The sequence below is a fragment of the Nocardia sp. NPDC019395 genome (assembly GCF_040632335.1).
In the GTDB taxonomy this organism is placed as follows: domain Bacteria; phylum Actinomycetota; class Actinomycetes; order Mycobacteriales; family Mycobacteriaceae; genus Nocardia.
On record NZ_JBEYBT010000006.1, the window covers coordinates 113,937 to 170,821 of the forward strand.

The 56,885-nt window shown below is 67.1% G+C and carries 54 protein-coding genes and 1 riboswitch (2 of these 55 cut by a window edge); of the genes, 35 read left to right on the top strand and 19 right to left on the bottom strand.

Annotated elements, in window-relative coordinates; genetic code table 11:
• Window positions 1-973, bottom strand: partial view of an acyltransferase gene (locus ABZ827_RS17610; RefSeq protein WP_357237992.1) — the 5' portion only. 113 nt of this gene lie to the left of the window's left edge; the window shows 973 of its 1,086 coding nt (coding positions 1-973); it begins with the start codon at window positions 971-973; its stop codon lies beyond the left edge, outside the window.
• A 494-nt stretch (window positions 974-1,467) separates the two neighbouring features.
• Between ABZ827_RS17610 and ABZ827_RS17615 the strand changes: the two genes are divergently transcribed.
• Window positions 1,468-2,646 carry a DUF3068 domain-containing protein gene (locus tag ABZ827_RS17615; protein ID WP_357237832.1) on the top strand — a complete coding sequence of 393 codons (1,179 nt, stop codon included), beginning with the start codon at window positions 1,468-1,470 and terminating at the stop codon, window positions 2,644-2,646.
• 158 nt (window positions 2,647-2,804) lie between these two features.
• Here the strand turns inward: ABZ827_RS17615 and ABZ827_RS17620 are convergent, their stop codons facing one another.
• Both ABZ827_RS17620 and ABZ827_RS17625 read right to left on the bottom strand, forming a co-directional pair.
• A complete protein-coding gene (locus tag ABZ827_RS17620) occupies window positions 2,805-3,671 on the bottom strand; it encodes a MaoC/PaaZ C-terminal domain-containing protein (protein ID WP_357237993.1) in 867 nt (288 codons plus the stop codon).
• Entirely contained in the window at window positions 3,671-5,029 is a 1,359-nt protein-coding gene (locus tag ABZ827_RS17625) for a 3-oxoacyl-ACP reductase (RefSeq protein WP_357237833.1), read from the bottom strand. The genes ABZ827_RS17620 and ABZ827_RS17625 overlap by 1 nt, the downstream gene beginning before the upstream one ends.
• 283 nt (window positions 5,030-5,312) lie before the next feature.
• On the opposite strand from ABZ827_RS17625, the gene ABZ827_RS17630 reads away from it, so the two are divergent.
• Window positions 5,313-6,605: an acetyl-CoA C-acetyltransferase gene (locus tag ABZ827_RS17630; RefSeq protein ID WP_357237834.1), complete on the top strand. Its 1,293-nt coding sequence runs from the start codon at window positions 5,313-5,315 to the stop codon at window positions 6,603-6,605.
• Between the two features lie 714 nt (window positions 6,606-7,319).
• On the opposite strand, the gene gnd is transcribed toward ABZ827_RS17630, so the two are convergent.
• The gene (gnd, locus tag ABZ827_RS17635; RefSeq protein WP_357237835.1) at window positions 7,320-8,351 is read right to left on the bottom strand and encodes a phosphogluconate dehydrogenase (NAD(+)-dependent, decarboxylating); all 1,032 of its coding nucleotides are present in this window, start codon (window positions 8,349-8,351) and stop codon (window positions 7,320-7,322) included.
• Between the two features lie 339 nt (window positions 8,352-8,690).
• Here gnd and ABZ827_RS17640 point away from each other — a divergent pair, with 339 nt between their 5' ends.
• On the top strand, window positions 8,691-11,162 hold the full coding sequence (locus ABZ827_RS17640) for a VanW family protein (RefSeq protein ID WP_357237836.1): 2,472 nt from the start codon (window positions 8,691-8,693) through the stop codon (window positions 11,160-11,162).
• 279 nt (window positions 11,163-11,441) lie between these two features.
• Here ABZ827_RS17640 and ABZ827_RS17645 read toward each other — a convergent pair whose 3' ends face one another.
• A complete protein-coding gene (locus tag ABZ827_RS17645; RefSeq protein ID WP_357237837.1) occupies window positions 11,442-12,530 on the bottom strand; it encodes a DUF4185 domain-containing protein in 1,089 nt (362 codons plus the stop codon).
• A gap of 449 nt (window positions 12,531-12,979) precedes the next feature.
• On the opposite strand from ABZ827_RS17645, the gene tilS reads away from it, so the two are divergent.
• Together tilS and hpt are read left to right on the top strand one after the other, a co-directional pair.
• Window positions 12,980-13,972, top strand: a complete 993-nt coding sequence (gene tilS / locus ABZ827_RS17650; RefSeq protein ID WP_357237994.1) for a tRNA lysidine(34) synthetase TilS — start codon at window positions 12,980-12,982, stop codon at window positions 13,970-13,972.
• A gap of 1 nt (window position 13,973) precedes the next feature.
• Entirely contained in the window at window positions 13,974-14,537 is a 564-nt protein-coding gene (gene hpt / locus ABZ827_RS17655; RefSeq protein WP_357237838.1) for a hypoxanthine phosphoribosyltransferase, read from the top strand.
• A 57-nt stretch (window positions 14,538-14,594) separates the two neighbouring features.
• Here the strand turns inward: hpt and ABZ827_RS17660 are convergent, their stop codons facing one another.
• The 4 genes from ABZ827_RS17660 to ABZ827_RS17675 form a co-directional block, all read right to left on the bottom strand.
• Complete coding sequence (locus ABZ827_RS17660) at window positions 14,595-15,479, bottom strand: LysR family transcriptional regulator (protein WP_357237839.1); 885 nt, start codon at window positions 15,477-15,479, stop codon at window positions 14,595-14,597.
• Between the two features lie 415 nt (window positions 15,480-15,894).
• Complete coding sequence (locus ABZ827_RS17665) at window positions 15,895-16,728, bottom strand: SDR family oxidoreductase (protein ID WP_357237840.1); 834 nt, start codon at window positions 16,726-16,728, stop codon at window positions 15,895-15,897.
• Window positions 16,725-18,248, bottom strand: a complete 1,524-nt coding sequence (locus ABZ827_RS17670) for an aldehyde dehydrogenase family protein (protein ID WP_357237995.1) — start codon at window positions 18,246-18,248, stop codon at window positions 16,725-16,727. The genes ABZ827_RS17665 and ABZ827_RS17670 overlap by 4 nt, the downstream gene beginning before the upstream one ends.
• A 234-nt stretch (window positions 18,249-18,482) precedes the next feature.
• Complete coding sequence (locus ABZ827_RS17675) at window positions 18,483-18,737, bottom strand: DUF2277 domain-containing protein (protein ID WP_357237841.1); 255 nt, start codon at window positions 18,735-18,737, stop codon at window positions 18,483-18,485.
• Window positions 18,738-18,863: 126 nt separating this feature from the next.
• Here ABZ827_RS17675 and ABZ827_RS17680 point away from each other — a divergent pair, with 126 nt between their 5' ends.
• Window positions 18,864-19,679, top strand: a complete 816-nt coding sequence (locus ABZ827_RS17680; protein ID WP_357237842.1) for a DUF1266 domain-containing protein — start codon at window positions 18,864-18,866, stop codon at window positions 19,677-19,679.
• Window positions 19,680-19,782: 103 nt separating this feature from the next.
• On the opposite strand, the gene ABZ827_RS17685 is transcribed toward ABZ827_RS17680, so the two are convergent.
• On the bottom strand, window positions 19,783-20,748 hold the full coding sequence (locus tag ABZ827_RS17685) for a hypothetical protein (RefSeq protein ID WP_357237843.1): 966 nt from the start codon (window positions 20,746-20,748) through the stop codon (window positions 19,783-19,785).
• 332 nt (window positions 20,749-21,080) lie between these two features.
• Between ABZ827_RS17685 and ftsH the strand changes: the two genes are divergently transcribed.
• The 18 genes from ftsH to ABZ827_RS17775 all read left to right on the top strand — a co-directional run bounded on the left by ftsH (window position 21,081) and on the right by ABZ827_RS17775 (window position 39,394).
• On the top strand, window positions 21,081-23,441 hold the full coding sequence (gene ftsH, locus ABZ827_RS17690; protein WP_357237844.1) for an ATP-dependent zinc metalloprotease FtsH: 2,361 nt from the start codon (window positions 21,081-21,083) through the stop codon (window positions 23,439-23,441).
• 75 nt (window positions 23,442-23,516) lie between these two features.
• Complete coding sequence (folE, locus tag ABZ827_RS17695) at window positions 23,517-24,188, top strand: GTP cyclohydrolase I FolE (RefSeq protein ID WP_357237845.1); 672 nt, start codon at window positions 23,517-23,519, stop codon at window positions 24,186-24,188.
• Between the two features lie 92 nt (window positions 24,189-24,280).
• Window positions 24,281-25,099, top strand: coding sequence for a dihydropteroate synthase (folP, locus tag ABZ827_RS17700; protein ID WP_357237996.1), 819 nt, complete (start codon window positions 24,281-24,283; stop codon window positions 25,097-25,099).
• Complete coding sequence (gene folB / locus ABZ827_RS17705; RefSeq protein WP_357237846.1) at window positions 25,096-25,482, top strand: dihydroneopterin aldolase; 387 nt, start codon at window positions 25,096-25,098, stop codon at window positions 25,480-25,482. The genes folP and folB overlap by 4 nt, the downstream gene beginning before the upstream one ends.
• Entirely contained in the window at window positions 25,479-26,024 is a 546-nt protein-coding gene (gene folK, locus ABZ827_RS17710) for a 2-amino-4-hydroxy-6-hydroxymethyldihydropteridine diphosphokinase (RefSeq protein WP_357237847.1), read from the top strand. The genes folB and folK overlap by 4 nt, the downstream gene beginning before the upstream one ends.
• Complete coding sequence (locus ABZ827_RS17715; protein WP_357237848.1) at window positions 26,021-26,548, top strand: DUF3180 domain-containing protein; 528 nt, start codon at window positions 26,021-26,023, stop codon at window positions 26,546-26,548. Before folK ends, ABZ827_RS17715 begins: the two co-directional genes overlap by 4 nt.
• 138 nt (window positions 26,549-26,686) lie before the next feature.
• The gene (locus ABZ827_RS17720) at window positions 26,687-27,811 is read left to right on the top strand and encodes a DUF6779 domain-containing protein (RefSeq protein WP_357237849.1); all 1,125 of its coding nucleotides are present in this window, start codon (window positions 26,687-26,689) and stop codon (window positions 27,809-27,811) included.
• Between the two features lie 117 nt (window positions 27,812-27,928).
• Window positions 27,929-28,876 carry a DUF2520 domain-containing protein gene (locus tag ABZ827_RS17725; RefSeq protein WP_357237850.1) on the top strand — a complete coding sequence of 316 codons (948 nt, stop codon included), beginning with the start codon at window positions 27,929-27,931 and terminating at the stop codon, window positions 28,874-28,876.
• A gap of 61 nt (window positions 28,877-28,937) precedes the next feature.
• Window positions 28,938-29,900, top strand: coding sequence for a pantoate--beta-alanine ligase (gene panC / locus ABZ827_RS17730; RefSeq protein WP_357237851.1), 963 nt, complete (start codon window positions 28,938-28,940; stop codon window positions 29,898-29,900).
• A 238-nt stretch (window positions 29,901-30,138) separates the two neighbouring features.
• The gene (gene panD, locus ABZ827_RS17735; protein WP_357237997.1) at window positions 30,139-30,558 is read left to right on the top strand and encodes an aspartate 1-decarboxylase; all 420 of its coding nucleotides are present in this window, start codon (window positions 30,139-30,141) and stop codon (window positions 30,556-30,558) included.
• Between the two features lie 17 nt (window positions 30,559-30,575).
• Window positions 30,576-31,370: a type III pantothenate kinase gene (locus ABZ827_RS17740; protein ID WP_357237852.1), complete on the top strand. Its 795-nt coding sequence runs from the start codon at window positions 30,576-30,578 to the stop codon at window positions 31,368-31,370.
• A 181-nt stretch (window positions 31,371-31,551) separates the two neighbouring features.
• Window positions 31,552-32,178, top strand: a complete 627-nt coding sequence (locus ABZ827_RS17745; RefSeq protein WP_357237853.1) for a cysteine dioxygenase family protein — start codon at window positions 31,552-31,554, stop codon at window positions 32,176-32,178.
• 8 nt (window positions 32,179-32,186) lie between these two features.
• Entirely contained in the window at window positions 32,187-32,609 is a 423-nt protein-coding gene (locus ABZ827_RS17750) for a rhodanese-like domain-containing protein (RefSeq protein WP_357237998.1), read from the top strand.
• A gap of 299 nt (window positions 32,610-32,908) precedes the next feature.
• Window positions 32,909-34,375, top strand: a complete 1,467-nt coding sequence (gene lysS / locus ABZ827_RS17755; protein WP_357237999.1) for a lysine--tRNA ligase — start codon at window positions 32,909-32,911, stop codon at window positions 34,373-34,375.
• A gap of 117 nt (window positions 34,376-34,492) precedes the next feature.
• Complete coding sequence (locus ABZ827_RS17760; RefSeq protein WP_357237854.1) at window positions 34,493-34,855, top strand: Lsr2 family protein; 363 nt, start codon at window positions 34,493-34,495, stop codon at window positions 34,853-34,855.
• Between the two features lie 255 nt (window positions 34,856-35,110).
• Window positions 35,111-35,758, top strand: a complete 648-nt coding sequence (locus ABZ827_RS17765; RefSeq protein ID WP_357237855.1) for an FHA domain-containing protein — start codon at window positions 35,111-35,113, stop codon at window positions 35,756-35,758.
• Window positions 35,759-36,027: 269 nt separating this feature from the next.
• On the top strand, window positions 36,028-38,583 hold the full coding sequence (locus ABZ827_RS17770; protein WP_357237856.1) for an ATP-dependent Clp protease ATP-binding subunit: 2,556 nt from the start codon (window positions 36,028-36,030) through the stop codon (window positions 38,581-38,583).
• A 160-nt stretch (window positions 38,584-38,743) separates the two neighbouring features.
• Window positions 38,744-39,394 (top strand): vWA domain-containing protein, encoded by a 651-nt coding sequence (locus ABZ827_RS17775; RefSeq protein WP_357237857.1) that lies wholly within the window; start codon window positions 38,744-38,746, stop codon window positions 39,392-39,394.
• 71 nt (window positions 39,395-39,465) lie between these two features.
• Here ABZ827_RS17775 and ABZ827_RS17780 read toward each other — a convergent pair whose 3' ends face one another.
• Window positions 39,466-40,563 (bottom strand): histidine kinase, encoded by a 1,098-nt coding sequence (locus ABZ827_RS17780; protein WP_357237858.1) that lies wholly within the window; start codon window positions 40,561-40,563, stop codon window positions 39,466-39,468.
• Window positions 40,564-40,749: 186 nt separating this feature from the next.
• Here ABZ827_RS17780 and ABZ827_RS17785 point away from each other — a divergent pair, with 186 nt between their 5' ends.
• Both ABZ827_RS17785 and ABZ827_RS17790 read left to right on the top strand, forming a co-directional pair.
• Window positions 40,750-41,205, top strand: a complete 456-nt coding sequence (locus ABZ827_RS17785) for an SRPBCC domain-containing protein (protein ID WP_357237859.1) — start codon at window positions 40,750-40,752, stop codon at window positions 41,203-41,205.
• Between the two features lie 55 nt (window positions 41,206-41,260).
• Window positions 41,261-41,704, top strand: a complete 444-nt coding sequence (locus ABZ827_RS17790; protein ID WP_357237860.1) for an OsmC family peroxiredoxin — start codon at window positions 41,261-41,263, stop codon at window positions 41,702-41,704.
• A 153-nt stretch (window positions 41,705-41,857) separates the two neighbouring features.
• On the opposite strand, the gene ABZ827_RS17795 is transcribed toward ABZ827_RS17790, so the two are convergent.
• From ABZ827_RS17795 to mhuD, 3 genes are all read right to left on the bottom strand, one after another.
• Window positions 41,858-42,664 carry a CbtA family protein gene (locus ABZ827_RS17795; protein ID WP_357237861.1) on the bottom strand — a complete coding sequence of 269 codons (807 nt, stop codon included), beginning with the start codon at window positions 42,662-42,664 and terminating at the stop codon, window positions 41,858-41,860.
• Complete coding sequence (locus ABZ827_RS17800; protein ID WP_357237862.1) at window positions 42,655-42,849, bottom strand: CbtB-domain containing protein; 195 nt, start codon at window positions 42,847-42,849, stop codon at window positions 42,655-42,657. Before ABZ827_RS17800 ends, ABZ827_RS17795 begins: the two co-directional genes overlap by 10 nt.
• Before the next feature lie 31 nt (window positions 42,850-42,880).
• Window positions 42,881-43,023: riboswitch (cobalamin riboswitch) on the bottom strand.
• A 60-nt stretch (window positions 43,024-43,083) separates the two neighbouring features.
• Window positions 43,084-43,398: a mycobilin-forming heme oxygenase MhuD gene (mhuD, locus tag ABZ827_RS17805; RefSeq protein WP_058853342.1), complete on the bottom strand. Its 315-nt coding sequence runs from the start codon at window positions 43,396-43,398 to the stop codon at window positions 43,084-43,086.
• A 227-nt stretch (window positions 43,399-43,625) separates the two neighbouring features.
• Between mhuD and ABZ827_RS17810 the strand changes: the two genes are divergently transcribed.
• Window positions 43,626-44,390 carry an alpha/beta hydrolase gene (locus tag ABZ827_RS17810; RefSeq protein WP_357237863.1) on the top strand — a complete coding sequence of 255 codons (765 nt, stop codon included), beginning with the start codon at window positions 43,626-43,628 and terminating at the stop codon, window positions 44,388-44,390.
• Between the two features lie 98 nt (window positions 44,391-44,488).
• Here ABZ827_RS17810 and ABZ827_RS17815 read toward each other — a convergent pair whose 3' ends face one another.
• Window positions 44,489-45,370 (bottom strand): A/G-specific adenine glycosylase, encoded by an 882-nt coding sequence (locus tag ABZ827_RS17815; protein WP_357238000.1) that lies wholly within the window; start codon window positions 45,368-45,370, stop codon window positions 44,489-44,491.
• A 164-nt stretch (window positions 45,371-45,534) separates the two neighbouring features.
• Here ABZ827_RS17815 and ABZ827_RS17820 point away from each other — a divergent pair, with 164 nt between their 5' ends.
• Both ABZ827_RS17820 and ABZ827_RS17825 read left to right on the top strand, forming a co-directional pair.
• Window positions 45,535-46,158, top strand: a complete 624-nt coding sequence (locus ABZ827_RS17820; RefSeq protein ID WP_357237864.1) for a carbonic anhydrase — start codon at window positions 45,535-45,537, stop codon at window positions 46,156-46,158.
• A gap of 121 nt (window positions 46,159-46,279) precedes the next feature.
• Window positions 46,280-46,948, top strand: coding sequence for a hypothetical protein (locus tag ABZ827_RS17825; protein WP_357237865.1), 669 nt, complete (start codon window positions 46,280-46,282; stop codon window positions 46,946-46,948).
• Window positions 46,949-47,005: 57 nt separating this feature from the next.
• On the opposite strand, the gene radA is transcribed toward ABZ827_RS17825, so the two are convergent.
• The gene (radA, locus tag ABZ827_RS17830; protein ID WP_357237866.1) at window positions 47,006-48,385 is read right to left on the bottom strand and encodes a DNA repair protein RadA; all 1,380 of its coding nucleotides are present in this window, start codon (window positions 48,383-48,385) and stop codon (window positions 47,006-47,008) included.
• 699 nt (window positions 48,386-49,084) lie between these two features.
• Window positions 49,085-49,741: a hypothetical protein gene (locus ABZ827_RS17835; protein WP_357237867.1), complete on the bottom strand. Its 657-nt coding sequence runs from the start codon at window positions 49,739-49,741 to the stop codon at window positions 49,085-49,087.
• A gap of 463 nt (window positions 49,742-50,204) precedes the next feature.
• On the opposite strand from ABZ827_RS17835, the gene carD reads away from it, so the two are divergent.
• The 6 genes from carD to ABZ827_RS17865 all read left to right on the top strand — a co-directional run bounded on the left by carD (window position 50,205) and on the right by ABZ827_RS17865 (window position 54,935).
• Window positions 50,205-50,693: an RNA polymerase-binding transcription factor CarD gene (gene carD, locus ABZ827_RS17840; protein WP_011206964.1), complete on the top strand. Its 489-nt coding sequence runs from the start codon at window positions 50,205-50,207 to the stop codon at window positions 50,691-50,693.
• A gap of 2 nt (window positions 50,694-50,695) precedes the next feature.
• Window positions 50,696-51,409: a 2-C-methyl-D-erythritol 4-phosphate cytidylyltransferase gene (ispD, locus tag ABZ827_RS17845; RefSeq protein WP_357237868.1), complete on the top strand. Its 714-nt coding sequence runs from the start codon at window positions 50,696-50,698 to the stop codon at window positions 51,407-51,409.
• Between the two features lie 2 nt (window positions 51,410-51,411).
• Entirely contained in the window at window positions 51,412-51,906 is a 495-nt protein-coding gene (gene ispF / locus ABZ827_RS17850; RefSeq protein WP_357238001.1) for a 2-C-methyl-D-erythritol 2,4-cyclodiphosphate synthase, read from the top strand.
• Between the two features lie 249 nt (window positions 51,907-52,155).
• The gene (gene cysS / locus ABZ827_RS17855; protein WP_357237869.1) at window positions 52,156-53,562 is read left to right on the top strand and encodes a cysteine--tRNA ligase; all 1,407 of its coding nucleotides are present in this window, start codon (window positions 52,156-52,158) and stop codon (window positions 53,560-53,562) included.
• The gene (rlmB, locus tag ABZ827_RS17860; protein WP_357238002.1) at window positions 53,562-54,533 is read left to right on the top strand and encodes a 23S rRNA (guanosine(2251)-2'-O)-methyltransferase RlmB; all 972 of its coding nucleotides are present in this window, start codon (window positions 53,562-53,564) and stop codon (window positions 54,531-54,533) included. The genes cysS and rlmB overlap by 1 nt, the downstream gene beginning before the upstream one ends.
• 126 nt (window positions 54,534-54,659) lie before the next feature.
• A complete protein-coding gene (locus ABZ827_RS17865; protein WP_357237870.1) occupies window positions 54,660-54,935 on the top strand; it encodes a DUF4190 domain-containing protein in 276 nt (91 codons plus the stop codon).
• A 7-nt stretch (window positions 54,936-54,942) separates the two neighbouring features.
• Here ABZ827_RS17865 and ABZ827_RS17870 read toward each other — a convergent pair whose 3' ends face one another.
• Both ABZ827_RS17870 and ABZ827_RS17875 read right to left on the bottom strand, forming a co-directional pair.
• Window positions 54,943-55,752, bottom strand: coding sequence for an enoyl-CoA hydratase/isomerase family protein (locus tag ABZ827_RS17870; protein ID WP_357237871.1), 810 nt, complete (start codon window positions 55,750-55,752; stop codon window positions 54,943-54,945).
• A gap of 469 nt (window positions 55,753-56,221) precedes the next feature.
• On the bottom strand, window positions 56,222-56,885 hold the 3' portion of the coding sequence (locus tag ABZ827_RS17875; RefSeq protein WP_357237872.1) for an acyl-CoA dehydrogenase. It continues 506 nt past the right edge of the window; the window shows 664 of its 1,170 coding nt (coding positions 507-1,170); the start codon falls outside the window, past its right edge — the gene reads right to left on this strand; the stop codon is at window positions 56,222-56,224.

Here is a 56,885-nt window from a genome sequence, read left to right on the forward strand (position 1 = left end):
GGAGCACCGTCAGGAAATCGCCGTGGAAGGGCATGATCCCGAAAATCGGGAAGATCACCGACATCACGGCCAGATGCCAGATGAAGATGCCATAGGACCAGCGCCCGACAGTCGCCGCGGGCGCCGAGGTGAGCCAGCGATGGGGTTTGTCCACCCGCCCCAATATCAGCGGGGCGAGCAGCGCGAAGCCGACCACCGCGCCCAGGCCCATCTTCGCCGCGTACTGCCACGGTTCGGCTCGCGTCAACCCGGTGACCCCACCCAGATCGGTCCCCGACACCACGAAGGCCGCCGTCGCGATCGCCCACATCAGTGGCTGATTGCCCAGGATCCGGCGCCACCGGGCGCGCCGCTCGTCGCAGATCAGCTCGGCGAGCAGCATTCCGCCGGCGAACCATGGCAAATAGGCGGGCAGCCAGTTGTCCGCGTGGATCCCGCCCGGAGTCGGTACCGGGATGAAATTCCAGCTCAGACAGACCAGGCCCAGTATCAGTACGGCCGGTACCCGGGCCGCGGCCGCCCGGCCGCGCAGGCCGTGCAACAACCAGGCGAGCAGCGGCAGCACCAGATAGAAGGCCACCTCCACCGACAGGCTCCACATCTGGGTGAGCCCGTCGGTCAGCGTGAGCGGTATGAAGACCTGTAGTAGCAGCAGGTTGGAGAACCACACCTGCACACCGGCCGTATCGGCCGCCGCCGGTACCAGGATGAGTACCGTGCACACCACCACCCAGTAGGCGGGCATGATGCGCGCGACGCGATGTCGCAGGTAGACGCCGACGGTGGGTGCGTCGCCGAGTCCGCGCGCGGCCAGTGCGTGCGGCCGCCACAGCAGGAAGCCCGACAGCGCGAAGAACACCGCGACCGCCATATCGAAACGTTCCAGCAGCCGGCCGATAACCGGGATCGCGGTGGCTCCGGTCTGGAATGCCACATGGGTGACCAGCACCCCGAGTGCCGCCAGACCGCGCATACCTTCCAGCGCGGGAAGAAAGGACCGTTGACGGGCCGCCGCCACCGGCGGTTCGGACGGTGACGCGAGCAGGCGGGCGTCGTCCGTCGCGGTGGCCGGGAGGTCCTGGCCGAGGACGGGCGCGTCTCCGGCGCCGGTGGTCGGGGCCCCGGTCACCGGACCTCCTTCGAACCAGGTTCATGCGGTCCGCGGAGGCCGTAGCGAAGGAGGAGGTATCGCATCACCGGACCTCCTTCGAACCCGGTTCATGCGGTTCGCGGAGGCCGTAGCGGAGGCGGAGGTATCGCATCATCGGCCTACAGTCTGCCGCGCCGCTCCGGACATGGGGAAACCGGTATTTCACAATGCGCGTTAGACTCCCTCCGATTTGGGTCGGAATCCGGCCTCGCCAGCGCCTGGGTAACACTTCTGCTGTTAGTGTCAGGGCTCACGAGTGCCGCGGCGCCCCGCTGTACCCGCGGAACGACCTGTGTTCTACGACGAGGAGACTTTGCATGGCACTGAGTGCCGGAACCAGAAGGACGGTTGCCTGCGTGCTCGTGGGTCTCGGCGCGTTGCTGATCGTTGCCGCGCTGATGATTCCTACCTACACGATCAGCAAAATGGCCAAGACTCCCCTCGACCTCGAGATCACCACCGTCGCGGTCAACCAGAAGGACCAGGAGAGCCTGGTCCTCGACTCGACATCGCTGACCGAAGAGGGGCGCTCGGCAGAGGTCAACAAGAACGTTCCGCTCGTCTCCCAGCGTTTCCTCACCGTCGAAGATCCGTCCGACGCCGACGAGATGACGATCCAGGCCGGTAACACCCTGCGCCGGATCGACAAATCGGGCGATACCGGTGTGCTGACGGCCTACGTCGACCGGATCACCGTCGACCGCAAGACCGGTGAGCCCGTCGCCGCCGACCCCAACGGCTCGATCGCGATGACCACCAACAGCAAGGGCGAGAGCATCGCCGATCCGGTGAACCGCACCGGTCTGCAGTACCGGTTCCCGATCGGTACCGAGAAGAAGACCTACCCGTACTTCGACGTTCTCGCCCGGACCACCACCGATATGGAGTTCCTGGAAGAGACCGAGATCAACGGCACCAAGGTCTACCACTTCCGGCAGAACGTCCCGGTGACCGATCTTTCCAAGGTGGCCAACGCGCCGACCAACAAACTGAGCCTGCCCGCGGCGAAGTGGGGTGTCGAGGGCGGCGAAGAACCGATCACCATGTCGCGCTTCTACAGCAACGTCCGTGATGTATGGGTGGAGCCGCAGACGGGCACCATCGTCAAGGGCGGGGAGCAGCTGAACATCTTCTACGGGCGTTCCGCCGACAAGCCGGAAGTGCCCGCGCTGAAGGCGAATATGGTGTTCGACGCCGATACGGTCGAATCGCAGCTCGCGGTGGCGAAGGAGAACACCGACCAGCTGTCGCTGTTCGGGCGTGTCCTGCCGATCGTTTTCGGCATCGTCGGTGTCATCGCCCTGATCGCCGGTATCGTGCTCGGTCTCATGGGTGGCGGTTCCGGCCGGCCGGTTCGTAACGCCGGCCCGTCCGGTAGCCGACCCGGCGGCCCGGCGCCTTCGCCCGCGGATTCGGACGCGCCGACCACCACGCTTCCGCGGGCCGGTTCCGCGGACGCGCCGACGGAGACGATCAAGATGCCGAAGAACCTCTGAGTCGTACAGCGAGACCAGAAAGGCTCCCCGACCGATGGTCGGGGAGCCTTTCTGTATTCGCGGGCCGGGCGCGAACAGCGGCGTACACCCGCATTTCGCCGAGAACGGCCGGACCCCGCCCGGCGATTCGGGGCGGGATCCGGCCATGCGATGCCGGATCAGCGCAAGGTGGCGGTGAGGTGGGGATACCCCTTCTTCGGATGCCGCATCGCCAGTTCCCAGCCGTCCGCGACCTGATCCGCGTACACGTTCACGGTCGAGGGCAGCAGTACCGGTTTGCCGAACTTCACCGAATAGGAAGTCCGGCCCGGGACCCGGCCCTCCAGGGTCGACAGAATCGCCGCCGCCGACCACATACCGTGGGCGATCGCGCGGGGGAACCCGAATGCTTTGGCACCCAATGCCGAGGTGTGGATCGGGTTCTGATCACCGGACGCGTCGGCGTACCGGGTGATCGTCTTCTGGTCCACCTTCAGGGTCCGCAGCGGGGGCGGCGGCACCTCTTCCGGTTTCGGTTCGGGTTTCGGCCCGCCCGACAGCGATGTCTTCTGCTGGTGCAGGAAGGTCGTGACCTGCCGCCACACCAGTTCCCGCCCGACCCGGATCTCGCTGATCGCGTCCACCAGCAGCCCTTTGGGGTGCTCGCGGAGGTTCTCGATATGCGCGGTGATATCGAGCGGTTCGCTCATCGAGATATCGCGGGTGCGTTCGATCAGGTTCTCCGCGTGCACCGCGCCTACGGCGACGAACGGGAAATCGCGCTGCACCACCAGTTTCATCACCATCGGGAAGGTGATGACGAACGGGTAGGTCAGCGGCAGCGTATCGCCGAACCGGAGCCCGGTGGCCCGGCAGTAGGCGGCCAGATGCTCCGGATCCACGCGCAGACCGTCGAGCCGGACCTCCCGGTCCGGGATCGCCGATTTGCGGCCGGAGACGAACGGCAGCGGAACCGCGCCCAGGGCCGCCTTCACGTACAGGCTGCCGTTCTTCGGCGGGGTGTCGAGCGATATGGTCTCGGTCATCACGCGCCGATCATGCTCTGACCGCAGACGCGGACGATATTGCCGTTCACCGCGTTCGAGGCCGGGCTGGCGAAATAGGCGATGGTTTCGGCGACGTCCACGGTCTCGCCACCCTGGTTGAGCGAGGCCATCAGCCGGCCGCCCTCCCGGGTGGCCAGCGGAATCGCCGCGGTCATGGCGGTTTCGATGAATCCGGGGGCCACGGCGTTGATCGTGATGTTCTTCTCGGCCAGCGCGGGCGCTTCGGCGTTCACCATGCCGATAACGCCGGCCTTGGAGGCACCGTAATTGGTCTGCCCGCGGTTACCCGCGATACCCGCGATGGAGGACACATCGATCACACGGCCACCCTCCTTCAGCGCACCCGCGGCCACCAGGCCCTGGGTGATCCGGTGCGGGGCGGCGAGGTTCACGTTCAGGACGGCGTTCCAGCGGCCTTCGTCCATATTCGCCAGCAGTTTGTCCCGGGTGATACCGGCGTTGTGCACGATGATGTCGATACCGCCGAAACGTTCGGTGGCGAACTCGGCGAGCCGCTCGGCGGCGTCGGGGGCGGTGACATCCAGCGCCAGCGCGGTACCGCCGACCTTGTTCGCTGTCTCGGCCAGGGACTCTCCCGCGGCCGGGATATCGGCGACGATCACGGTGGCGCCGTCGCGCGCGAAGACCTCGGCGATGGTCGCGCCGATACCGCGAGCAGCGCCGGTGACCACCGCGACCTTCCCGTCGAGCGGCCGGTTCCAGTCGGCCGGTGCGGTCGCGTCGTCCTTGCCGACACGGATCACCTGGGCGTCCACGAACGCCGATTTGGCAGACAGGACGAATCGCAGTGTCGAGGCCAGGCCGGTGGCGGCCGGGGCGGCCTCGGGGTGCAGGTATACCAGCTGGGCGGTGGCGCCGCGCAGCAGTTCCTTACCGACCGAACGGGTGAAGCCCTCGAGCGCCCGCTGCGCGATCTGGCCATCGATGCTCCCGGCGAGTTCCGGGGTCGTTCCGATCACCAGCACCCGGCCGGACGGTGCGATGCTGCGCATGGCCGGCTGGAAGAATTCGAAGAGCTGCGAGAGATCCTCGACGCTGCCGATACCGGTGGCGTCGAAAACCAGTGCGCCGTATTTGGTTCCGGTGGTCAGCGAATCGGCGAAGGTGTAATCGTCCGCCAGCAGTGCGCGCAGTGGTTCGGCGACTCGGCCCTTACCGCCCAGCAGCACCGGACCCGGAAGCGCGGGTTCGCCGGCGATATAGCGCCGCAGCTTCTCCGGCTTCGGCAGGCCCAGCTTGTTCGCGAGGAACCCGCCCGGCGCGGAGTTGACGAACGATCCGTACAGGCTGGGTGCGCCTTTGCTCTTGGCTGCCACTGTTCCCACCTTTTCCTGTTGCTCGATGTGGTGTCTCGGTACCGGCGACCGCCTCGGGATGCCCCGATGGCCCTGACCTCGATGGCACTGACCCGCGCAGAGGCCAGGCCGTGAGGTTGTCCGGCGCACAGTCGCCGGAGGCGGTGTCGACATTGAACTTACTCCGGAGTAAGTTTATCGTAAACCGATCGCGGACGGGCGTCGGCCGCTGTGGCCGGATACCGCGGCCCGGAGCCCGGAAACACCCGATAATCTCGCCGACTCGACACCTTGGGAGACCCGAGTGACCACCACACCCCGTTCGACCCGTCCGATCGCCATCCTCGGCGGCAACCGAATCCCCTTCGCCCGCTCCGACAAGGCCTACGCCCACGCGTCCAACCAGGACATGTTCACCGCCACCCTGGACGGTCTGGTCAGCCGATTCGGTCTGCAGGGCGAACGCCTGGGCATGGTGGCCGGTGGCGCCGTACTCAAGCGGGTCGGCGAACACGGCATGATCCGCGAAAGCGTGCTCGGCAGCCGGCTCAGCCCCTACACCCCGGCCCACGATCTGCAGCTGGCCTGCGGAACCGGTCTGCAGGCCGTGGTCACCGTCGGTGACGCGATCGCGGCCGGCCGGATCGAGGCCGGAATCGGCGGCGGTACCGATACCACCTCCGACGCCCCGATCGGTGTCAGCGAACGGATGCGCGAATGGATGCTGAACATCAACCGTGCCCGCACGAACGCCGAGCGGGTCAAACTGGTGGGCCAGCTGCGTCCGGGCATGGTCGGCATCGAGATCCCGCGCAATGCCGAACCGCGCACCGGTATGTCCATGGGTGAGCACGCGGCTGTCACGGCCAAGGAATTCGGCGTCGCCCGCGAGGCACAGGACGAACTGGCCTATCTGTCGCACAAGAATATGGCCGCCGCCTATGAGCGCGGCTTCTTCGACGATCTGGTGACTCCGTTCCTCGGACTGACGCGGGACGACAACCTGCGTCCCAACTCGTCGGTCGAGAAACTGGCCACTCTCAAACCGGTGTTCGGGGTGAAGCTCGGCGATGCCACGATGACGGCGGGCAACTCCACACCGCTCACCGACGGCGCCTCGGCGGTGCTGCTGTCGAGCGACGAATGGGCGGCGGAACGCAACCTGCCGGTCCTCGCCCACCTGGTGGACAGCGAAGTCGCGGCTGTCGATTACATCCACGGGCCCGACGGACTGCTGATGGCCCCCACGTACGCGGTGCCGCGGCTGCTCGCCCGCAACGGTCTCACGCTGCAGGATTTCGACTACTACGAAATCCATGAGGCGTTCGCGTCGGTGGTGCTGGCGTCGCTGCAGGCATGGGAATCGGATCGGTACTGCAAGGAGCGGCTGGGGCTCGACGGCGCTCTCGGTGCGATCGACCGGACGAAGCTGAACGTGAACGGATCCTCGCTGGCAGCGGGGCATCCGTTCGCGGCGACGGGCGGGCGGATCGTTGCCCAGACTGCCAAGATGCTGGCGGAGAAGGGGTCGGGGCGGGCGCTGATCTCCATCTGCGCGGCCGGGGGGCAGGGAGTGGTGGCGATACTCGAGCGCTGAGTTTTTGCGGCGCCTGCGGCGTCGCGGGTTCGGGGCCCCCTTGGTCTCGTTCTTCACTCCCGGCGGTCGGTCGCTGCGCTCCTTCGCTCTGGTCGCTCCAGAACGAGACGGGCGCCGAACCGCCGAGGCGGACCGGTCGCATGCGGGGAAATGGGGTGGGGTCGGATGTGGACGGACTGGCGATAGGGGTTCAAACGCGCCCGCGGGCGGCGGCGAGGTCGGTGGGCCTTGGAAGGTCGGGGGTGGGTTGGACCGTGAAGGTGAGAAGCTGATCGGCCCGTGAAGGTGCTGTGTTTTTTGGCGCCGCCTGCGGCGTCGCGGGTTCGGGGCCCCCTTGGTCTCGTTCTTCACTCCCGGCGCTCAGTCGCTGCGCTCCTTCGCTCTGGTCGCTCCAGAACGAGACGGGCCCCGAACCACCAAGGCGGACCTGTCGCATGCGGAGAAACGGGGGCGGAGTCGCATGCGGACAGGTGGGCGGTAGGGAACAAACGCGCCGGGGGCGGCGGCGAGTTCGGCTGAGTGGGGGCGCATGCGGACGACTGGCTGTAGGGGATCAAGCGCGCCGGGGGGCGACGGCTGGGTCGGGCGGGTGGTGAGGTCGGAGTGGAGGAGAGGTCGGAGTGGAGGAAGGGGTGTGCGGCGCCCGGTCGAGGGGTGGGGCGCCGTGGGTGGGTTTGGTGGTTGTGATCGGTGGTTCGGGCTCGGAGGGGGCTGCTACTCGTTGCCTGGTAGTTCGTGGTGGCCGCCGAAGGCTGCGCGCATGGCGGAGAGGGTTTTGTCGGCGTATTCCGATTCGCCGCGGGAGGCGAAGCGCTGGAAAAGGGCTGCGGAAAGTACCGGGGCGGGTACGCCGATATCGACTGCGGCGTCGATGGTCCAGCGGCCCTCGCCCGAATCCGAGACGCGGCCGCCGAACGAGTCCAGGTTCGGGTCGGCGTGGAGTTGGGCCGCGGTCAGGTCCAGTAGCCAGGATGCCACCACCGATCCGCGCCGCCATACCTCGGTGACCTCCGCGATATCGATGTCGTAGCGGTAGTACTCCGGGTGTTCGAGGGGGGTCTCCTCGGCGGAGAACTCGCCTGCGGCGCGGTTGCCGTAATCGGCTTTGTGCAGGATGTTGAGCCCCTCCGCGTACGCGGCCATGGCACCGTATTCGATGCCGTTGTGCACCATCTTCACGAAATGGCCCGCGCCTGCCGGTCCGCAGTGCAGATATCCGTGTTCGGCCGGTCCGGGTTCGCCCTCTCGGCCCGGCGTGCGGGGCGCGGCGGCGACGCCGGGTGCGATAGCGCGCAGCAGCGGTTCGATATGCCGCACCGGGTCCGGTTCGCCGCCGATCATGAGGCAGAAGCCCCGCTCGCGGCCGAAGACTCCGCCGGAGGTGCCGATATCGAGGTAGTGGATGCCCAGCGGACCGAGTTTCGCCGCCCGGGCGATATCGTCGTGGTAACGGCTGTTGCCGCCGTCGATGACGATATCGCCGGGCTCGAGCAGATCTGACAGCTGATCGATGACCGCGCCGGTGGCGCCGGCCGGGATCATCACCCACACCACCCGGGGGGTGTCGAGGGTGGCGATGAATTCCGTCAGATCGGTACTGCCCCGGAAACCGTCGCCGAGCTCGGCGGTGAGGTCGGCGATCACCGCGGGATGGCGTTCACATCCCACCGCGGTATGGCCGGCCGCGACGATCCGCCGCACGATATTGGCGCCCATCCGGCCGAGCCCGATCATGCCCAACTGCATGTCACGTCCCCTTTTCCTGGGTAGGAGTCCGGATCGCACGTTGTAGTCGATTGTGCCCGGCCGTGCTCGGATTTCCGGGAGAAGGGTGTAACGACCTGTCCTCGGTGCCGATATACCGGTTGGCTCCGTGTATTCGCCTGACCCCCGACCCGGCGACTGCACGGGGCCACTTTGCTGTCCGGGCCCCAACCGTGCAGTGTCTCAACTGAGCCGCCGTACGGGCTACCCGATGGCGCAGCTGTGATCGATCAGGCACTGAAGATTACAGTTCGGACAACTATCGTTGGCGAAGGCTCGCGCCCGCGAGTCCCCGGACATATCGAGTGGGGAGGACGGTTCGTGAGCGGCGAATCGAACACCGACCGCGGCGACAGACACGACCCCGGCCGGCCGCGGCCGATGGACGGCGGCCCTCGACAGCCGCTCGACCACGGCCGCCCGCAGCAGCCGCCGCCCGCGCAACCGAATTCCGCGGATGCCGTCGCACCCGGTTGGCGCGGCGGCAGTTCGTGGTTGAGCCCGGCCACTGGAACGCCGTCGGGCCCGGGTTCGGCATCCGGGACGGATCAGCCGGAACCCTCCTCGGATTCCGTATCCGCAGGTGGGCCTGCTCCAACCTCCGGACCCACCCCCGCTGTTTCTCGTGCCCCCCGGCCCGGTGCCGAGCCGCCTGCCGCCCACCCGGGATCCGAGCCGGGACAGGTCCCCGGTGATCCGGCAGGCTCGGATTTCGCGACCCAGCAGCTGCCCCGCGCCCACGCCGCCGCCCCTTCCGCCGGTGCCTACACCGCCGCGGGCGTCGACGCCGATGCCCCGACAGAAGTCTTCGATTCGGCGGAGCTCACGGCACGCCTGTCCCAGGGCGCGGTGTCTCGGCCGGCGTACTCCGAAGATCCGGCGGCCACCGATGTCCTCGGCCAGGGCGGGTCGGTTCCGCCCGCGCCGCCCAAGGGGCCTCGCCCGGGCGGTTCCGGAGGGTCCGGTGGTGACGCCCGCCGCCCGAGCGGTGCTCGTACCGGGTTGCGCGATTCCGCGACTGCCCGGCGGGTGCTGCTGGTAGCGGCCGTGGTGTTCGGAATCGCGCTGGTGGGCTATATCGCGGACTTGGTGATGACATCCGGCAAGATTCCGCGCGGCGTAGAGGTCGCCGGGATCGCGATCGGCGGTATGGAAAAGGAAGAGGCCCGCGCGAAGCTGCAGACCACGCTCGACGCCCGCTCCGGCGAGGTGATCCCGGTGAAGATCGCCGATGTGCAGACCCAGCTGGTGCCCGGCGCCGCCGGTCTGGGCGTGGACTGGGACGGCACCTGGGAGCGGGTCGGCGGTCAGCCGCTCAACCCCGCCTCCCGGCTGTTGTCCTTCGTCGCCACCCGCGAGGTCACCGTGGCCAGCACGGTCGACGAGGCGGCGTTCACCCGCACGTTCGACGAGCTGCGGGTACACGATCATCCAGCGGAAGAGGGCGGCATAAAGTTCGAGGGCACCCGCCCCATCGCGGTGGACCCGAAGCCCGGCCGGGTCCTGGATCAGGCCGGCGCGCGGACCGTGCTCACCGACCAGTGGGCGACCGCGAGCACCCTGGACCTCCCCGTCACCCCGGCACCGCCCGCGGTCCGGCGCGACGCCATCGAACAGGCACTGCACCAGATCGCCGAACCGGCGGTGAGCGCCCCGGTGGTCTATTCGGGCAAGGGCTCGGGAGGCGCGACGCTGAACCCGGATCAGATCGCCGCCATCGTGAGTTTCGTGCCGGACGGTCACGGCGGGCTGCGCGTCGAATTCGACCACAAGGTCGCCACGGATCTGCTCGCTCCGCAGCTCGCCTCGACCGAGGTCGAACCGAAGGACGCGACCTTCACCTTCGCCGGTTCGCCCAGTGTTGTTCCCGCTGTGGTGGGTGACAAGATCAACTGGGCGAAATCGCTGGAGCAACTGCCGGCGATGCTGGCCGCGACCGGACCTCAGCGGACCACCGCGGCGATCTACGAACGGACCGAACCCAAGCTCACCACCCAGGCGGCGGAATCGCTCGGGATCACCGAGTCGATGGGTGAGTTCACCACCGGCGGTTTCTCCGGTCCGTCGGGTGTGAACATCCGTACGGTCGCGCAGAAGGTGAACGGCGCTGTCGTCAAACCGGGCGAGACCTTCTCGCTCAACGGGTACACCGGGCACCGTGGTGAGGCCGAGGGCTACGTGGAATCCGGGATCATCGACCACGGGCGCCCCAGCAAGGCCGTCGGCGGCGGGATCAGCCAGTTCGCGACCACCCTCTACAACGCCGCGTATTTCGCCGGGCTCGAGGACGCCGGCCATACGGAACACAGCTACTACATCTCCCGCTACCCGGCGGCCCGGGAAGCAACGGTTTTCGACGGCGCCATCGACCTGCAGTTCCGCAACAACACCCCGCACGGCCTGTACATCCAGGCCTTCGCGGACAGCTCCGAGGTGACGGTGCGGATCTGGGGCACCAAGACGGTGAACGTCGAATCCATCACGGGTGAGAAAACCAAGCCGACCGAGCCGGAAACCGTAACCCTGCCCAAGGGCGACGATTGCATCGCCTCCACGGGAGCTCAGGGTTTCACGATCTCCGATACCCGCGTGATCACCGATATCAATACGGGCCAGGAAGTTTCGCGGCATACGCGGACGGTGAAGTACGACCCGGTGCCCGAGGTGAAATGCGAATCACCGGAGGAGCAGAAATCGGAAGAGGACAAGCCCGAGGACAAACCGGATCCGACAGCTGTGCCGAGTAGTGGCAACGAAGGCAGTCGTCCCGGCAGTCGCGCGGGCGGTCGCTGAGCGAGGTCCCGCGCAGAACTTCCGCTGTTACGGCCGGTGCCCGCGGGCACCGGCCGTTGCTGTGCGACCGGATTGTGGTGGGCACGCTACAAACCGGACCGGTCCTGTGACCGGTCCCCGGAAGCAACCGGCCCGGCGCGCCGAAGTCCGAGGCGGTGCGCTGTGCGGACGAAGCCAGGTTCGGCCCGAAGTCCCGCTGTGAGCGTGCCTCGGATATCCGGAGGCACAGCGATCCCGGTTATCGAGCGCCGCCGCCTGCCGTATGTGCCCGGAGGTGACCTACAGTCGAGTGCGCATCAGCAGCACGTTGTACTGCCGGTGCACCGTGAGCAGGAAGTACAGATCACTGCCGGTTTGATACGGGAAGATCATCGGTGCGTAGGCCGTGGGGAGCGCGGCGCCCTCGACCAGGACGCGAGGCGGGCCCCAGGGGCCTTCCGGCGAGTCCGCGGTGCGCAGCACCACCGAATTGAACGGATCGGTCGTCAGCATCACGAACTTGCGCAGATGCTCGTTCCACTGCACCGACAACTCGGCCACGCCGTCGACGATCGGCGCGGCGGCCCGGGCATCGTTCGCCTTCCAGCCGTGCCCGTCCCAGTACTCGTAGGCATCCATATTCGCGATATCGGCCTCACGCACCCGGGAGACGAATCCCGGGTTCCCCCGCCCGGCCGGTGTGCCGTACCGGTACACGTAGCCGTCGGCCTTCACGAACGCGTTCTGCTGGAAACGTTCATAGCCGTCCACATTCCCGCGGCGGGTGGTGGGGAGCTGAGTCCAGGTGCGCCCGCCGTCGCCGGAGGAGGCGAGGGTGGCGAAGTTGGTGGTCCACTTGCCGTGGTCGCCCCACTGTTTCACCGACATCATGCTCATGTACTGCACGCCACCCACCGCGACACCGGCGGTGGGGATCAGACTGATCTCGATCCCCGGAATCTTCGGGCTGGGCAGTGGGTTCGAGACCGAGCCGTCGAACATGATGCCCTGAGCTGGATCCTGGGTGTGGCTGAAGAAAACGACATTGCTGCTCCACGCCCAGGCGCTTCCGGCCAGCAGATTCGGGAAACCGAGACCCGCCGAATCACCGAACGCGGTCAACATGGTGCCGGCTCCGTCGTCCCACATGATCCCGAGATCGGTGCCGAGCACGTTCACTCGCTCGGTTCTGTTGGGACTGTCCATCCCGGTCATCTGGAAAACGGCCTGGGTATCACCCGGCAGCGCCGGCAGACCACGAGGCTGCCCGTTGATCCCCGGAATCGGGTTCACATTGTTCGGGTCGGCCACGGACGGTCCGGCCAGGACGAGCGCGGCGGCAGCACCCACGATCCCGGCGCGCATGAGTACGGACAGCGGGCGTGTCATTCTCGGGGTCCTCCTGCGGGGCTGCGCGGTCTGCAGGACAGCCTAGATGTTCCAGCACCCGTGTGCCGATCTTCAGCTGTGTTTTGGCGCGCCCGTCTCGAAGGTGACAACGCGCCCGTCGCGGAGGTGACAAGCGGGGCCGCTCGCGAAGGTAGGAGGGTGAGCGGACGGTGCACTTTGGCCCGCAGGATCCGCACTTACCCCCGTCCGAACCTCCCTCCGGCCGAACCTCCGCCGCCCCTGGGCGCGTTTGATCCCCCTACCGCCAGTCGGCCCGCATGTGTCCCCGCCACCGTTTCCTGCATGCGGTCGGTCGGCGTTGGTGGTTCGGGGCCCGTCTCGTTCTGGAGCGACAGAGCGGGGGAGCGAAGCGGAGGAGCGCCGGAGTGAAGAACGAGACCAAGGGGGCCCCGAACCCCGCGACGCCGCAGGCGGCGCCAAAGAAACAGTTGCCGGAGACATCCGCCGTGCTGACCCTGCGGCACGCCGTCCGGGACTGGCTGCGGCGATTCGGGTCGTCCGGGCCCGTGGCCGTCGGTCTGTCGGGGGGCGCCGACTCGCTGGCGCTGACCGCCGCCACCCTGGCGGAGGCCGAGGCCGTGGACGCGCTCGTGGTGGACCACCAGTTGCAGGAAGACTCTGCCGAGGTCGCGGCGACGGCGGCGGCGACCGCGCGGGCGCTGGGGTGCCGTTCGGTACGCGTCCTTTCAGTCGAGGTGGGCCATACCGGCGGTATGGAGGCCGCCGCGCGCACCGCCCGCTACAGCGCTCTGGCGGCCGCACGCGGTGACCGGCCGGTGCTACTCGGCCACACACTCGACGATCAGGCCGAAACCGTTCTGCTCGGGCTCGGTCGCGGCTCGGGGGCACGCTCGATTCAGGGGATGGCCCCCTTCGACGACCCGTGGGGCAGGCCGCTCCTGGGTGTCCGCCGCGTTGTCACCCGCCAGTTCTGCGCGGATGTGGGCCTGTCGCCGTATGACGATCCACACAACAGTTCCCCGGAATTCACCAGGGTTCGGCTGCGCACCGAGGTGCTGCCGGTACTGGAGGATGTTCTCGGCGGTACGGCGGCCCTGGCCCTGGCCCGCACCGCCGAACAGCTGCGCCACGATAATGCCGCGCTCGACGAATTCGCTGGAGAGCTGCTGGTCAGAGCGGAATCGGCGTCCCACGGGTTGTCCTGCGAGGTACTCGCCGCCGCCGCTCCGGCAGTGCGGAGCAGGGCCGTACGTGCCTGGTTGCTGGCCCGGGGGGTCCGGGGTGTGACCGGAGCGCATATCCGGTCGATCGACGAACTGGTGGTGGCTTGGCGCGGCCAGGGCGGGGTCGCGGTGGGTGGTGCGGAGCGGGGGACCAGGTTGGTCGTGGTCCGCGAGCATGGCAGGCTGACACTTGCCCGCGCCGACCGGGTGAGCCGCGACCGAAGGGAAACCAGCTGACGTGTACGGGGACGATATAGCTTCGGTCCTGATCACCGAGGAACAGATCGAGGCAAAGGTCAGCGAGCTGGCCGAACTGCTCTCCAAACGGTATCCGGCCGACGCTCCCGAAGGGGATCTGTTGTTGGTGGGGGTACTCAAGGGCGCGATCTTCTTCATGACCGAGCTCGCCAAGGCTCTGCCGATTCCGACCCAGATGGAGTTCATGGCCGTCTCGTCCTACGGTTCGTCCACCTCGTCCTCCGGTGTTGTGCGCATCATGAAGGACTTGGACAAGGACATCGCCGGGCGCAATGTGCTGATCGTCGAGGACATCATCGATTCGGGGCTGACGCTGTCCTGGTTGATGCGCAACCTCTCCACCCGTAACCCGGCTTCGCTCGAGGTGGTCACCCTGCTGCGGAAGCCCGATGCGCTGCGTACACAGGTCGAGGTGGCGAACGTGGGTTTCGATATCCCCAACGAATTCGTGGTCGGCTACGGCCTGGACTACGCCGAGCGCTACCGGGATCTGCCTTATATCGGCACGTTGCACCCGCGGGTCTACGGCGGCGAAACCGACTGAACCCGGTGTGGGCGGGAGGGCTGGTAGCCCTCCCGCCCACACTGATGGATCGGGGAATCAGGCAGGGATCGCGGGCGGAGCCGCGAAACCGCCGGCGACGGCCCGCGGGCCGAATTCCAGGATGGTCGGCCGGGTATCGTCGGCCCGCCAGGCGACCGCGAGTTCGCACGGCGGCATACCCGTGAGTGGCCGCGCGGTGAGTCCGGGCCAGCGGTACATCGGTACGTTGTTCTCCGCGAGCAGGCACAGGCCCAGCCCCAGGCCGACGGCTTCGAGCCGGTCTTCCGGGGTGGCGGCTTCCGCGCCGATCGTCACGGGACGACCGCTGCGGGCGTCGTTGCCGAGCCAGAATTCACGGACCGCGCCTGCCTCGGCGGGCAGTGCGACGAACGATTCGTCCATGATGTCGGCGAAGTCGATCATTTCCTGATTCGCGCGTGGATGGTTCTCCGGGAGCAGTACCCAGCGGCGCTCGGTCCGCAGGACCTGCCATCGGTAGCGGTTGGGATCGGGTAGCGGAAGCCAGACCAGCGCCAGATCGGCCTGCCTGCTGGCGAGACCGCTGGAGGGGTCGGTCCAGGCGGCGGGGTGCAGAGCCAGCCGGTGACCACTGGCGCTTTCCAGATCGTTGACCAGTCCGCGGCCCAGGGTCGATTGCAGGCCGACGCGCAGTACTTCGCCGGCTTCCTGCAGCGAACCGTTGGTGGTCTCCCAGAGTTCGAGGATTTTGCGGGCGCCGCTGAGCAGTTCCTTACCGGCAACCGTGAGTGCGACGCTGCGCTGGTTGCGATCGAACAGGACCACATCGAGCTGACGTTCCAGCTGCCGGATTTGACGCGACAGGGTCGGTTGGGCGATGTGCAGCCGCTGGGCGGCGTTGGTGAAGTGCAGTTCCTCGGCGACGGCGACGAAATACCGCAGATCGCGCAAATGCGGGTCCATAGCACCTTGCTATCAGAATCGTTGCTGAATTTCCAGCCCTAATATGTTCGGATGGTCCGCATAGCGGCCTCGAAACAGTCGGCAGGTTTGTTAGTGACAGCCTATTCGGTCTCGTGGTGATGTGCATCATGAGTTTCACGGCCCGCGGTCTGCGGGTCGTCCGCGGACGATACGACGTAAAGCATCCGGCATATCCAGTGGTAGGGCTGTTCATGGAATGTGTCGTGCCACCTCGGGAAATGAAGTCGCGGGTCTACTCGATGTGGCCGCGGCAAACGCTTGTCGCCCGGCTTCTGCCCGACTATGCCTGTAAAGTGACATTGATCACAATAGGGTTTCGATACCTATTCGATATCGCAAACAGCAGCGCCGCGGCACGTCGGTGACAGGCCGCGGCGCGCGTTCGAAAGGACCCTCAGTTGTTCCGGATGCGCTCCTCGTAGGCCTTGCGCCGCTCGGTGTCCACGTCGCCGAGGAAGGTTTGCGCCGATCCCATCGACCGTCCCAGGGCATCACCCACCGATTGCGGCAGCAGGTTCACGAAAACCGACATGGCGCCCGCCGCGCGCGTTACCCGCGCCTTCGGCCGGGGTTTGGCGATGAGCCGTACCACTGCCGCGGCGATATCCTCCGGTTCGGCGGCCGGTAGACCCTTGGGGGCCGGGACCCCCGAGCCGAGATCGGTGTTGGTCAGGGTCGGCAGCACCGAGGAGAATGCCACGCCGGTACCGCGGTACTCCTCGCGGAGCGTGTCGGTGAAGCCCAGTACCGCGTGCTTCGACGCGTTGTAGGTGGCCAGACCCGGAATATGAGTTTCGCCGGCCAGTGAGGCGATATTGATGATGTGCCCGTGCTTGCGCTCCAGCATCCGGGTCAGCGCGATCTTCGAGCCGAGGATCACGCCGTAGACGTTGATGTCCAGGATCCGTCGAGTGATCTGATCGGGCTCCTCGACCAGCCGGCCCGTCGGCATGATCCCGGCATTGTTGATCAGCACGTCGATCGGGCCGAGTTCGCGCTCCACATCGTCGAGAAATGTGGTGAACGACTGCTGATCGGTGACATCCAGCCGGGCGTAGTGATCGAAATCGTGGTCGGTGCCGGATTCCTTGACCGTTTTCTCGTCGATATCGCCGATCGCGATCTTGGCGCCCAGTTTCGCGAGCGCGAGCGCGGTGGCCAGGCCGATCCCGCGCGCGCCGCCCGTGATCACGACAACCTTGCCCCGGATCGAATGAGTTCTGGTCAACGGTTTTCTCCCTTGAGTCGGAGCAGGGCTGCGATATCGATCCGGCGCCTACCGCGCGCACCGGCCGCGCGCATGGCGCCCAGACCGATCAGGATCTTGTTCAGGTCGTAGGGCATCCAGGTGAGTTCGCGTTCCTGCGTCGGCAGCAGCGGCGTGGTGATGGCCTTGGCTTTGCAGTACTTGCGGACGCCGTTGGCGCCACCCCAGCGGGCGCCCACACCGGAATCGCCCCAGCCGCCCATCGGGAGGGCGAAGTTGAACAGGTTGGCGAAAATATCGTTGATATTGACCGCACCCGCGTTCAACGCCCGGGCGACCCGCTCGCCGCGGGCCTTGTCGCCGGTCCACACCGAGGCGGACAGGCCGTACACGGAATCATTGGCCATGCGCACGGCCTCGGCCTCATCGGCGACCTTCATCACCGGAAGGGTCGGCCCGAAGGTTTCCTCGGTGATGCAGGACATGCTGTGGTCGACATCGGCAAGGACGGTGGGTTCGAAGAAGGTGCCTTCGCCGGTCCGTTTGCCGCCGGTGAGAACTTTCGCGCCCGCGGCAACCGCTTCCTCGACGTGCCGGGAGACGATGGCGACCTGACTCTCGTTGGCCATGGCGCCCACATCGTTGCGCGGGATGCGATCGTCGCGGCCTTGGCGCAGGGACCGGACGTTCGCTGTCAGCTTCGCGATGAACTCGTCGTAGACCGGTGCCTCGACGTACACCCGCTCCACCGAGATACAGACCTGCCCGGAGTTGAACATGCCGCCGAACGCGATCCCGTGCGCGGCGCGATCGATATCGGCGTCGGCGAGCACGATGGCCGGATCCTTGCCACCGAGCTCCAGGCTGTACGGAATCATCCGGGCCGCGCACGCGGCGGCGATCCGGCGGCCGGTGGCGGTGGAGCCGGTGAACTGGATGTAATCGGCGTTGTCCACGACCGCGGCACCGGTCGCGCCCGCTCCGGTGACCACGGACAGCACCGGCGGCGCGCCGATCTCGGACCAGCCGCGGGCGAGTTCGAGGGCCGACAGCGGCGTGACCTCGGAGGGTTTCAAGAGCACGGCGGCGCCGGCCGCCAGCGCCGGGATCACATCGAGGATCGGCATGGCGAGTGGGAAGTTCCAGGGTGTGATCACACCGACCACCGGGTACGGCTCGAAGACCGTGGTCAGCCGTTTCACCCGGGACAGGGGGCTGTGCGGCGAGGGGTGTTCGTCGGCCAGGAACTTGGGTGCGCGTCGCGCGTAGTAGCCGATCAGATCGCTGCCGAAGATCGGGTCGATGAGGGCGTCCACCCGGGGTTTGCCGGTTTCGGACTGGAGGACGTCGGCGAGATGCTCGGTATTGTCGATGATCCAGTCCTGCAGCTTCAGCAGCCATTCTTTGCGCCCGCTCGCGCCGATGGCCGCCCATTCGCGCTGGGCCTCGCGTAATTCGGCGATCCGCGCGGCGACCTGCTCGGCCGGCGTATCCGGCACACTGCCGACGATCTCGCCTGTCGCGGGATTGAGAACTCGGATATCCGAGTCGGGGGGCCGGCCGGCGGCCGGCGGGGTATCGGGTCGTGCCGATTCGCTCTTGGTCACTGCTGTTCTCCCACTGCGTCGTGCTGGAACCGCTCGTGGCCGATCACGGGGATCGGCGCACAGGACCGATCGTGACACAATTCATCGGTAATCGCCTCAACATCTCAGGGATGGGGCGTGGCCGGTCATGGACACCGCGCCCGGTCACGGCATCCATCGGTGGATCGGTTACAGGTTGTCCCGGGCCAGCCGGCGCAGCGGCGGCTCGGTAGCCGGGGGAACCCGGCGGTCGGGTAATTCCGCGAGGAGGGCGGTGGTCGCCTCGGCAACCGCGGCGACCGCCTTGTCCACCGCGGGTTTGGTGGCCGAACTGAGCCCGGACAGGCCACCGACCTTGCGCACATATTGCAGTGCTGCGGCGTAGATCTCCTGCTCGGTAGCGGCGGGTTCCAGACCTCGCAAGACGGTGATGTTTCTACACATGAATGCACACTAGCTCCGGACCTATGCCTGTGACAGGCCAAGCAGAAAATGTGAAAACACTTCGACCGGCCGGTTGTGTACGACATTGGCCGGGCCGACCCGGGTGACGAGTCCTACACTCACGGTATGGCCGCTGCCGTATTGCCCACGCCGACCCCTTTCCCCTATCCGGAGCTCGACAAGCGCGAGGAAGATCATTGGTCCGGTGCGCAGATCGACGACGACCGCCTGCGGGCCCTGTCGCTGGGTGCCTTCTATTCGGCGCGCTGGGACGCTTTCCACGATGCACTGCTGCTCGGCCCCGAACGCGATCATCCGCTCGGTGACCGGCGCGAGTTGGCCATCGATACCCTCACGGGAGCCTGGGGGATCACCGACGGGACCGAGGCCCGGGCCTCGATGGAACAGCTCCTCGAAGGCATGCACGCCCCGCTGTACGCCCTGGTGCACCCACTCGTGACCGCCTCGCTCAACGCCAGTGAACGCGACCGTTTCGGTGAGCGCGCCGACCGCCACCGCGCCTTCCTGCGGCAGGTCGCTTCGTTCCGCGGGATCGACAATTCCGAGACATTGGTCCGTGACTACGACATCTGGTCCCAAGCCATCAAGATCGGGTTCACCGATCATCTGACTCGCCCGCTACCCGCCGATATCCACGCCTGGGATCTGGCCCGGGTGGTCGCGGTAGCCCGCATGGCCTACACCGCCGGCTACATAGAAGCGGACGTCGCCTGGGACTACCTGGCCCGCGCACTACCCCTGGCGAAGCGCAAATACCGCAACTGGCGCCAGTTCGGCGACGCCTACCTCACCGGCTGGACCTACTGGCAGGCCTGCGAAGACCTCGCCGAACTCAAGGACGGCGGCGTCGATCGCCGGTTGGAACTGCTCCGCCTGTGGCTGCGCCCCACCAGCCCTTGGCGCAAGATCGCCCTGCACTGATATCTGTCCCCGCCTACGCCCGGTGAGCCCTCGTTTCGGCCCGGCCCGGCTTTTCAGCCGGGCCGGGCCGAAACCTCGGTGCACCGGAGGTGGCGCCGAAGGCTCAGATCCCGGGTAGCGAACGCAGGATCCCGCGACCGTAGCGCTGGAACTGCGTATCGTCGACCATGCCCAGCGAATGCCGTTCGACCAGCAGTTCCCACTCCGAGTAAAGGTGGGCCACGCTCGGGTCGGCGGGGCCCGCCGACCCGTCCAGCGCGACCAGCCGGATCGCGAAGTTGACGGCGTAGCTCACCCGCTCGGTATCGGGACGATCCAGGCCGGTGAAGCACATCGTTGTGTTTCCGTCGTGGATCTCGATCAGCGGCCGGCGGTCGGCGGGCCCGTCGCCGGCGGAGAGCGATCCCGGCTCCTCCGTCGCGCGAGCCATCATGATCATCGAAATCGGCAGCTCGTGGGCGTACGGTTCGTCGGCACCCAGTGACACCAGGAGCAGGCGGGCCGTGGTCACCGTCAGGAGACAGGGATCGTCGGCGCCGATCGGCGGATGCGCGATGACGTAGGCGGTTTCCAGTACATACTCGTCCTCGGTGACGAGGCAGTGCAGATCGGTCAGGGCCGATTCGCCGCGGCCTGTCACCGACATCCGGCGCACCGCCCGGTCGACGTCCGCACGGGCCGGGCCGTGGTCGGTGGTCTCGACCGGCGGCGCCTTCAGTTCGGGAGCGTGGATATCGATCCGCTGCGCGGCCAGGATCTGGTCGTTGATGCGGGAGACGATTCCGGCGGCCGCCGGTACGTCGTGCTCGGCGATCAGGACCGGCAGCGGTGTCCGGTCGGCCGGCACACCGACCAGTACCGGGGTCGGATAACGCAGGTAGATCTCGATGACCACCGCGTCGTCGGCGCGCCGGCTGAGGCGTACTTCCAGCAGGTCGGTGACCGCTACGTCGAGCACCGGCTCGCCGTCGGTATCGGTTTCGCCGTCGGCGCCGGGGCGCAGGACGATCAACCGTCCCGCTCCGTGCCGGACGATTGCTGTGGGTGTCCGTAACTCGACTATGTCCATACCCCCTGCGCTCAGGTCGTACGTCGATCATCATGGGTCGGGCGTGCGTGCCATGATTGTGATCACTACGAGATATCACAGACCACGACGCCGGGAACCACTGTGGTTTTCCGGCCGTTTACCTGTTGAACTGCATCACCAGCCGAACTCCTCGCTTGCGATAAGTCAGGAAGCGCGATGTATCGAATAGACCGTACGCGGTAACGTGGCATGTCCGCATCCGAATCCGCCCACCGGGCGGCTACGGAAGTGGGTTGCGCCGCCAGAGACCGACGCATCGCTAGGCAAAACGCGGAGACGCCTGAAAGGACTGGCCGCCCGGCCGACGCTCTATGAACCGCAAGACAGTGTTTCGCACCCTGGCGATAATCGCGGGCATTCTGCTCGTGATCTATCTGTTCAGTTACTTCGGCAACGACACCCGCGGCTGGCAGAGCGTCGATACGTCGGTTGCCCTCAGCCAACTCTCCGACAAGGAGAACGTCACCAACGTTCAGATCGATGATCGCGAACAGCAGCTGCGGATCGAGCTGAAGAACGGTAACGACGCCACCGAGGGCCAGAACAAGATCATCGCCAAATATCCCGGCGGTAGTGACACCTCGGCGCAGATCTTCCGAGCTGTCCAGGATTCCGGCGCGCAGTACAACACGGTCGTCAAACAGGAGAGCTGGCTCACCCAGATCCTGTTGTTCGTGCTGCCCATGGTGATCCTGCTCGGACTGTTCATCTTCGTGATGTCCCGGATGCAGGGCGGTGGCCGTGGCGGAATGATGGGCTTCGGCAAATCCAAGGCCAAACAGCTGTCGAAGGATATGCCGAAAACCACGTTCTCGGATGTGGCCGGCGCCGACGAGGCAGTCGAAGAGTTGTACGAGATCAAGGATTTCCTGCAGAACCCGGTGCGCTATCAGGCGTTGGGCGCGAAGATCCCGAAGGGCGTGCTGCTCTACGGTCCGCCCGGTACCGGTAAGACGCTGCTCGCCCGCGCCGTCGCGGGGGAAGCCGGTGTGCCGTTCTTCACCATTTCCGGCTCGGATTTCGTCGAGATGTTCGTCGGCGTCGGTGCCTCCCGGGTGCGTGACCTCTTCGAACAGGCCAAGCAGAACAGCCCGTGCATCATCTTCGTCGACGAGATCGACGCGGTCGGCCGGCAGCGCGGCGCCGGGCTCGGCGGTGGCCACGACGAGCGCGAACAGACGCTCAACCAGCTGCTGGTCGAGATGGACGGTTTCGGCGACCGCACCGGCATCATTCTGATCGCCGCGACCAACCGCCCCGATATCCTCGATCCCGCCCTGCTGCGGCCGGGCCGGTTCGACCGGCAGATCCCGGTCAGCAATCCCGACCTGGCCGGTCGCCGCTCCATTCTCCGGGTGCACTCCCAGGGCAAGCCCATCGCTCACGAAGCCGATCTGGACGGTCTGGCCAAGCGGACCGTCGGAATGTCGGGCGCCGATCTGGCGAATGTGATCAACGAGGCCGCACTGCTCACCGCGCGGGAGAACGGCTCGACCATCACCGGTGACGCGCTCGAGGAATCGGTGGACCGGGTGATCGGTGGTCCGCGCCGCAAGAGCCGGATCATCAGCGAACACGAGAAGAAGATCACCGCCTACCACGAGGGTGGTCACGCCCTCGCGGCGTGGGCGATGCCCGATATCGAGCCGGTCTACAAGGTGACGATCCTGGCCCGCGGGCGTACCGGCGGTCACGCGATGACGGTGCCCGAGGACGACAAGGGCCTGATGACCCGCTCGGAGATGATCGCGCGGCTGGTCATGGCCATGGGCGGGCGTGCGGCCGAGGAACTGGTGTTCCACGAACCCACCACGGGCGCGTCCTCCGATATCGATCAGGCCACCAAGATCTCGCGCGCGATGGTCACCGAATACGGTATGAGTTCTCGCCTCGGTGCCGTCCGGTACGGCCAGGAACAGGGTGATCCGTTCCTCGGCCGGTCCATGGGCACTGCCTCGGACTACTCGCACGAGGTCGCGGGTGCCATCGACGAGGAGGTCCGCAACCTCATCGAGGCCGCGCACACCGAGGCCTGGGCGATCCTCAACGACTACCGCGATGTGCTCGACGATCTGGCCACCGCGCTGCTCGAACGCGAAACTCTGCACCGTAAGGATCTGGAAACCATCCTGAGCGCGGTGGAGAAGCGGCCGCGCATCACCGCGTTCAACGATTTCGGTAACCGGGTGCCGTCGAACAAACCCCCGGTGAAGACCCCGGGTGAACTCGCCGCCGAACGCGGTGAGCCCTGGCCGCCGGAACCGAAGGTGCCCGCGGGCGTCGTACCGCACGATCCCGCGGCCGCCGGCAGCGTGCCGCAGCCTGCCGGATATCCGGGTGGGCCCGCCCCGCAGCCCGGTTTCGGACAGCCGCCGGCCGGCTATCCGGCACCGCAGCAGCCGGCACCCGCCTATCCGCGGGGCACAACGCAAGGGTCGCGTCCGGATTACGGCGCGCCCGCGGGCTGGTCGGCGCCGGGTTGGCCGCCGCGTGAGCAGCAGTCACCGCCCGCCGATCGTGGCTACAGTGCTCCCGCGGAGCAGCCGCGCCATGCCCAGCCGGACCAGAACCACGGCGGACACAGCGGTCAGGGCGATCCCGGTCACGGGTCCGGTGAAGAGCCGGGCCGTGGCGACGCGCCCTCCTGGGACAGCCCGAACGGTCGGCAGTAGACCGGCGCCGATTACGCTCGGACAGGTCGGCGCCCGGTGAGTACTGCCGCGCCCGAGATGTGGAGGTGTCCTCGAATGTCGGCCAATCAGCAGACCAACGGCCAAACGACCGGTATCCCCGCCGAATTGGGCGAGACCGGCGGCCCGGCGCCGGAGCTGATCGCCCGGCACACCGGTAAACCGTTCGACCAGGCGCGAGCCGAGGCGGCGGTACGGGACTTGCTGATCGCGGTGGGGGAGAACCCGGACCGGCCGGGCCTGCTCGACACTCCGGGCCGGGTCGCGCGTGCCTACCGGGAAATGTTCGCCGGGCTGTACGTGGAACCGGACGCGGTGCTCAACACCACGTTCGACGAGGAGCATCAGGAGCTGGTGCTGGTCCGCGATATTCCGATGTACTCGACCTGCGAACATCATCTCGTGTCGTTCCACGGGGTCGCGCACGTCGGATATATCCCCGGCCCGCACGGGCGGGTGACCGGATTGTCGAAACTGGCGCGGCTGGTGGATCTGTACGCCAAACGTCCCCAGGTACAGGAGCGGCTGACCAGCCAGATCGCGGACGCGGTGATGCGCAAATTGGACCCGCGCGGAGCGATCGTCGTCATCGAGGCCGAACATCTCTGCATGGCCATGCGCGGTATCCGTAAACCCGGTGCCAGCACCACCACGTCGGCCGTCCGGGGACTGCTGCAGACCAATTCGGCCTCGCGCTCCGAGGCCCTCGATTTGATCCTGCGCAAGTGACCGATCAGCGACCGGCCGCCGCCGTGCCCACTCTGACCGGTGTCGCGCCCCGGCCGGGCGTCGCGCCGCGCCCGGGCCGGTCGTGTGTGGTGATGGGCATCGTGAACGTCACCAGCGATTCGTTCTCCGACGGCGGGCGCTACCTCGATCCGGACCGGGCGATCGAACACGGGGTCCGCCTGTACGAGTCGGGTGCGGACATCATCGATGTGGGCGGGGAGTCGACCCGGCCGGGGGCCGCGCGGGTCGATCCGGAAACCGAGGTCGAACGGGTGGTGCCGGTGATCTCGGGGCTGGTCGCGGCCGGTGTGCCCACCAGCGTCGACACCATGCGAGCCGTTGTCGCGGAAGCGTCCATCGGGGCCGGTGTCTCGGTGATCAACGATGTCTCCGGTGGCCGTGCCGATCCGGCAATGGCCGAGGTGGTGGCCGCCGCCGATATCCCGTGGATTCTCATGCACTGGCGGGCGGCCGCCGACTACCGGCACACCGGACCGGCCGATCACTACGACGATGTGGTGGCCGAAGTCCGGGAGGAACTGGGGGTCCAGGTACGGCACGCGGTCGCCGCGGGTGTGGATCCCGCGCGGATCGTCCTCGACCCCGGCCTGGGGTTCGCGAAAACCGCCGAGCACAACTGGGCGCTGCTGGCGGCGCTGGACCGATTCGTCGCGGACGGGTTCCCGGTGCTGATCGGGGCCTCGCGCAAGCGGTTCCTGGGTTCACTACTGGCCGAGGACGACCGGCCGCGCCCGCCCGCCGGTCGGGAGACAGCCACGGCGACGGTTTCGGCGCTCGCGGCCTGGCATGGCGCTTGGGGGGTCCGGGTGCACGATGTGCGCGGTTCGCAGGACGCGATAGCGGTGACCGATGCCTGGCGCCGCGCCGTCCCGACGGGAGCGCTCCGATGAGCACCGGGGCCGCGGACCGGATCGAACTGCGCGGGCTGCGAGTGTTCGGCTACCACGGTGTTTTCGAGCACGAACGCCGGGACGGACAGGAGTTCGTCGTGGACCTCACCGTCTGGACCGATATCGCCGCCGCCGCGGCCACCGACGATCTCGCCCACACCGTGGATTACGGCGCCCTCGCCGATCTCGCCGTGGGCATCGTGCAAGGTCCGGCCCGGAACCTGATCGAAACGGTCGCCGCCGAAATCGCCGACCGGGTCCGTACGGTGCCCGGTGTCGCCGATGTCGAGGTGGTACTGCACAAACCGGGTGCGCCGATACCGCACAGTTTCGCCGATGTCCGCGTGGTCACCGCGCGCCGCCGTGAACAGGCGTCCCCATGACGTACGCGGTTCTTTCCATCGGTTCGAATATGGGGGATCGCCTGGAACTGCTGCGCGGTGTTGTCGCCGGGTTCGGTGCGCGGATCCGCGCCGTATCGCCGGTGTACACCACCGCGCCCTGGGGTGGGGTGGAGCAGGACGATTTCCTCAACGCCGTCCTCGTCGCCGAGGATCCGGATTACGACTGCCGGGCCTGGCTCGAGCACGGGCAACAGCTCGAACAGGCCGCCGGCCGGGAGCGGACCGTGCGCTGGGGCGCCCGCACCCTCGATGTGGATATCGTCACCTGCGCCGAACCGGTATCGGGCGGGCTCCGGGTGTGCCGCAGTACCGACCCAGATCTGACCCTGCCGCATCCGCGGGCCCATCAGCGCGCTTTCGTGCTGGTCCCCTGGCTGGACGTGCAGCCGGAAGCGACGCTCGCCGTCTCGGGTGTCGACTACCCGGTGCGAGAGCTGCTGGCGAAGCTGGACCGGGCCGAGGTGGCGGGGGTTCGCCGTACGGCCCTCACCCTCACTCCGGCCGCGGGAGCCGCACCATGACCCTCGGGAACAGCGATAAGAACACCAGCGGCGGCGACGGCCCCGATATGAAGCTGAAACCCACCCGCGTCCGGGAGTTGCTGGCCAATGTCCTCATCGCCGCCGTTATCGCCTGGGTGGCGACTCGCGTCGCATACGGGAGTTTCCCGCCGATCTCCACGATCGCGGGCGCGTCTCTGTACCCGGTAGCGGCGCTGGAGGTGGTGCTCGGGTTCTATATCCGCACCCGGGTCAGCAACAGTCAGATCGGTGCCGACGGGCGCCGCCTGCATCCGATCACCGTGGCCCGGGCGCTGGCGCTGGCGAAGGCCTCCGCGCAGGTCGGTTCGCTGGCGGCCGGAGTCTGGCTCGGTTTTCTGCTGTGGATCTTCCCGCAGCGCGGCGATCTGCGGGCCGCCGCCGCGGACTACCCCGGTGCCCTCATCGGCTGCGGCGCGGGTATCGCGCTGGCAGCCGCGGCATTGTGGCTGGAGTACTGCTGCCGGGCCCCCGACGATCCGACCGACGATCCGGCACCCTCCTGAGCGTGCCCCCCGTATCCGCCCCGGTCGCGCGCGGCCCGCGGATGGCCGTGCCCCACAGGGCCGCAGCGGCTGCCTTCGTGATCGATCACGCCCTTTCCGACCTGGGAATGACCGCATATCGCGGCTACCCTTGCGGACATGGTTTCACCGTCCCGCAGTAGCTCTTCCACGCGTCGCCGGGAAGATGTGGGAAAGCTCTTCCTCGGCGCTCTGGTCCTGCTCGGTCTGGTGGCCAGTGGTTTTCTCGTGCTCAGCGACCGGGTCCAGATCGTCCGGGTCGGATTGGTGATCGCGCTGTGGGCCGCGGTGCTCGGCGCATGGGCGGTGAGCCGCTATCAGACCAAGGTCCGTGATCTGCGGCGGACCTACGAGATCGAACTCGAGCGGGAGATCAGCGCGCGGCGTGAACACGATCTCGGTGTCGAGGCGCGGGTCCGTTCGGAGGTCGGCGCGGACGCGTCGGAGATGGCCGCGTTGCGGGCCGAGCTGGCGGTTCTGCGGCGGCAGTTGGAGCGGCTGTTCGACGGGGAGCTCCCACCGGAGCGTCCGGCGCTGCGGGCTTCCGTCACCCGGGTCCAGGAACTGCCGAGCGCTCAGGACCGGCCCGGTCTCGCGACCGCCCTCTCGGATCCCGGGGCGGGGGAGCGCGGGGCGGTCGACGCCTGGGCGAACGCCGCCGCGGGCTGGTCGCACGCCGCGGACGCCTGGGTCGACACCGCGGCCGCCGGCGAACCGGATGCCGGCACCGGGGAACGCAGCACCGCCACCCCGGTCTACGAGAGCGATTATCCGAGCCGGCCCCGCTTCGCAAGCCCGCACGACGACCCGGTGACCGCCGAAACAGCCATCGTGCGCCTCGATGACGATTCGCCGCCGACCTCCGATATCTCGGGACCGAGCTGGTCGGATGCCTTCACCGAGGTTTTCGACGACCCGGATTCGGCCACCGGCGAACCGTACCGGCCGCCGAGCTCCACCGAGCCCGTGCAGGGCCCGCCCGAGCGGCATGAGGTGATTCACGGTCCACCGGCGCAGGAAGCCGCGGCGGACCTTCCGGCCGCGCCGAAATCCGAGATCCCCAAGAAACCCACGACCGGGAAATCCCGGGATCGCGCCAGCCGCGCCCCGGCGAAAGCGGCCGTGCGGTCACTGAATTCCCGGCGCCGTCGCGCCCAGGCCGCCGATTCCGGCGGCTCACGGCGGTTGTCGGTCGCCGAGATCATGGCAAACCTGAGCAGGGAAGAGGAGCAGCGCAGCCCCTGAAGTGCGGTGCATATCACCCGGTGCGCCCATGGCGCATCAGCGGACCGTGGTCCTATCCTCGACTCGTAACGTCCGGTACCCGCCAAGCGGGACTGGAACGACTTCGAGAGGACACTGTTGACCTCGCCACGCGTGACTCCTGGCAATTCGGCCGCGAGTGGTGATCCGGCGCCCGCACGATTGACGGTAGGAATCGTTTCGGCGGGACGTGTGGGATCAGCTCTCGGCGCCGCGCTCGAGCGCGCCGGACATGTGGTGTTCGGCGTCGCCGCCATCTCCGATGCCTCCGTGCAGCGGGCGCATACCCGGCTGCCCGAATCACGGATCCTCCCGGTCGAGGAAATCGCTGCCAGCAGCGAACTGCTCATCCTGGCGGTTCCCGACGCCGAGCTGGCCGGATTGGTGCGGGGTCTCGCGAGCGCGCATACGGTGCGGCAGGGCACGATCGTCGCCCATACCTCGGGCGCCAACGGCATCGGCGTTCTCGAGCCGCTGCGTGAGGCGGGTGCGTTGCCGCTGGCCATTCATCCCGCGATGACCTTCACCGGTCATGACGAAGATCTGTCCCGTCTGGCCAACGCCTGTTTCGGGGTCACCGCGGCGGACGAGATCGGCTACGCGATCGCGCAGTCACTGGTCATCGAGATGGGTGGCGAACCGGTCCGGGTGGCGGAGGAGCACCGTACGCTCTACCACGCCGCGCTCGCGCACGGTAGCAACCACCTGGTCACCCTCGTACTGGACGCCGTGGAGGCCCTGCGGGAAGCGCTGGCGGGACCCGGACTGCTCGGCCAGCAGACGGTCGACGACCAGCCCAACGGGCTCCCGGAGCGATTACTCGCCCCGCTGGCCTCGGCTGCGCTGGACAATGCTCTGCGCCGCGGCCAGGCCGCATTGACCGGCCCGGTGGCGCGCGGCGATACCGCCGCCGTCGCCGCCCACCTCGCGGCGCTGACCGCGGCCGATCCACAGGTCGCCGCCGGTTACCGCGCCCTGTCGCGGCGTACCGCCGAACGGGCTCAGGCCCCCGCCGAGCTGCGTGAACTGCTGGAGGAACACCGATAATGCGCCGCCGACGCTTCTGCCCGCGCGGACCGCATGTTCCTACTTCGAAGGAGGCTGCACGATGGAATTGAACCTGCGCGGTGCCTACCGCGACGGTGAACTGACCGTGCAGCACGACCCGGCCGTGCTCGGCAAGGTCGTCCGCGCACTGCGCCGCGCCGGCCGCACGGTCGGCCTCGTACCCACCATGGGAGCGCTGCACGAAGGACATCTGGAACTGGTCCGCCGCGCCAAACGCACCAACCAGATCGTGGTCGTATCGATATTCGTCAACCCGCTGCAGTTCGGCGCGGGCGAGGATCTGGACAGCTATCCGCGCACCCTGGACGCGGATGTCGATATGCTCCGCTCGGAGGGCGTCGCCTTGGTATTCGCTCCGAGCGCGGCCGATATGTACCCGTCCGGCCCGCGCACCACCGTGCAACCGGGCCCGCTGGGCGCCGAACTCGAGGGCGCCTCCCGGCCCACCCATTTCGCCGGAATGCTCACCGTGGTTGCGAAACTGCTACAGATCGTGGCCCCGAACGAGGCATTCTTCGGCGAAAAGGACTACCAGCAACTGGCCCTGATCCGGCAGATGGTCCAGGACCTGAATTTCGACGCGAAGATCGTCGCGGTCCCGACGGTCCGCGAAGCCGACGGCCTGGCCCTGTCCTCCCGCAACCGCTACCTCGACCCCACCCAGCGCGAACTCGCGACCACCCTCTCGGCCGCGCTGCTGGCCGGCGCCCGATCCGGCGCCGCGGGCGGCGGATCCGTGCTGGATGCCGCACGCTCCGTCCTGGCCGCCGCCCCCGCGATCGAACTGGACTACCTGGAACTGCGCGCCGCGGACCTGGGCCCCGCCCCGGAAGCCGGCAACGCCCGCCTCCTGATCGCCGCCCGGATCGGTACCACCCGATTGATCGACAACGCCGCCGTCCAACTCGGCACCGAACTGGACGGCCACCCCGACGCCGACACCACCCCCGCCCCGGAGCGAACGGCGCAAACCGCCGGCAGCCCGACAGGAGCAGAACAGTGAGCGCTCGTTTAACTGCAGGTCCCGGTACCAGGCGGTACCCAGGCCTCAACGACGCACGTCCGCCCGTTATCTCGCGTTCTTCCGGATGGTCAGCCTTTGCGGTCGGGGCCCGCCCCGTGTCTGCAGCGACAGAGCGAAGGAACGCAGCGACTGAGCGCCGGAGTGAAGACACGGGGTTAACAGGGCCCCGACCATGCGACGCCGGAGGCGGCGCCAAAGATACAGAAGGGCGACGATGATGTTGCGGACCATGATGAAATCGAAGATCCACCGGGCCACCGTGACCCATGCCGATCTGCATTACGTCGGATCGGTGACCGTGGACCAGGACCTGCTCGATGCGGCCGATCTGCTCGAGGGCGAGCAGGTCTGCATCGTCGATATCGATAACGGTGCCCGGCTGGAGACCTACGTGATCGCCGGCGAGCGCGGGTCCGGTGTGATCGGTATCAACGGGGCGGCCGCGCATCTGGTCAATCCCGGCGACCTGGTCATACTCATCGCGTACGGAATGATGGACGAGGCCGAGGTGCGCGATTACGACCCGAAGGTCGTTTTCGTCGACTCCCGGAATCGCCCGGTCGAGTTGGGTTCCGATCCGGCGCATGCCCCGGAGGGCTCGGATCTGATCAGCCCTCGCAACCTTTCCCTGGTCTGAGCGCCGACGGTAATCGGATGCTTCTGACCATCGATGTCCGCACCACGAGCACCGTTATCGGCTTGATGAACGGCGCCGGTTCGGATGCGGAGCTGGTGCGGCACTGGCGGATCCACACCAATCCGTTGCATACCGCCGACGAGTTCGCGATGAATCTGCGCGGTCTGGTGGGTTCCGATCTCGACGAGGTGACCGGGGTGGCCGGCCTGTCCACCATGCCGCCTGTGCTGCGGGAGATGCGGCTCATGCTGGATCGTTACTGGCAGCATGTGCCTCAGGTGCTGGTGGAACCCGGCGTGCGGACCGGTATTCCGCTGTTGGTGGACAATCCGAAAGAGGTCGGTGCGGACCGGATCGTCAACAGTCTGGCCGCCTATCACGAGTACGGCACGGCGGCGATCGTGGTGGATTTCGGTGTGTCCATCTGTGTCGACCTGGTGTCGGCGAAGGGGGAATTCCTCGGGGGTGTGATCGCGCCGGGGGTCGAGACCGCGACAGAGGCGCTGATCGAGCGGACCGCGCTGCGGCGGGTCGAACTGGCCCGGCCGAGGTCGGTGGTCGGTAAGAACAGTGTGGAATGTATTCAGGCCGGCGCCGTGTTCGGTTTCGCGGGTTTGGTGGACGGGCTGGTCGATCGGATCCGTGACGATGTGGACGGGTTCGCCGGCGACGATATCGCTGTGGTGGCGACGGGCCCGGCGGCGCCGTTGATTCTGGACGAGTCCGAGACGATCGAACATCATCTGCCGCATCTGACCCTGACGGGTTTGCGGTTGGTGTACGAACGCAACCAGCGGCGGGGCCGCGGCTGAGCAGTTTCCGTATGTGACCTACGCCGCTGTGCCGGGTGTGGCCGCGTCGGGTCCGGGTTGCTAAGCTCTTCTCGTGCTGTCCCGCGTGCGTACCCAGGAGTGTTGTCGAGGCTGATTCGCCTCGACCGTTCGAGGCATCCCGAATTCCTCGACCGTTCTCATTCCTCCTGGAGATGCGCATATGCGTTCCCCTGTTCTCTCTTCCACAGTCCGGCCTTCGGCTCGTGACACCGCTGCCGCTGCCGCGAATCCGATACCCGATCGTCCGATTGCCCCGGCATTGCCGACTCGCCTGCGCCCCGCCGATCTGTTGCGGCTGACCGATGAGACCGGCGAGGACGTTCTGACCGGCCGTTACGATCATGTACTTCCCGCAGACGGCCGATGGCCGCTCGTGGACCGCTGGGCCACCCGGCTCGTCGCAGATGACGAGGTCGATATCTGGCTGATCAGCTGGACCCCGGAGAAATCCACGAAATTGCACGATCATGCCGGTTCGCTCGGTGCGCTGACGGTGCTCAGCGGTGCGCTCGCCGAGTACCGGTGGAACGGCTCCGAACTCCGGCACCGGATTCTGGCGGCCGGTGACCAGGCCGCGTTCCCGATCGGCTGGGTACACGACGTCGTGCGCGCCTCCGAGCGGATCGCCGTTTCCGGGCAGTCCGGCACCGGCCCGCTGGAGCCCACTCTGAGCGTGCATGCGTATTCGCCCCCGCTGACCGCCATGTCCTATTACGAGGTGACCGGGCACGGCAGCCTCCGACGCACCAATACCGTCCTCACCGACCAGCCCGAAGGTGAACTCTGATGCCGACGCTGACCATCGATCAGATGCTCGACCACGCCCGCTCGCAGTTGCGGCGGATCCAGCCCGTCGAATTACCGGCCGCATTGGCGCGGGGCGCGATCCTGGTGGATATCCGGCCCGCGGCGCAGCGGTCGCGGGAGGGGTCCCTGCCCGGAGCGCTGGTCATAGAACGGAATGTGCTGGAGTGGCGGCTGGACCCCAGTAGCTCGGCCCGGCTGGCGCTCGCCGCCGATCACGATGTCGAGTGGATTGTCGTGTGCTCGCAGGGTTACACGTCGAGCTTGGCGGCGGCGTCCTTGCGTCAATTGGGGTTGCACCGGGCGACCGATCTGATCGGCGGATATCAAGCGCTGGTGGCGGCCGGCCTGCGCACGGTCGCGACCGGGGCCGAGCACTTCACCAGGGAAGTCCGTTCGCTCGCGGCTCTGTGAATTGTTCTACCGGGCGGCGAATGCGACCGGAGGACAATACATTTCCGTGCCTTCTGGATAGCGTCGGAATTTCCGAAGCAACCAAATGGTCTATTTTTCCGGCCGGCGTCGCCGCAGCTCGCTGTGCCGATTCCATATCGCGAGCTCGAGGGGCGGGCGGCTGACGAATCGATTTGCCGTGCACGCTAGGGTGGTTCGCTGTGAGCAACCCGAACTCCTCGTCATCCGGCGGCTCCGCGGGCGTTGTTCCCGCGGGGCGAGCAGGCCGCTCCGCGGAAGTCGACGACGTCCCCGAGCAGATGCGGATCCGGCAGGAGAAGCGGGAACGACTGCTCGCGGCGGGGGGCGAGGCCTATCCGGTAGCGGTGCCCCGCACCCACACGCTGGCCGAAATCCGTGCCGCGCATCCAGATCTCGCCGCCGATACCGCCACCGGCCAGCAGGCCGGTGTGGCAGGGCGCGTCATCTTTATGCGCAATACCGGGAAATTGTGTTTCGCGCAGCTGCAGGAGGGCGACGGCACAACGTTGCAGGCGATGATCAGCCTCAACGGTGTCGGTGCGGACGCGCTGGCGGCGTGGAAGGCCGATGTGGATCTCGGCGATATGGTTTTCGTGCACGGCGAAGTGATCTCGTCGCGTACCGGGGAATTGAGCGTAATGGCCGATTCCTGGTCCATGGCGTCGAAGGCGCTGCGTCCGCTGCCCGTCGCCCATAAGGAGATGAGCGAGGAGTCGCGCGTCCGTCAGCGTTATGTGGACCTGATTGTTCGTCCGGAGGCTCGGCAGACCGCCCGGACCCGGGTCGCGGTGGTGCGGGCACTGCGCAACGCGCTCGAGCACCGCGGTTTCCTCGAGGTCGAGACGCCGATGCTGCAAACTCTGCACGGCGGCGCCGCGGCCCGCCCCTTCCGGACCCACTCCAATGCGCTCGATATGGATCTCTACCTGCGCATTGCTCCGGAACTTTTTCTCAAACGCTGTGTTGTCGGGGGGCTCGAGCGGGTCTTCGAGATCAATCGCAACTTTCGCAACGAGGGTGCCGATTCCACCCATTCTCCCGAGTTCGCGATGCTCGAAACATATCAGGCGTACGGCACCTACGATGACTCCGCGCGGATGACCCGGGAATTGATCCAGGAAGTCGCTCAGGAGGCTCTGGGAACTCAGGTCGTGACACTGGCCGACGGTACGGAATACGATCTGAGCGGCGAGTGGACAACCGTCGAGATGTACCCGTCGCTATCGGAGTGCCTGGATGTCGAGGTGACTCCGGAAACAACTGTTCCGGAATTACTGGCGCTCGCTGAACGGGAAGGTCTGGAAATTCCCGAAGGTAAGGGTTACGGCCACGGCAAACTGGTGGAGGAGCTCTGGGAGCACTGCTACGGCGACAAGCTGTACATGCCGACTTTCGTCCGTGATTTCCCGGTGGAGACTTCCCCGTTGACCAGGCAGCACCGGTCGCGTTCGGGGGTCACCGAGAAGTGGGATCTGTATGTTCGCGGCTTCGAGTTGGCCACCGGTTATTCGGAGTTGGTGGATCCGGTGATCCAGCGTGAACGGTTCGTCGATCAAGCACGACTGGCCGCCGCCGGCGATGACGAAGCAATGGTTCTGGATGAAGACTTCCTGTCCGCGATGGAACACGGGATGCCGCCGACCACCGGAACCGGCATGGGAATCGACAGGTTGTTGATGGCCCTCACCGGATTGGGAATCCGGGAAACGATACTGTTCCCAATAGTGCGGCCCGCCGGCCGTTGAGCGAACGGTTTGCATAGCCAACCGCTCGTCTTGGAATTTTCCGAATTCGAGGTATTCTTGCCTCGGGTAATCGGCCTGATTTTGCGGGCCGCACGATTTCGAGAGGACGTTCATCTCATGGCAAAGAAGGTCACCGTTAGCCTGATCGACGATGTCGACGGTGAGTCCATCGCGGACGAGACCATCGAGTTTGCAATCGATGGGGTGTCGTACGAGATCGACCTGTCGTCGTCGAATGCGTCGAAGCTTCGGGACGAGTTGGAGCAGTGGGTTTCCAGCGCTCGTCGCGTGAGCGGCCGTCGCCGGGTGAAGTCCGCTGTCGCGGCTGCCGGGGGGAGCAGCAAGGGGCGCGCCACCATGGATCGTGAACAAAGCGCCGCAATTCGTGAGTGGGCGCGCCGGAATGGTCACAAGGTTTCCGCGCGGGGTCGTATCTCCGCCGATATCACCGACGCGTACAACAAGGCCTCGAAGGGTTAGTTCTACTTTCAACTGTCGTTCGCGAGGGTTTTCTCCGCACCGGACGACGGCAGGTCTTCTCGATAGCCAATTGGAATTACCGCTGGCCCCGGCGTTGTACGCCGGGGCCGCTGCGGTCAGTGATATTCATTGGCCGGTGGTGTTCAGTCTTGCCCGAGTACCCGCTCGCCCGGCACCATGAAGGGGTTGGTTGGACCGGGCCCGGTGCGTCAGGCACTGCGGGGGCCGGGGTGGTGTTCGGCAGTTGCTGCCGGTATGGAGAGGTCAGGTATCGGCACAGTGTCCGGATCCGTCGGTTCGTTCCTGCGTTTCACCGATGACGAAGGCCGCCGGCGTGAGGTGATGTTGAGCCCCGACCGGCAGCGGATCACGATCGGGCGTTCGGCCGGAGCGGATCTTTCGCTGCGCTGGGACGCCGAGGTATCGCGATTACACGCGGCGGTGGAATATCTCGCCGCCCAGTGGACCATCGTCGACGACGGCCTGTCCCGCAACGGCACGTACGTCAACGGTGAACGTCTCCAAGGTCGTCGTCGGCTCATGCCCGGGGACCGTATCCGGATGGGTACCTCGCTGGTGTCCTTTCACGATTTCAACGGTGTCGCCGACGATGCCACCCGCGCCTCCGGCAGCAGCACGCCCACCGTCCGGTCGCTGACCGAGGCGCAGCGCGGTGTGCTCATCGCGCTGTGCCGCCCCTACAAGGGCGACCCCGCGTTCGCCGCTCCCGCGTCCAATCAGCAGATCGCCGACGAACTGTTCCTCAGCGTCGACGCCGTCAAGACACACCTGCGCGCGCTGTTCGCCAAATTCGGGGTCGAGGACCTGCCCCAGAACCAGAAACGCCAGCGGCTCGCGGCGCTGGCCATGCGCAGCGGGCTCATCGCCGATCGCGATCTCTAGGCGCGGGCGGTCCGGGCCACATTTGTGTTCGCTGTGGGCAAAACCCGAGTGGGAAACGATTCCGTGGGTATGGGCGTTATGAATGAATAACGCTGCGACCGGCTACAGATCATTAGGGTGGACCGGCGGCGGCAAGTACCCCCGCCAACTAGAGTGGGAGGCGGGGGCCGCAACCCCTGGCCTTCATGGCAGGCTGAAGTCGACGGTTGTCCACGACACACCACGGCGTGAGCCGGCCATAGAGTCCGGAGCAGGAGAGTGAGGGAGCGATGTTCGAGAGGTTCACCGACCGCGCGAGGCGTGTCGTCGTCCTGGCCCAAGAAGAGGCCAGGATGCTCAACCACAACTACATCGGCACCGAGCACATCCTGCTGGGTCTGATCCACGAGGGTGAGGGTGTCGCGGCCAAGTCCCTGGAGTCGCTCGGCATCTCGCTGGAGGGCGTGCGCAGCCAGGTCGAAGAGATCATCGGCCAGGGCCAGCAGGCCCCGTCCGGTCATATTCCGTTCACCCCGCGCGCCAAGAAGGTGCTGGAGCTGAGCCTGCGCGAGGCGCTGCAGCTCGGCCACAACTACATCGGCACCGAGCACATCCTGCTGGGCCTCATCCGTGAGGGCGAGGGTGTCGCGGCGCAGGTGCTGGTGAAGCTCGGCGCCGATCTCAACCGGGTCCGCCAGCAGGTCATCCAGCTGCTGTCCGGGTACCAGGGCAAGGAACCGGTCGAATCCGGTGCCCGTGGCGAAACCGGTACCCCGTCCACTTCGCTGGTGCTCGACCAGTTCGGCCGTAACCTCACCCAGGCCGCGCTGGAAGGCAAACTCGACCCCGTGATCGGCCGCTCGAAAGAGATCGAGCGGGTCATGCAGGTGCTGAGCCGCCGTACCAAGAACAATCCTGTCCTGATCGGCGAGCCCGGTGTCGGTAAGACCGCCGTGGTGGAGGGCCTGGCCCAGGCGATCGTCAACGGCGAGGTCCCCGAGACGCTGAAGGATAAGCAGCTCTACACCCTCGACCTGGGTTCCCTGGTCGCGGGCAGCCGCTACCGCGGTGATTTCGAGGAGCGCCTGAAGAAGGTGCTCAAGGAGATCAACACCCGCGGCGATATCATCCTGTTCATCGACGAGCTGCACACGCTGGTCGGTGCGGGTGCTGCCGAGGGCGCTATCGACGCGGCCTCGATCCTGAAGCCGAAGCTGGCCCGCGGTGAGCTGCAGACGATCGGCGCCACCACCCTCGACGAGTACCGCAAGTACATCGAGAAGGACGCCGCCCTGGAACGCCGCTTCCAGCCGGTCCAGGTGGGCGAGCCGACCGTCGAGCACACCATCAACATCCTCAAGGGTCTGCGTGACCGCTACGAGGCCCACCACCGGGTCTCCATCACCGACGGCGCCCTGGTCGCCGCCGCTACCCTGGCCGACCGCTACATCAACGACCGGTTCCTGCCGGATAAGGCGATCGACCTGATCGACGAGGCCGGCGCCCGGATGCGTATCCGCCGGATGACCGCCCCGCCGGACCTGCGCGAATTCGACGACAAGATCGCCGACGCGCGCCGGGAGAAGGAATCGGCGATCGACGCGCAGGACTTCGAGAAGGCCGCGCGGCTGCGCGATAAGGAGAAGCAGCTCGTCGCCAAGCGGGCCGAGCGCGAGAAGCAGTGGCGCTCCGGTGATCTGGATGTCGTGGCCGAGGTCGACGACGAGCAGATCGCCGAGGTGCTGGCCAACTGGACCGGTATCCCCGTCTTCAAGCTCACCGAGGAGGAGACCACCCGTCTGCTCCGTATGGAGGACGAGCTGCACAAGCGGATCATCGGCCAGGAAGACGCCGTCAAGGCGGTCTCGAAGGCCATCCGCCGTACTCGTGCCGGCCTGAAGGATCCGAAGCGTCCGTCCGGTTCGTTCATCTTCGCCGGTCCGTCCGGTGTCGGTAAGACCGAGCTGTCCAAGGCGCTGGCGAACTTCCTGTTCGGCGACGACGACGCGCTCATCCAGATCGATATGGGCGAATTCCACGACCGCTTCACCGCCTCGCGGCTCTTCGGTGCCCCTCCGGGCTACGTCGGCTACGAGGAGGGCGGCCAGCTCACCGAGAAGGTGCGCCGCAAGCCGTTCTCCGTGGTGCTGTTCGACGAGATCGAGAAGGCCCACCAGGAGATCTACAACACCCTGTTGCAGGTCCTCGAGGACGGGCGCCTCACCGACGGCCAGGGCCGGACCGTGGACTTCAAGAACACGGTGCTGATCTTCACCTCGAACCTCGGCACTTCGGATATCTCGAAGGCTGTCGGCCTGGGCTTCACCCAGTCCAACAAGGAGGGCTCGAACTACGAGCGGATGAAGCTCAAGGTCAACGACGAGCTGAAGAAGCACTTCCGGCCCGAGTTCCTCAACCGTATCGACGATGTGATCGTCTTCCACCAGCTCACCACCGAGCAGATCGTGGAGATGGTGGATCTGATGATCGACCGCGTCGGCGTGCAGTTGAAGAACAAGGATATGTCGATGGAGCTCAGCGATCGGGCCAAGAGCCTGCTGGCCAAGCGTGGTTTCGATCCCGTGCTCGGTGCCCGGCCGCTGCGTCGCACCATCCAGCGCGAGATCGAGGATCAGCTCTCGGAGAAGATCCTGTTCGGCGAGATCGGCGCCGGCCAGAACGTCGTGGTCGATGTCGAGGGCTGGGACGGCGAAGGCTCCGGCGAGGATGCCCGGTTCACCTTCACCCCGAAGGCGAAACTCACCAAGGACGACGGTGAGAAGAAGCCGGAGGTCGTGCTGACCGGCGCGGGCGAGGGTAGCACCGAGGCTGCCTCGGGCGAGTAGAGAACATCCGTAGCGAAGGGCCTGTCCGGCTGTATTGCACAGCAGGACAGGCCCTTTCGCATATCCGGAGCATTGGACCGTGGCTGCGGAAATTCGGCGGCGAGCCGGGTACGGGCGCGCGTAGGGTGGACGCAAGGGTCCACTTCGACTGGGGGTACCGATGACCGATCCCGATCAGAGCCTGATCGCTGTCCTGCTCGACCGCTCCGGCTCCATGCAGTCGATCAAATCCGACACCGAGGGCGGGCTGGCCGCATTCTTCGAGGAGCAGGGCAAGGTCGAAAGAACCGTCCGGGTGACCTTCGCCCAGTTCGACACCGACTACGAATGCTTGTACTCGAATATCCCCCTCGAGCAGATTCCGCAGCCGATCCTGCACCCACGCGGCGGTACGGCGCTCTACGACGCGATCGGGAAGCTGGTCACCGATATCGGTGCGGAGCTCGCCGGGCGTCCGGAATCCGAGCGCCCCGGCACGGTGATCGTCGTGATCCTGACCGACGGCCACGAGAACTCGAGCCGGGAATGGACCCATTCCGCCGTGCGTTCGCTGATCGAGCAACAGCAGAACGACTACAACTGGGACTTCCTGTTCCTCGGCGCCAATATGGATGCCGTGCAGATCGGCACCCAGCTGGGGTTCGCTCCGCAGCAGTCGATCACCTACGGCGCGGCGCCTGCCGGTGTCCAGGGAGTGTTCCGCGCGGCCGGGGCGTATTCGACTCGCTTACAAGGTCCCGGGGACCCGGGTTCGGCCCGCGCCGCGGGGTTCACGGAAGAGGAGCGTCAGGCGGCCGATCCGGGAGAGTAGCCGGCTCGGCCCATATTCACGACGGCGGCGGAACCCGATCCGCTGTCACCGGATACGGCAGGTGCCGCACCTTATTCTCTTGTTACGGGACCTGTTTCGGCGGGCTTCGGGGTAGCGCCACGCACGGGGGATCGGTCGGACGGCGAAACCCGCTTGTTCTCGCTCGACCCGGCCCGGGACCGCGGCGGTTCGTCCGGATCGATCGCTATGCGCAGTGGGCGGCTCGGCAGCCGGGCCGCGACGCGGTAACCGCCACTCGGTTTCGGGCCGGCGGTGAGGGCGCCACCGAGCGCGTGGGCGCGTTCACGCATGGCGATAATGCCCATTCCACGCGTCGGACCGGTGTGTTCGGGTTTGCCGGTGGGCCGGGTGTTGTCGACGGTGAGGTCCACGGAATCGGGGGTGAACCGCACTGTCACCGTGGCCTCGGCGCCGGTGGCGTGCCGGATGACATTGGTCAGCGATTCGGTGACGATCTGGGTCGCGGCCTCGTCGATGGCCGCGGGCAGAGTATCGGCTGTTCCTACTACCCGGGTATGTACCGTCAGCCCGGCCATACGGGGTTTACGGAGGAGTTCGTCGAGGTCGGACATGGTCGGATCGGGCTCGCGCGCCGGTGGAGCGGGTGCGGCAGGTGGGGCGGTTTCCCGGCGAGCCGTGTCGGAGCCTCTGGCCGGTTCCGCCCCGCCTGTCCGAGCCGGCCGGCCGAAACTGCCACGCCGGGGACGTTTCTCCCGGTTCCGATACGCGGTTGTGCCGGTGTCTCGCGGCTGGTCGTCGTCGCCGGGCGCAGCGGTTGCGCTGGGCTCCACGGACTGGATCGCGTGCCGCAACGCCTGCACATCCTCGAGCGCGTTCCGGCTGGTGGTCTTGATCTCGGCCACCGTCCCGGCGGCCTTCGCAGATTTGTTCTCGACCTGCTGCAGTGCCATCCCGGATTGCACATTGATCAGCGAAAGATTGTGCGCCACCACGTCGTGTAGCTCGCGCGCGATCAGCAGGCGCTCGGTGTTCACCTCGAGTGCCCGTTGCCGCTGCGCCGCGGTATCGGCGGCGGCGTCACGCTCTCGGCAGGCGCGCACGAGCGCACGGCGCTGCATCGCCAGCACCAACAGTGCCGCGGCCAGCGCCGGCCAACCCAGTAGCCCGGCTATCTCCCAGCTCGTCATTGCGAACTCTCCACGTGTATCACCCTATTCGCCCCTTGGCCGAAGTCGGCGCTGCACACCCGGATTCTCGGTCTCGCGAGGATATTCCGGGGTCGAATCCGCCGGTTCGGGACGAAACGGTCGGTAGCGGCGCGATACCGGCGGCAACTGCGGCGTGACGGGTGCCGACGCGGGTATGGTCCTATGATGGTCGACCAGCAAGTACGTGTACCGGACCTGTCAGCACGGCCATACGAGCTGACAGTGGAACGGGTGATGAAAGCCTCGCCCGAACTGCTCTACTTGGCATGGACCCAGGGGTTCGATATCTGGTTAGCGGCGCCCGGGACGTTACGAATGCGGCCCGAGGTGAACGAGCCGTTCTACTTCGAGGCCGGCGGCGAGGGCGGAACGCGTCCGCACTACGGGCGTTTCGTACGGCTCGAACCGGGGCGTCTCGTCGAAATGACCTGGGTGACCGGGCCGGGCGGTACCGAGGGCGTGGAAACGTTGGTACGAGTGGAGTTCGTCAAACAACCCCGCGGTATCCGGTTACGTCTGCGACACAGCGGTTTTGCCGATGAGGCCGCACGCGACCGGCATCGGGCCGCCTGGCCCCCGGCGCTGGCCCGGCTCGACGAACGAACCGCTGCGGCCGGCTGACAGGTACGAGTAGGTTCGAAACCGACCCGAACGAATCATCTTCGAAAGGATTGTGATGCCCACACGTACCGCGCGCACCGCATGGACCGGTGGTCTGCAGGACGGCTCCGGCCAGGTCGATCTGGTCAGTTCCGGGGTCGGCAAGTACGAGGTGTCCTTCCCGAAACGTTCCGCCGACGAGGCCGGCGGTACAACCAGCCCGGAGGAGTTGATCGCGGGGGCCCACGCGTCCTGCTATGCGATGGCGCTGTCGAACGAGATCGCCCAGGCCGGTGGTACTCCGGAGAGCCTCGACGTGTCGGCAGCGGTGACGCTCGGCCCGGATCCGGCCGGCGGCTTCCGGATCAGCCGTATCGCGTTGACAGTCCGGGGCCGGGTATCCGGCCTCGACAACGCCGGTTTCACCACGGCGGCGGCCGCGGCCAAGTCGGGGTGCCCGGTCAGTAAGGCGCTGACCGGAGTGGACGAGATCACGCTCGACGCGGCCCTGGAGTCCTGAGCAGCTCCCGGGCTCCCCTCGTCGTCTGCGGGGAGTCCGGGACCATCCGGGCCGGTGTGTGGGCCGACGTGGCGTCTCCTACGGGAACTATCGGGGTTCTCGAGTTGATCTGATTCGTACCCCGACGCTGCCCGGGCTGTACCGGAGCCGGAATCACGGTGCGGGGGTGACAGTTACCGCTGCCGGGGTATCACTTCGCGTGCTCCACTCGGTGAGCGCGGCGAAAGCGAGGCCTATACTCACCCAGAGTGTGGTTGAGACCGCCAATGACGCCGTCCGGAACTCCCACAGCAGCGTTGCCGGGAAATCCGCACCCACCTCGTTCACGCCGGGCAGAAAAACGTAACCGAGTGTCGTGATCAGCACGAACACCGCGACCGCGGCGATGAGCCGGATGGTTGCGAGCTGCGCACGCAGCAGGTTCCAGATGTAGACCCCGGCCACGACGGCGACCAGTCCCAGTACGACGGCGGCCACCCACAACAGAGTGCGTTCGTCGATCGTCTCCGGATCACCTACCGCGGGTGGGTTGGCCGGGTACTTGAAGAACGGCACGGCGACCACCGCGAGCCAACCGCCCAACCCGAGTCCCAGCACCAGCCGTGGTCCGGGCAGGGAGGTGAACCGGCGGGCGTAATGTGCCGCCGTCGCGATGATCGCGCCGAAGGCCATACCCGCGAGGGCATTCGCCAGGAATTGGCCGAACTTCTGCCACGGCCTGCTGACCACGGCATCGTCCTCGCCGTGACTGTGTCCGGTTCCGGCCTCTGCACCGTGGCTGTGCCCGGCCTGGGATTCGTGCGAATCCGCTGTCGAAGCGGCCGACTCCTCGATGGCGATGGCCGCGTCCACTTCGGGTTCGCCGACGAAATTCCCGACGACACCCGCCAGTAGTCCGGCGATCAATCCGGCGAGCAGACCACGGATCAGCAGAGTCCGGAACGATCCGCTCAGTGGCATGGGACGCCCAGGAGGTGGCGTCCGTCGTGCATCAGCTCGTGCAGGAACATCCCGCTGCGGGATATCGCGCCCTGATCGAAGCCCACCAAGTAGAGAGTCAGCAGCGCGAGTAGTACGACACCGGCTGTGACGAGCACGGTTGCCGCGGTATCGGCGGCCCGGCTCGGGGTGTGGACGATGGCCATGATGTGTCCTCCTCCGGGAGTTCGCGTCCCGTCGAGTGCCATGCGTCGGTGCCGGTGTCTGGCTCACTCCGCGGCAGCGGAGCACACAGTGGCGCGACCGCTCCGGAATCTCACCGGATTACCGCGTCACCTTCGCTTATCCATCGAACTGTGACACCGGAGCCGCCGGTCGTCAATATGTTGCCGAACAAAGCGCTGGTCACGCCACTCATCGCGGCGTGACCAGCCCAGAGATCAGGAGGCGGGCTTACCCGCCACGTCCAGCACCACTTCGAATTCCAGCAGCGACGCACCGGTGGCGACCGGCTTGTTCTGCTGACCCGCGTGGGCTTCCTTGGCCGGGCCGTCACGCCAGGCCGCGAACGACTCTTCGGAATCCCACTGGGTGACCACGAAGTACCGGTTCTCGCCGGCGGTGGGCCGCAAGAGCTGGAAGCCGAGGAATCCGGGGGAGTTCTCGACCGCGTGCGCACGGTGGGCGAACCGCTTCTCCAGTTCGGGTCCCGCGCCCTCGGGAATCTCGATCGCATTGATCTTCACAACAGCCATACTGTATATATTGCGCCGCCTCCTGCGGCGCAGGTTCGGGCCCCCCTTGGTCCCGATTCTTCACTCCTCCGCTCCTCCGCTTCGCTCCCCCGCTCCGTCGCTCCAGAATCGGGACGGGCCCGAACCACCGTGGTGATCCACGACGAGCGGGTGGCGGGTGTGCCTACCGTCGGCCGGGTATGAATCCTCGGGCAGGGGGGCGGCCGGGCCGGAATACACTCTTGTCGATGTTGCACGACGAAGGCGGGACCGGAGCCCCCATACTGCTGCTGCACGGTTTGATGGGCAGCGCCCGGACCTGGGCGGACCAGATCGGCTGGCTGCGCGGCCACGGTCACGTCTACACCTTCGACGCCGCCGGGCACGGGCGCCCGGCGCCCGCCGAATTGACCACCGAAGCGTTCGTCGCGGATCTGGCGGCGGCCACCACCGATATCACCGAGCCGATGGTGATCATCGGCCATTCGATGGGTGCGCTGCACGGATGGGTCTTCGCGGCTCGGCATCCGGGGCGGGTGCGGGCCTTGGTAGTGGAGGATATGGCCGCGGATTTCACCGGCCGCACCGCCGCCGGTTGGGCCGCCATGATCGCGGCCTGGCCGCAGCCCTTCGCCGACGAGGCCGCCGTGCTCGAGTACTTCGGCCCGGTCGCCGGGCGCTACTTCCTGAACTCGTTCGACCGGACCCTGGACGGTTACCGGCTACACGGAGATATCGCGACTTTCCGGGATATCTCCGAGGAATGGGGAACACGTGCGTTCTGGGGGGAATGGGCCGAGGTGGGCGTTGCGGCCCTGCTGATCGAGGGCGAACACACCATCACCCCACCGGGCCAGATGCGCCGCATGGCGGAACTGCATCCGCGCGCCGAACATATCGTCGTCCCCGGCGCCGGGCATCTGGTGCACGACGACCAGCCCGCTCGCTACCGGACCGAGGTGCGACGGTTCCTCAACCGGATACTCGCCGCGGAACCCGCGCCGGGCCACTGACCGGCCGGACCCACCTGTGCCCGTGCCGGTCGGCGCGAAACCGCCGGTTCGCGTCCGGCCGGGCAACCCGTCCTTCCAGCGTGCGCCCGTTGCCCGCCTCAGCCTTCACCGGCCAGCGCGAACCGTCCGTCCAGGGTTTGTTCGATCAGTCCGTCCACCAGGAGCGAATCGAGGGCTCGGTCGCGCTGCCCGGGATCACGGGTCCAGGCGAGGTCCAGGCGGATCCGGTCCACGGGCTCGTGCGCGGCTCGCAACACGTCCAGCAGCCGGCCCCGTGCCTGCCGGTCGGTGCCCTCGTATTTCTGGGTTCTGCGAGTCGATTCCAGAACCGGCCGGCCGGCCGTGACCCACGCGCAGCGGGGGAGCGGGCAGTGGGTGCAGTCCGGTGTGCGGGCAGTGCACACGGTTGCTCCGAGTTCCATCAAGGCCGCGGAGAACACGGCTGCCCTGTCCACCCGGACCGGTAGGAGTGCCTCGGTCTCCCGGAGATCACGGGCCGCCGGATTTCCCGCCTCAGCGCGCCCGTGTACGGCCCGGGCCACCACCCGGCGAACGTTGGTATCCACCACCGGTACACGCTGCCCATAGGCGAAGCAGGCGACCGCACGGGCGGTGTAGGCGCCGATGCCGGGCAACCCGAGCAATACCTCGACATCGTCGGGGACCTCGTCCGCGTGCTCGTCGGCCAGAACTTGCGCGCATTCGTGCAGCCGCAGCGCACGCCGCGGATATCCGAGCTTGCCCCAGGCGCGGAGCACCTCGCCCGCGCCGGCCGCCGCCATGGCCGAGGGCACCGGCCACCGCGCGACCCACTCCCGCCAGACCGGTTCGACCCGCGATACCGGCGTCTGCTGCAGCATGATCTCGCTCATCAGGATCTGCCAGGCGCTCACCCCGGGCCGGCGCCAGGGCAGATCCCGGGCGGTACGGTCGTACCAGTCGATCAGGCTATCGGTATCGATCGGGGCCGGTTCGCTCACATCACGGCGGCGCCCGCCCGTATCCGGTACTCCGGCTGTCCTACTGCTCACCTGACCCGCTCCGTCCACCTCACCGTGCGAAATCACCGGCAACGCGCGGATGGATGCCGCGCCGTAACCGGACCGAAGCGGGCGGCAATATCGAATCGTGCAGAATGGACACCATGCCTCAGTCCAACCCGGTGAGTGCCTGGAAGTCGCTGCGTGAAGGTAACGAGCGCTTCGTGAACGGCACGCTGCAGCATCCTAGTCAGGGAGCGGCCGACCGAGCCAAGCTCGTCGGCGGCCAGAGCCCCACCGCCATACTTTTCGGTTGCGGTGATTCCCGGGTGGCGGCGGAGTTGATCTTCGACCAGGGCCTCGGCGATATGTTCGTGGTGCGGACGGCCGGCCATGTGATCGATGCCGCGGTGCTGGGCTCGATCGAGTACGGCGTGGATGTCCTGAACGTTCCGCTGATCGTCGTCCTCGGCCACGACAGCTGCGGCGCGGTGAAAGCCACCCTGGACGCGCTGGACGGCGGCGCCGTGCCCGGCGGATTCATCCGCAGCATCGTCGAAAAAGTCACCCCGTCGATGCTGATCGGCCGCCGCGAGGGTCTGAACACGGTGGACGAACTCGAAGCCCGCCACGTCGTAGAAACCAGCCAGTTGCTCATGGAGCGGTCGAAGATCGTCTCCGAACGCGTGGAATCCGGCGCCTGCGCGATCGCCTGCGCCACCTACAAACTGGCCGAGGGCCGGGCACAGCTGCATCGCGTGGTCGGCGAAATCGGGGAGACAGTCTGACGGCCACTCGGCCGCGGCCGGCCGGAAGACACCGGACGCGCGATCAGCACAGTGATGCCCGGTCGCAGCTTCCGGTGTGCCGTTGACTGCCCGCGCCGCCCGATGCGCTTACCGTTGACACGTGTTGGAACCGACAGGACCGTTACCGCCGGAGATCTACTGGCGGCGTCGCGTTTTTGCCATCGGAGTACTGGTCGTCGCGCTCGCGGTGGTGATCTGGGTGGCCGTGACCGTATCCCGCGGCGGGGATTCGCCCGGTGCGACCGCCGTGACGGCATCCTCCACGACGAGCCCCGAACCGGCGGGAGGTCCGGCGGCGGCGTCCAGCACGACCTCCGCCGGCGGATCCACCACGACCAAGGCGAGCGAGCCGTCGAGCCCGGCACCTGCCGCATCCGGGGAGTGCGCGGACCAATCGCTGGCGGTCAAGATTTCGGTCGCCCAGCCGACCTACCGGACCGGTGAGGAACCGGTCTTCGGAATCGTGATCACGAATATCTCCGGCGAGCCCTGTACCCGCGATATGGGTTCGGGTCTGCAGCGCGTATCCGTGCACAGCCTGGACGGCGGGCGTCAGCTGTGGGCCAGTACGGACTGCTACCCCGACGGGGAACCGGATCTGCGGACGCTCGACCGCGGCGAGCAGGCCGCGTTCACGGTCACCTGGACCGGGACGACCTCCCAGCCGGAATGCGCCGGGGAGCGCGTACAGGTCCCCACCGGCGCCTACAACGTGGTGGCGCAGCTGGGATCGGTGCGGAGTGCCCCCGAACCCTTCAACATCACCTGAGGGTGTTCCGCCGGGCGAATCTGTACATCGGCCGACGTGAGGGCGGAGCCACCGCGATCACTTCTTGGTCAGACCCGCCAGCCGCAGTGCGGCGCGCAGACCGGCCACCTCGTGCAGCGTCATGGATGTGTCCTTCCCGGCTACACCGGGCGGTACCACCGCGGTGGTGAAACCGAGGCGTTCGGCCTCGGCGAGCCGGCGGCCGGCGGCGGTGATCCGGCGGACTTCGCCGGCCAGCCCGACCTCGCCGAGGATCACCCAGCCCGGCGGCAGCGCGGTATCGCGGGCCGCGCTCGCGATGGCCAGCGCGATCGCCAGATCCGCGGCGGGTTCGGTGAGCCGCATCCCGCCCACCGTCGCCGCGTAGACGTCCTGTTTGCCGACGTAGAGCCCGCAGCGGCTCTGCAGCACCGCCAGAACCATGGCCACCCGGTTGTAGTCCAGTCCGCTGACGGCCCGGCGCGGTGCGGGGACCTGGGTGTCGACGGTGAGCCCCTGGACCTCACCGACGAGCGGCCGTTTCCCGTCCATCGCGACGGTGATCGCCGTACCGGGAACCGAATCGGCCCGGTGGTGCAGGAACAGTCCGGAAGGATCTGTGACACAGGCGATTCCATCGTCGTGTAATTCGAAACAGCCCACCTCGTCGGCACTGCCGAACCGGTTCTTGATCCCGCGAACCATCCGCAGTGTCGAGTTCTTGTCGCCTTCGAACTGCAGCACCACATCGACCAGATGCTCGAGCGTGCGCGGCCCCGCCACCGCCCCGTCCTTGGTGACATGCCCGACGAGCAGTACCGCGATCCCGCTCGCCTTGGCCAGAGAAGTCAATGCCGCGGTGACCGCACGAACCTGGGTGACGCCCCCGATCACGCCGTCGCTATCGGCCGCCAGCATGGTCTGCACCGAATCGACCACCAGCAGAGTGGGTTTCACCTGATCGACATGGCCGAGCAGCACCGACAGATCCGATTCGGCCGCCAGGTACACGCGATCGTGAACCGCGCCTGTCCGATCCGCGCGCAACCGCACCTGCCCCGCGGATTCCTCCGCTGTGACATACAACGCCCGTTCGTCGCGCTGCCGCGCCCATCGGTGCGCGACCTCGAGCAGCAGGGTCGATTTACCCACCCCGGGTTCCCCGGACAGCAGCACTACCGACCCGGCGACGATTCCGCCGCCCAGCACGCGGTCGAGCTCGGAAACCCCGGTCGGCCGTGCGGTAGTGGTCTGCGAATCGATCCGCGAGATCGGTGCGGCGGCGGTGCTGGGGAGCATTGCCTTCCGTCCGGCCGAGGCTCCGGTGGTCCCCGCGGCCGGCAGTGCCTCGTCGACGGTGCCCCACGATCCGCAGCCCGGGCATTTGCCGACCCATTTGGCGACTTCGTGGGCGCACTCCGAACACCGGTACACGGCTTTGGTCTTGGTGGCTGCCACAGGGTCGAACCTTACGCAGGCGGACCGACAGGGCGGGGGTGGCACATCCGGAGGGTGCTGGGGCTGGAGGTTTGGGCGAGATGCGAGAAATCACGCGTGAATGCGGGCGGGGGGACTGGTTGGCAAAGGTGGGAAGTTGATCAGTTCGTGGAGGTTCTGTGTTTTTGGCGCCGCCTGCGGCGTCGCGGGTTCGGGGCCCCCTTGGTCTCGTTCTTCACTCCCGGCGCTCAGTCGCTGCGCTCCTTCGCTCTGGTCGCTCCAGAACGAGACGGGCCCCGAACCACCAAGGTGGACCGGCCGCATGCGGGAAACGGGGGTGGGGGCGGATGCGGACAGACGGGCGGTAGGGGGATTAAACGCGCCGAGGGCGGCGGCCGGGTCGGCTGAGTGGGGACGGATGTGAACCAACGGACGGAGGGTAGGGGATTAAACGCGCCGAGGCGGACCGGCCGCATGCGGAGAAACGAGGTGGGTTTGCATGCGGACAGACGGGCGGCAGGGGGTTTAAACGCGCCAGGGGCGGCGGCCAGGTCGGATGGGTGGGGCGATGTGGACGGACCGGCGGTAGGTGGATTGAACGCGTCTGGCGGCGGGTGGGCCCAGTGGCTCGAGAGCGCTGGGCGCGTTCCGGCCGAGGCCTCGCCGGAGCGGGTGTGCGGCTGGGCTTTGCTCGGCTCGGCTCGGGTGGCGGGCGAAGGCTCAGTGGCCGCCGGCGGGGCCGGTGGTGCTCTTGGAGAGGTCCGATTCGTGGCGGGGGGATTCGAGGCCGGCGTCGACCGGGACCTGGACCAGGACCGAACCGTTTTCCTTGAAGTTGAACGAGAAATCGTAGGTGAGGCCGGGGGTGAGGTTCTGGGTCAGGCCGGTGACCTCGATATGCGCGGGCTTTGTTTCGCCGGCTGCGGTGTTCACGGTCTCGCCTGTGTTGTGGGTTTCCGCGCCCGCCGAAGGAGTCGAGACCACGACTGTTTCGGAGGGGGAGATCTCGAGTTTGTCGCCCTCGGCCGGGGTGACCTTCACCGTGCCCAGGTCCGTGGTGACGCTGGTGAGTTCATCGGTGACCGTTTCGCCGGTGTTGATGATCGACAGCGCCAGGGCGGCCTGACCGCCGGCGGTGTTGGTGTGGGTGGTGGTTCCCGGGTAGACGATATGCACATCGCGCAGTGCGATGGTGCCGATATCAGCGGTGTTGCCGTTGATCGCGGAGACCTGATCGGCGGTTTGTGAGATCTTGCCGGCGCCGCAGCCGGACAGGATGAGTGCGGCACCGGCGGCGAGGGCGGCGACCGTCGCCAGGCGGCGCCGCCGAGTCGAGACGACCGGGCTCGCGGCGGTCACAGCAGTCAGGGCAGTCACGGGTTGTCCTCCATGTCCGAGTGGGCGCACTCCAACTAGGCACTGTAGTAGTCGCTCCGTGGTGCCGGGCGCACCGGGCGGTGTCAGGGGGTATTGCGTGATCCGGACTGTGTGATTTGTCGCACCCCGCGGGCGGGTGTGTCGCCTTCGGGGGAGTGGCCCGCGAGCTCTGTCCGGGGTGCTCCCCTGGCGGTTGCCCGGTGGTGACTACGGTTATCGCCGGCCGGCTCGCTGACCGGTAACGATTCGGCTTCCTCCGGTCGGCGACCCGCACCCGGGTGGGCCGCTTCCCGGGGGCTCGGACGCGTAGGGTGACGACACCCGTTCGGCCGCAACGTGATGCACACCAAACTCGGTCTGTCAAGCCCCAGTACCTGGTCGTTGTGGCCCTGACCTGCGCACTTGATCGCGCCGTTATCGAGTCGCGTGTTAAACTGTGAACATCGAAAGGGGCACGGGACACATGATTTTTAAGGTCGGAGATACCGTCGTTTATCCCCATCATGGGGCGGCTTTGATCGAAGCTATCGAGACCCGCACCATCAAGGGTGAGCAGAAAGAGTATCTGGTCCTGAAGGTCGCACAGGGTGACCTCACTGTTCGGGTTCCCGCGGAAAACGCGGAATACGTCGGCGTTCGCGATGTCGTGGGCCAGGAAGGTCTGGATCGGGTCTTCCAGGTTCTGCGGGCGCCGCATACCGAGGAACCCACCAATTGGTCCCGCCGTTACAAGGCCAACCTCGAGAAGCTCGCCTCCGGCGATGTGAACAAGGTGGCCGAGGTCGTCCGCGACCTGTGGCGCCGGGAACAGGATCGTGGTCTGTCCGCGGGCGAGAAGCGGATGCTGGCCAAGGCTCGGCAGATCCTCGTCGGTGAGCTGGCGCTCGCCGAGGGGACCGATGACGGCAAGGCCGAGACGCTCCTCGACGAGGTTCTCGCCGCGGCGTCCTGACCGTGCACGAACCGGACGGTACCGGCCGTGACGCCGGTACCGTTACCGCATTGGTTCCTGCCGCCGGTCGTGGTGTGCGCTTGGGTGCAGATGCTCCCAAAGCGTTCGTCCCGATCGGCGGCAGACCCATGCTCGGATTGGCGGTCAGCGGCCTGATGGCTGCCGGAGTTGTCGACGAGATAATTGTGATGGTGCCCGCCGAACTCGTCGAGGCAACGGCAGCCCTGTTACCGCCCGCGGCGCCCGCGCGAATCGTGGCCGGTGGCGCGGAGCGCACCGATTCCGTGCGTGCCGGGCTCGCGGCCGCCGGTGACGCCGCATACTTCCTGGTTCACGATGCCGCGCGGGCATTGACCCCACCTGCGCTCATCGCCCGGGTGGTGGCCGATCTCCGCGCCGGTCACCGCGCGGTTGTGCCGGTCCTGCCGGTGGTCGATACGGTGAAATCGGTCGATTCGGCGGGTCTCGTAACGGGTACGCCGGACCGTTCCGCGCTGCGCGCGGTCCAGACTCCCCAGGGTTTTTCCGCCGATGTGCTGCGCCGCGCCTACGAGCATCCGGAAGCCGCGACCGACGATGCCGGTCTGGTCGAACGGCTCGGTGTCGGGGTGCGCACAATCCCTGGCGACCCACTCGCGTTCAAGATCACGACTCCGCTCGATCTATGCCTGGCCGAAGCTGTCCTCGATGGGAAGCAGGCGGTGAGCCCGTGCTGAATATGCGGGTCGGGATAGGCACCGACGTCCACCCGGTCGAACCGGGGCGCCCCTGCTGGATGGCGGGTCTGCTGTTCGACGGTGAAGACGGTTGCGCGGGCCACTCCGACGGCGATGTCGCCGCCCACGCGCTGTGCGACGCGCTGCTGTCCGCGGCCGGGCTGGGCGATGTCGGCTCGGTATTCGGGACCGGCCGTCCGGAATGGGCGGGGGTTTCGGGCGCCGCCATGCTGAAGGAAGTGCGGCGACTGCTCGAGGAAGCCGGCTATGCGGTGGTCAACGCCGCAGTGCAGATAATCGGCAACCGTCCGCGGATAGGTCCGCGGCGGTCGGAGGCGCAGCGGGTGCTGGGGGATCTGCTCGACGCCCCTGTCTCGGTTTCCGGCACCACCAGCGACGGGTTGGGTCTCACCGGCCGCGGGGAGGGTATCGCCGCGGTCGCCACCGCACTGCTGCACTGTCCCGGGCGGCTGAGCGAACAGCCCGGCGACCGGTAACCGAGAGAACACCGGTTCAGGGCCAGCGAAGCCGCTTCGCCCGAGAAAGGCCGAATGGGAGCCGAGGGCCCAGGCGATATCGCCGAAGGTGGTCTCCCGATTCCGTACCGAGCCGGGACGCCGGGCCCGCATCCGGTAAACGATCGGTGCGGCCGACTGCCGGAGTTTCGGTCGTTGCGGCTACCCTGCCCATATCCCCGCTGCACCACATCCGAGTGCAATCCACATACGAAACTAGGATCGACTGCCGTGACGCTGCGCCTGTTCGACACCGAGAAACGGACCCTGCGTGATTTCACGCCGCTGGTACCCGGACGCGCATCGGTGTACCTGTGTGGCGCGACCGTGCAGGGCCAGCCGCATATCGGCCATGTGCGCAGTGGTGTCGCTTTCGATGTTCTGCGCCGCTGGCTCGCCGCAAACGGCCTGGATGTGGCGTTCATCCGCAACGTCACCGATATCGAGGACAAGATCCTCACCAAGGCGGCCGCGGCCGGCCGGCCCTGGTGGGAATGGGCCGCTACCCATGAGCGGGCGTTCGATCAGGCCTATCGGGAGCTCGGCGTGCTGCCGCCGTCGGCCGAACCGCGGGCGACCGGCCATATCACCCAGATGGTCGATTTGATGCAGCGGTTGATCGACCGGGGGCACGCCTATGCCTCCGAGGGAAATGTGTATTTCGATGTGCGCAGTTATCCGGACTACGGCCATTTGTCCGGCCATCGGCTCGAGGATGTGCACCAGGGTGAGAGCGCCGGGATGGGCAAACGCGACCCCCGGGATTTCACGTTGTGGAAAGCCGCGAAACCGGGCGAGCCGACCTGGCCCTCGCCCTGGGGGCCCGGCCGTCCCGGCTGGCATCTGGAATGCTCGGCGATGGCGGAGTTCTATCTCGGTTCCGAGTTCGATATCCATTGCGGTGGTATGGATCTGGTGTTCCCGCACCATGAGAACGAAATCGCGCAGTCCAAGGCGGCCGGGCACGGATTCGCTCGATACTGGTTGCACAACGGCTGGGTGACCATGGGCGGCGAGAAGATGTCGAAATCGCTCGGCAATGTGCTGTCCATCCCGAACGTGCTGAAATCCGTTCGTGCCGTGGAATTGCGGTTCTACCTCGGTAGTGCGCACTACCGGTCCATGCTGGAATATTCGGATAAAGCACTGGCCGATGCCGCGCAGTCCTATCAGCGGATCGAAGCATTCGTGGCGCGGGTGGCCGAACGTGGCGGCGATATCCCGATGGGTAAATGGACCGACGGTTTCGCCGCCGCCCTGGACGACGATCTCGGTGTCCCGAAAGCGCTCGCCGAAATCCATCACGGGGTGCACGAGGGTAATCGCGCTCTCGATGCGGGTGTTCTCGACACCGCCCGCGAACACGCGGGTCAGGTCCGCGCGATGCTCGATGTGCTGGGTGTGGATCCCCTGGACCCGCACTGGCACAGTGCCGCCGATCATTCGGCCGCCGACAGCGCCCTCGACGTGCTGGTACAGGCCGAACTGGAACGGCGCCAGCAAGCCCGGGCGGCGAAGGACTGGGCGACCGCGGATGCCGTACGCGATCGCCTGCAAGCGGCCGGCATCGATGTGACCGATACCCCGAACGGTGCCGAATGGTCGCTGGGCACACCTACACCTGGAAAGGCAGGCTGATGGCCGGCAATTCACAACGTCGTGGTGCGATCCGCAAGGGTGGCAGCAAGAAGGGCGCGGTGGTCGGGTCCGGCGGTCAGCGTCGCCGCGGACTGGAAGGTCGCGGGCCGACACCGCCGGCCGAGGCGCGTACGAAGCATCCGGCGGCGCGCAAAGCGGCAGCGAAAGCGCGTGCCGCCCAGAGTGGTTCGCCGAGCCGCGGTGCTCGCCCGGCCGGCCGGCGGGGTGACGACGGTCCCGAATTGGTCCTCGGACGCAATCCGGTGGTGGAATGCCTGCGTGCCGGGGTTCCGGCGTCGGCCCTGTACGTCGCGGTGGGCACCGAGAACGACGAGCGACTCACCGAGAGTGTGCGCATTGCCGCCGATACCGGAATCTCCATCCTCGAGGTGCCGCGCACCGATCTGGATCGGATGAGCTCCAACGGATTGCACCAGGGTATGGCGCTGCAGGTGCCGCCATACCGGTATGCCCATCCCGATGATCTCCTCGCCCGGGCCCAGGGGTCGGCGGCACCAGCGTTGCTGGTGGCGTTGGACAATATTTCCGACCCGCGCAATCTGGGCGCTGTCGTACGTTCGGTGGCGGCGTTCGGCGGGCACGGTGTGGTGATCCCGCAGCGTCGCAGCGCGAGCGTGACCGCGGTGGCCTGGCGGACCAGTGCCGGCGCGGCAGCCCGGTTGCCTGTCGCCCGGGCCACCAACCTCACTCGCACGCTGAAGGATTGGGCTGCCAAAGGGGTTCAGATCGTCGGCCTGGACGCCGGCGGTGACACCTCGCTCGACGATTTCGACGCCACCGGCCCGACGGTGATCGTGGTCGGGTCCGAGGGCAAGGGTCTGTCCCGGCTCGTCCGGGAGAACTGCGACTCGATCCTGAGTATCCCCATGGCAGGGCAGGTGGAATCGCTCAACGCCTCCGTAGCGGCCGGTGTCGTACTGGCCGAGACGGCCCGGCAACGCCGCGCCTGACCTGCCCGGCGAGCACTCCACCCGCCCGGGCCCGCGGCGTCGAACGGGGGCACCGGACACGCGGTCCGGCGGCGATTCTGCCGCGCCCGGAACGCAAAACCGGCACAGCACCGTAGAATTCGTTCTGTGGTGATACCCAGCGCGCCCATCGGAAAGCCGATCGAGCACCCGTACGCAACGGTGGTGCTGTTACTGGGCGTCCTCAGCCTCTTCTGTTTCGGGCTGTCCGGGCCGGTGGCGTGGGCGATGGGGAAACGAGCGCTCGATCAGATCGACGAGTCCGGCGGCGCATACGGCGGCCGCACTCAGGTTGTCGTCGGGTTCACTCTCGGCGTCATCGGCACGATCCTGATGGTCCTGATGGCACTGCTGTTCGTACTGGTATTGCTCGGCGACGGGTGAGGCGAGCTCAGTCGAGGCTCTGCTGGCCGGACCATTTCGCGGGCCCCCAACTCGGCCATTCCTCGCTGATCGAACCCGACCACATCGGCTGCCGGCGTTCCCGGAACGCCGCCATCGCCTCGCCCGCGTCCCGGCCGTCGGAGATGTGTTCGTTCAGATCGGCCTCCAGCTGCCGGACCATCGCGGGTTCGAGCCCGACCCCCTCCCACAGCAGCCGTTTCGACAGCGCCGCGCTCAGCGGAGCCGACCCATTGGCGATATCGTGCGCGACCGCCATCGCGGTCGGCAGCACCTCCCCGGCAGGAAGACAGGCATTGGCCAGCCCCATCGCCTTGGCTTCGGCGCCGTCGAAGGTACGGCCGGTGAGCAGGATATCGGCGGCATTCGCCAGACCGGCCAGCCGCGGCAGCGTCCAGTGCGCGTACCCGTCGGCGAGGACCCCGCGCCGCACCTGGCTCAGCGCGTACACCGCGTCATCGGCGAGATAGCGCAGATCGCACTGCAGGGCCAGCGCCAGCCCGGCCCCCACCGCATGCCCGTTGACCGCCGCGATAACCGGTTTACGGACCCGGAACGGCGGCGGATCGATACTCGCACTGACCTCGCCCACCCTGTCGGACAGGTCGGCCCCGGCACAGAAAGCGGGTGGGGTCCCGGTGATGACCACGACCCGTATCGCGTCCTCGGAATCGCACCGCTTCAGCGCGGCCCCCAACGCCGCGGTCATATCGGGGCTGAAAGCGTTCTGTTTGGCGGGCCGATTCAACGTGAGGACGGCGATGCCCGCAGAGACATCGACGAGCAATTCCGAACTCATGCCGGTGAGTGTATGGCGCCTCGGCAAATGAGGGGTCCCGGCCCCCCGGGGCACCCCACTCCAACGCACCTTCGAAGCTCAGCCCCCTCCGACCCCACCCGCCGCCGCCAGGCGCGTTCAATCCCCCTACCGCCAGTCCGTCCACATCGCCCCCACCCATCCGACCTGGCCGCCGCCCCTGGCGCGTTTAATCCCCCTGCCGCCCGTCTGTCCGCATGCAAACCCACCCCAGTTTCCCGCATGCGGCCGGTCCGCCTTGGCGGTTCGGGGCCCGTCTCGTTCTGGAGCGACCAGAGCGAAGGAGCGCAGCGACTGAGCGCCGGGAGTGAAGAACGAGACCAAGGGGGCCCCGAACCCGCGACGCCGCAGGCGGCGCCAAAAAACACAGCAACATTCACGAACTGCCCAGCTTGTCACCTTCGCGGCACGAGCATCGCCGGCATTTTCGATCTGCACGCAATCGCGCAGATCAGCGCAAGACCTTTCGGCTTATCGCGTACTTGTGCACTTCGGTCGGACCGTCGTAGAGGCGGAAGGGGCGCATATCGCGGAAGATCATTTCGACGACGGTTTCATCGCTGACACCGATTCCTCCGAGAATCTGGACGCAGCGGTCGGCGACCTTGAAAAGTTCCTCGGAGACGAACGATTTCGCCATCGAGCTCTCGTGACGGGCCTTTTCGCCCTGATCCATGAGCCAGCACGCGTGCCAGATGGTCAGGCGGCATTGGTGCAGAGCGATCTCGTTGTCGGCGATCATGAAGGACACGCCCTGGTGTTCACCGAGGGTTTTGCCGAACGCCGTACGGGTCTTGGCGTGTTCGACCGCGATGCTCTGGGCCCGTTCCGCCGCGCCCAGCCAGCGCATGCAGTGGGTGAGCCGCGCCGGGGCCAGCCGCAGTTGCGCGTAACGCAGCGCTTGTCCCGCTTCGCCGAGCAGCGCGGATTTCGGCAGGGTCAGGCCCTCGAACCGGACCACGCAGTGCCCGGCCACATAGTTGCGGTCCATGGTGTTCATCGTGCGTTCGATGACGATCCCCGGCTGATCGCCGTCGGTGAGGAAGAGAGTGGGGCCCGCCGGGAGGTGCGGGTTCTCGGCGAGCTTGGCCATGATGATCCAGGTCTTCGCGCCG

What these genes read in the sequence shown, in the direction of transcription:
- ABZ827_RS17615 (WP_357237832.1), top strand. Translation starts at nt 1,468, where the DNA reads ATGGCACTGAGTGCCGGAACCAGAAGGACGGTTGCCTGCGTGCTCGTG.
- ABZ827_RS17620 (WP_357237993.1), bottom strand. Translation starts at nt 3,671, where the DNA reads ATGACCGAGACCATATCGCTCGACACCCCGCCGAAGAACGGCAGCCTG.
- gnd (WP_357237835.1), bottom strand. Translation starts at nt 8,351, where the DNA reads ATGCAGTTGGGCATGATCGGGCTCGGCCGGATGGGCGCCAATATCGTG.
- ABZ827_RS17645 (WP_357237837.1), bottom strand. Translation starts at nt 12,530, where the DNA reads ATGACACGCCCGCTGTCCGTACTCATGCGCGCCGGGATCGTGGGTGCT.
- ABZ827_RS17660 (WP_357237839.1), bottom strand. Translation starts at nt 15,479, where the DNA reads ATGGACCCGCATTTGCGCGATCTGCGGTATTTCGTCGCCGTCGCCGAG.
- ABZ827_RS17675 (WP_357237841.1), bottom strand. Translation starts at nt 18,737, where the DNA reads ATGTGTAGAAACATCACCGTCTTGCGAGGTCTGGAACCCGCCGCTACC.
- ABZ827_RS17680 (WP_357237842.1), top strand. Translation starts at nt 18,864, where the DNA reads ATGGCCGCTGCCGTATTGCCCACGCCGACCCCTTTCCCCTATCCGGAG.
- ABZ827_RS17685 (WP_357237843.1), bottom strand. Translation starts at nt 20,748, where the DNA reads ATGGACATAGTCGAGTTACGGACACCCACAGCAATCGTCCGGCACGGA.
- ftsH (WP_357237844.1), top strand. Translation starts at nt 21,081, where the DNA reads ATGAACCGCAAGACAGTGTTTCGCACCCTGGCGATAATCGCGGGCATT.
- folE (WP_357237845.1), top strand. Translation starts at nt 23,517, where the DNA reads ATGTCGGCCAATCAGCAGACCAACGGCCAAACGACCGGTATCCCCGCC.
- folP (WP_357237996.1), top strand. Translation starts at nt 24,281, where the DNA reads ATGGGCATCGTGAACGTCACCAGCGATTCGTTCTCCGACGGCGGGCGC.
- folB (WP_357237846.1), top strand. Translation starts at nt 25,096, where the DNA reads ATGAGCACCGGGGCCGCGGACCGGATCGAACTGCGCGGGCTGCGAGTG.
- folK (WP_357237847.1), top strand. Translation starts at nt 25,479, where the DNA reads ATGACGTACGCGGTTCTTTCCATCGGTTCGAATATGGGGGATCGCCTG.
- ABZ827_RS17715 (WP_357237848.1), top strand. Translation starts at nt 26,021, where the DNA reads ATGACCCTCGGGAACAGCGATAAGAACACCAGCGGCGGCGACGGCCCC.
- ABZ827_RS17720 (WP_357237849.1), top strand. Translation starts at nt 26,687, where the DNA reads ATGGTTTCACCGTCCCGCAGTAGCTCTTCCACGCGTCGCCGGGAAGAT.
- panC (WP_357237851.1), top strand. Translation starts at nt 28,938, where the DNA reads ATGGAATTGAACCTGCGCGGTGCCTACCGCGACGGTGAACTGACCGTG.
- panD (WP_357237997.1), top strand. Translation starts at nt 30,139, where the DNA reads ATGTTGCGGACCATGATGAAATCGAAGATCCACCGGGCCACCGTGACC.
- ABZ827_RS17740 (WP_357237852.1), top strand. Translation starts at nt 30,576, where the DNA reads ATGCTTCTGACCATCGATGTCCGCACCACGAGCACCGTTATCGGCTTG.
- ABZ827_RS17745 (WP_357237853.1), top strand. Translation starts at nt 31,552, where the DNA reads ATGCGTTCCCCTGTTCTCTCTTCCACAGTCCGGCCTTCGGCTCGTGAC.
- lysS (WP_357237999.1), top strand. Translation starts at nt 32,909, where the DNA reads ATGCGGATCCGGCAGGAGAAGCGGGAACGACTGCTCGCGGCGGGGGGC.
- ABZ827_RS17760 (WP_357237854.1), top strand. Translation starts at nt 34,493, where the DNA reads ATGGCAAAGAAGGTCACCGTTAGCCTGATCGACGATGTCGACGGTGAG.
- ABZ827_RS17765 (WP_357237855.1), top strand. Translation starts at nt 35,111, where the DNA reads ATGGAGAGGTCAGGTATCGGCACAGTGTCCGGATCCGTCGGTTCGTTC.
- ABZ827_RS17770 (WP_357237856.1), top strand. Translation starts at nt 36,028, where the DNA reads ATGTTCGAGAGGTTCACCGACCGCGCGAGGCGTGTCGTCGTCCTGGCC.
- ABZ827_RS17775 (WP_357237857.1), top strand. Translation starts at nt 38,744, where the DNA reads ATGACCGATCCCGATCAGAGCCTGATCGCTGTCCTGCTCGACCGCTCC.
- ABZ827_RS17780 (WP_357237858.1), bottom strand. Translation starts at nt 40,563, where the DNA reads ATGACGAGCTGGGAGATAGCCGGGCTACTGGGTTGGCCGGCGCTGGCC.
- ABZ827_RS17785 (WP_357237859.1), top strand. Translation starts at nt 40,750, where the DNA reads ATGGTCGACCAGCAAGTACGTGTACCGGACCTGTCAGCACGGCCATAC.
- ABZ827_RS17790 (WP_357237860.1), top strand. Translation starts at nt 41,261, where the DNA reads ATGCCCACACGTACCGCGCGCACCGCATGGACCGGTGGTCTGCAGGAC.
- ABZ827_RS17795 (WP_357237861.1), bottom strand. Translation starts at nt 42,664, where the DNA reads ATGCCACTGAGCGGATCGTTCCGGACTCTGCTGATCCGTGGTCTGCTC.
- ABZ827_RS17800 (WP_357237862.1), bottom strand. Translation starts at nt 42,849, where the DNA reads ATGGCCATCGTCCACACCCCGAGCCGGGCCGCCGATACCGCGGCAACC.
- mhuD (WP_058853342.1), bottom strand. Translation starts at nt 43,398, where the DNA reads ATGGCTGTTGTGAAGATCAATGCGATCGAGATTCCCGAGGGCGCGGGA.
- ABZ827_RS17810 (WP_357237863.1), top strand. Translation starts at nt 43,626, where the DNA reads ATGTTGCACGACGAAGGCGGGACCGGAGCCCCCATACTGCTGCTGCAC.
- ABZ827_RS17820 (WP_357237864.1), top strand. Translation starts at nt 45,535, where the DNA reads ATGCCTCAGTCCAACCCGGTGAGTGCCTGGAAGTCGCTGCGTGAAGGT.
- carD (WP_011206964.1), top strand. Translation starts at nt 50,205, where the DNA reads ATGATTTTTAAGGTCGGAGATACCGTCGTTTATCCCCATCATGGGGCG.
- ispF (WP_357238001.1), top strand. Translation starts at nt 51,412, where the DNA reads ATGCGGGTCGGGATAGGCACCGACGTCCACCCGGTCGAACCGGGGCGC.
- rlmB (WP_357238002.1), top strand. Translation starts at nt 53,562, where the DNA reads ATGGCCGGCAATTCACAACGTCGTGGTGCGATCCGCAAGGGTGGCAGC.
- ABZ827_RS17870 (WP_357237871.1), bottom strand. Translation starts at nt 55,752, where the DNA reads ATGAGTTCGGAATTGCTCGTCGATGTCTCTGCGGGCATCGCCGTCCTC.